The sequence below is a fragment of the Streptomyces sp. NPDC053427 genome (assembly GCF_044544985.1).
Taxonomy (GTDB): domain Bacteria; phylum Actinomycetota; class Actinomycetes; order Streptomycetales; family Streptomycetaceae; genus Streptomyces.
The window spans coordinates 1-57671 of sequence record NZ_JBITYA010000013.1 but is presented as its reverse complement, the minus strand read 5'-3'; the positions used below and the strand labels follow the sequence as shown (position 1 = coordinate 57671).

The window sequence follows — 57671 nt, the reverse complement described above, 5'->3', positions numbered from 1 at the left end:
CGCTGTACTACCCGGCCAAGGAAGGCTGCGGGATGGCGCTGGCCCGGATGCTGGCCCGGCAGGACGAGCTGGCCGCGGACGACCCCGCCTGCCCGATCGAGGGCAGCACCCTCTTCCAGCGCGACGACATCGTCGTCCGGCTCATCGATCTGCGGGTCGGCATCGACGAGATCGACCCCGACCTCGTCATCGGCGTGCGCGGCACCCGCAAGCGGGGCGTCTTCAAGCGCCTGATGGACACCGACGAGGCCGGCGGCCTGTCGACCGACCGGGAGCTGGCGCACTTCCTCGCGCGCTCCGACATGGACCTGATCACCGACCGCCGGGCAACGGACTCCTGAACCGCGCATCCGGCCGTCCAAGGCCCCCCACCCGTCGGCCCCCGTACCAGGAGGAAGCAGCCATGACCACGCACCGCCCACGCATCGTGGACCTCAACGAGACCAAGCCCAACCGCCGACGCGGAGGCGACCTGCGCGCCATGCTGACACCCACCGCGGTGGGCGCCACCAGCGGCTTCATGGGCATGGCCCTCGTGCAGCCCGGGGAGCGCATCGGCGAGCACTACCACCCGTACTCCGAGGAGTTCGTCTACGTCGTGAGCGGCGCGCTCGAAGTGGACCTCGACGGCGAGCCGCACCCGCTGCGTCCGGACCAGGGGCTGCTGATCCCGCCGTATCTGCGGCACCGCTTCCGCAACGTCGGCGACGTGGAGGCCCGGATGGTCTTCCACCTCGGCCCGCTGGCCCCGCGCCCGGACCTGGGGCACGTCGACACCGAGGAGTCGGAGGACGGTGCGCCCTCGGGCCCACCGGAACGAACGGAGCCGGTCTCATGACGCGACGCGTAGCGGTCACCGGTGTCGGCATCGTGGCGCCGGGCGGCGTGGGAGTACCCGCCTTCTGGGACCTCCTGTCCGCCGGGCGCACCGCGACCCGGGGCATCACCCTCTTCAACCCGGAGGGCTTCCGCTCCCGGATAGCCGCCGAGTGCGACTTCGACCCGGCGGCCCACGGGCTGGGCCCGGAGCAGGTGGCCAAGCAGGACCGGTACATCCAGTTCGCGATGGTCGCCGCCCGGGAGGCGGTGCGGAACGCGGGCCTGGACACCGGCAGCGAGAACCGCTGGCGGATGGGGGTGTCGCTGGGCACCGCGGTCGGCGGCACCACGCGCCTGGAGCATGACTACGTCGCCGTGAGCGACTCCGGTCAGCACTGGGACGTGGACCACCGGCCGGCCGGCCGCCACCTCCAGCGGGCGTTCTCCCCCAGTTCGCTCGCCTCCGCGGTGGCGGAACAGATCGGCGCCCACGGCCCGGTGCAGACCGTCTCCACGGGCTGCACCTCCGGCCTCGACGCCATCGGCTACGCCTTCCACTCCATCGAGGAGGGCCGGCTCGATGTGTGCATCGCGGGCGCGTCCGACTCGCCGATCTCCCCGATCACGGTGGCCTGCTTCGACGCCATCAAGGCGACCTCCGCCAACAACGACGACCCCGCCCACGCCTCACGGCCGTTCGACGCCCACCGCGACGGATTCGTCATGGGGGAGGGCGGCGCCGTCCTCGTACTGGAGGAGCTGGAGCACGCCCGCGCCCGCGGTGCCACCGTGCACTGCGAGATACGGGGCTACGCCACGTTCGGCAACGCGTACCACATGACCGGGCTCACCCAGGAGGGCCTGGAGATGGCCGAGGCGATCAATCGCGCACTCGCCCACGCGCAGGTCGACAGCTCACAGATCGACTACGTCAACGCCCATGGCTCGGGCACCCAGCAGAACGACCGGCACGAAACCGCCGCCGTCAAGAAGTCGCTGGGTGAGCACGCCTACAAGGTGCCCATGAGCTCCATCAAATCCATGGTGGGCCACTCGCTCGGCGCGATCGGGGCGATCGAGATCGTCGCGTGCGTGCTGGCGCTCGCCCACCAGGTCGTACCGCCGACGGCCAACTACGAGACCCCGGACCCGGAGTGTGACCTCGACTATGTGCCGAAGACCGCGCGGGAGCTGCCGCTGCGGTCGGTGCTCTCGGTCGGCAGCGGGTTCGGTGGCTTCCAGTCCGCGGTGGTGCTGACCAGACAGGGTGGGAGGGCCAGATGAGCTCCCTGCAACAACGTCGTTCCGTCGTCACCGGTATCGGTGTCATCGCCCCCAACGGGGTGAGCACCGAGGCCTTCTGGAAGGCGACCACGGAGGGCATGAGCGTGCTCGACGTGGTCACCCGGGAAGGGTGCGAGAACCTGCCGCTGAAGGTCGCCGGCGAGGTCCGCGACTTCGACCCGGCGGTGCTCATCGAAGAGCGCTACCTGGTGCAGACCGACCGGTTCACGCACTTCGCGATGGCCGCGGCCAACCTCGCGCTGGACGACGCCCGGCTGGGCCGCGCCGACTACAACGACTCGCCGTTCGCGGTGGGCGTCGTCACCGCGGCCGGCTCCGGCGGCGGCGAATTCGGCCAGCGGGAACTGCAGCACCTGTGGGGCCAGGGCTCCAGGCACGTCGGGCCCTATCAGTCCATCGCCTGGTTCTACGCGGCCAGTACGGGCCAGATCTCCATCCGCGGCGGCTTCAAGGGGCCCTGCGGGGTCGTGGCCAGCGACGAGGCCGGCGGTCTGGACGCGCTGGCGCATGCGGGCCGGACGATCCAGCGCGGCACCGATGCCGTCGTCGTCGGTGCGGCCGAGGCGCCGCTCGCCCCGTACTCGGTGGTCTGCCAGCTCGGGTACGACGACCTCAGCAAGGTCGAGGACCCCTACCGCGCCTACCGTCCCTTCACCGACGCCGCCTGCGGCTTCGTCCCCGCCGAGGGGGGAGCCATGCTGGTGGTCGAGGAGGAGAAGGCGGCCCTCGACCGCGGGGCGGATGTCCGCGCCGTGGTGGCCGGGCACGCCGCGACGTTCACCGGGGCGGCCCGCTGGGAGGCGTCCCGCGAGGGGCTGGCCCAGGCGATCATCGGCGCGCTGGAGGACGCGCGGTGCGCCCCCGAAGAGATCGATGTGGTGTTCGCGGACGCCTTCGGAGTGCCGGCGGCCGACCGCGCCGAGGCGCTCGCGATCGCGGACGCGCTGGGCCGGCATGCCAAGGCCGTTCCCGTGACCGCACCCAAGACCGGCACCGGCCGGGCGTACTGCGGCGCCCCCGTCCTGGACGCGGCGGCCGCGGTGCTTTCCATGGAGCACGGCATCGTGCCCCCTACCCCCAACGTCTTCGAGGTGAGCCACGACCTCGACCTGGTCACCGTCTCGGCCCGCCCGGCCGAGCTGCGGACGGCGTTGGTGCTGAGCCGGGGACTGATGGGCTCGAACGCGGCGCTGGTGCTGCGTCGGAGCTCCGGCCGGTCCCCCTCGTGAGAAGGAGAAACCCGTCATGATCGCTGAACTGACCTTCGACGAGCTGGCCTCGCTGATGAAATCGGCCGCCGGCCTCACCGTCGACCCGAAGGACTTGGCGGGCCGGCCCGATGCGACCTTCGCCGACTTCGGCCTGGACTCGCTCGGCCTGCTGGGCATCGTCGGCGAGCTGGAGAACCAGCTGGGGCGCTCGCTGCCCAACGACGCCGAGCGCAGCAGGACGCCGCACGACTTCCTCGACCTCGTCAACACCGTGCCTACGACAGGAGCCTGACATGCCCGGTCACACCGAGAACGACATCAAGATCTCGGCCCCCCTCGACCTCGTCTGGGACATGACGAACGACCTCGAGAACTGGCCCCAGCTGTTCAGCGAGTACGCCGCCGTCGACGTGCTCTCGCGGGAAGGCGACAAGACGACCTTCCGGCTGACCATGCACCCCGACGACAACGGCACCGTCTGGAGCTGGGTCTCGGAGCGGGTTACCGACCGCAAGGGACTGACCGTCCGCGCCCGCCGTGTGGAGACCGGCCCCTTCAAGCACATGGACATCCACTGGTCGTACCGCGAACTGCCCGGCGGTACGGGGATGTACTGGCGGCAGGACTTCGCGATGAAGCCCGAGGCCCCGGTCGACGACAAGGGCATGACCGAGCACATCAACCGCAACTCCAAGATCCAGCTGGAGCTCATCCGGGACAAGATCGAACAGCGCGACCGCGACATCCGGGCGTCGGTCAACTGACGCCCCGCACGGCCGCGTTCGGTCCGCCACCCCAGGCGGCAACGAAGGGACCTGACCGATGCATCACGCACTGATCGTCGCCCGTATGGCGCCGGAGTCGGCTCCGAAGATCGCCGAGGTCTTCGAGGCCTCCGACCGCACGGAACTGCCGCATCTGATCGGCGTCTCCCGGCGGAGCCTGTTCCAGTTCGGTGACGTGTATCTGCACCTCATCGAGTCCGAACGGCCCCCGGGCCCCGAGATCGCCAAGCTGACGGACCACCCCGAGTTCCGTTCCATCAGCGACAAGCTGTCCGCCTACGTCAGCGCCTACGACCCGCAGACCTGGCGCAGCCCGAAGGACGCGATGGCCCGTCAGTTCTACAGCTGGCAGCCCGACGCCGGCTGAGCCGACGGGCCCACCGGGGCCGGACGCCAGGTGCCCGCGATCAGCGTCGATCGCGGGCACATGTGCGGGGCGCGCCGGTCACCCGGCCGCGCTCACTCCGGAACGCTGCACTCGAAGGCGTGCAGATACGCGTTGACCGGCATGATGTCGTGGACCAGCAGACCGGCATCGGACATCCGGCTGATGAGGCTCTCCTTGGTGTGCTTGGCCCCGCCGACGTTGAGGAGCAGCAGCAGGTCCATGGAAGTGGTGAACTTCATCGACGGACTGTCGTCGACGAGGTTCTCGATGATCACGACCCGGGCGCCGGGCCGGGCGACCTCCAACACATTGCCCAGGGTCCGCCGGGTGCTCTCGTCGTCCCATTCCAGGATGTTCTTGATGATGTAGAGATCGGCCTGGACCGGGATGTCGATACGGCAGTCGCCGGGCACGATCTCCACACGGGAGGCGAGCGGGCCGCCGTCCCGCAGCCGGGGGTCCGCGTTCGTCACGACGTCGGGCAGATCGAGCAACGTCCCCTTGAGATCCGGGTGTTTCTCCAGCAGGCCGGCCAGCACATGCCCCTGGCCGCCCCCGATGTCCGCCACCGCGGACACCCCGGTCAGATCGAGCAGTTCCGCCACGTCCTGGGCGGACTGCTTGCTGGAGGTGGTCATGGCCCGGTCGAAGACGTGGGCCGAGTCCTGGGCGTCCTGGTGCAGATAGTCGAAGAATCCCTTGCCGTACAGGTCGTCGAAGACGCTGCGGCCGGACCGTACGGCCTCGTCGAGCCGCGGCCAGGCCTCCCAGGTCCACGGTTCGGTGCACCACAGGGAGATGTAGCGCAGGCTGTCGGGGGCGTCGTCCCGCAGCAGCCGGGACATCTCGGTGTGCCTGAACCTCCCGTCGTCCGTCTCCTCGAAGATGCCGTAGCAGGACAGGGCGCGCAGCAACCGCTGCAGCGGCCGTGCCTCGGTGTGCACCGCGGCGGCCAGCTCCTCCGCGGTGGCGGGCGCGTCGCCCAGCGCATCCGCCACGCCGAGTCTCGCCGCCGCGCGTACGGATGCCGCGCACGCGGCTCCGAAGACGAGTTCCCGCAGCCGCATGGCCGGCTGGGGAGTGGGGCTTACGGTGGTCATTCCGCCTCGATTCTGCTGCTCAATTCCGCTGCTCGATGCTCCTGCTCGATGCTCTTGATGAACTGCGTGCACACGTCAGCACAGGCCCGCCGGATCCGAGGTCCGGCACTGGTTGCCGACGAAGCGGTTCCCGGAACCGCCCGGGTCGTGGTTGATCAGGTCGGCCGGCTGGTTGCGCAGCGCGACGTTGCCCGTGATGACATTGCGTTCGTTGAGGGCCTTCGCAAAGCTGGGGAAGAGGACGATCCCGCCCGAGAGCGGGGATTTGCCGACGTTGTTGTTGACCAGATTTCCCCCTACGCGGGTGTCCTCGGCGCCGGTCAGGACGATGCCGATGCCCTGGAGGAAGGGCAGGCGCTTGGTGGCGGGGCAGTGCTTGTTGTTGTCCGAGACGTTGTTGCCGCTCACCGACAGATCGCCCGCCCGCGGCCGCGACTCGTCGCCCACGACGAACACCCCGCCGCAGTTGCCGGTGATCTCGTTGCCGTCGACCCGGAGTTTCCTGGTCCGCCGGACGGTGATGCCGATCCGGTTCCCCACGACACGGTTGTCGACGATCGCCGTGCCGCGGGTGTCCAGGGCGCCGCCCTCCTCCTCGACGGTGTTCGCGAGAAAGATGCCCGCGTCACCGTTGCCGCTGGCGGTGTTGCGCCGGATGGAGCTGCGGACGGACTTCTCCAGGGCGATGCCCCACTGGCCGTTGTTCCGCGCCCGGACGCTGCGCACCCGCAGCCGGCTGGTTCCGGTGGCCCAGACGCCGTTCTTCTTGAAGCCCGCGACGGTCAGGGAACGGACGGTGACGTCCCTCAGGCGGTGCTTCGGTCCGCCGATGACACAGATGCCGTTGCCGTCCCGCCCGCAGGCGTTCTCCGCGCGTGCGGTCGGCGGCCTGATCACGGTGCGGTGGCCCGCCCCGCGCAGCGTCACCCGCGACTCCTTGATCAGCACGCTCTCCCGGTAGGTGCCGGGCTCGACGAAGACGGTGTCCCCGGGCTTTGCCGCGTCCACCGCCCTCTGGATCGACTCACCGTGGTGGACCACATGCCGTTCCGCGGCGTCGGCCGGCGCGACGGCGCCGAGGCCGCCCACCGTTGCCGCTGTCAGGCACGCCAGGTACTTCATCTGTCGAATCGCCATGAGGCGAAGCTATGGGCGATCGCCCCCGCTCGCCACATGTGGTAACCCAATGACTACACACGGTGCCTCATTCGGGTCTCTGACGCGCTGTCAGGCGAGGTTGCGGTACACCCCTGCCCGCGTCCGCGACACTCCGTCAGACCGCTGCGCGGGCGACGCCGTCCCCCGGTCCGGGCCGACGTGCGCCAGCGGCTCGCCCGGCGGAGGAACGGTGCACGGAACATCGCCCGGCCCGTCCGGGAACACCTCTGCCATCAGCGTCGCGAGGCTGGTCGGCAGGAACCACGGCCGGACATGGGGGACGGTCACGGAACACCAACGGCGCGAGGGCGGGCGACGACACCCGCTCCGGCGCCGGGGCCCGCTTCATCACTCCAATGGCCCCCGGTTGCCGCGCTCCGCGCCGGGCGGAACGCAGCCGCCCGGACGGCACCCGGTCTCAGGACCAGACGTCGTGGTCCCCGCCCTGCCACTCGATCACCTCGCGGTCGTCGAGCGACACCATGTCCGTGTCCAGGCCGGCCCGGCGCAGGAATTCGAGGACGTCGACGCTGCTGTAGGCGCGGCCGACGTTCTCGTCCCCGATGCTCACCTGCCGGCCGCCGCCGGGGGACGGCGGATGCACGATGACGGGCGGATGTTCAGCCATACCCCCAGCCTGCGACCGGGGCGGCAGCGACGCACGTCAGCCACCGTCCACCGGGGCCGCCCGGCTCACACCGTGAACGGCTGCTGCTCCAGGAACCGCGCGCCGGGCTGTCCGGTCACAAAGAAATTCGGGCTCTGCGTGGGCGGCATGTTCCGCTGGATGTCGCGGTGGAACGCGCGATAGCCACCGCGGAACGCCCCGCGGTCCCAGACGTCCAGCAGCGTCCCGGTGAACTTGCCGTTGACCGGGCCGTCGGAGGCGAGCTGATTGTCCTGGCACGCGGAGATCAGCAGCGCGCTGGTGTCCGCCTTGCGGCCGCTCTTCGGGCCGAGCTTGCGCTGGGTTTCCTGGAAGAAATCCTTGTCCCGTTCATAGATCTGCGTCTGCTTGACCACCGGCATCAGCCGCGAGGTGTTCTCGATCTGGCCCGGATCGCTGGTCTGGAACTGCTCCCGCATCGCCTCGGGGGTGAGGACGTCCCGCACCTCGATGCCGGACCCGCTGTGGCAGCTGTCGTGCAGCGCCAGGATCCGCACGCCGTCGGCGAACTGCCCGAATTCCCGGTAGAGCTCGTCGTCGAGGAATTGCCGGTCGTAGAACACCAGCGTCTCGTCGAATTCATCCGGCTCCTCGTCCGAGCCGTCGAGATTGGGCACCTGCCCGCCGTGGCCCGAGTAGGTGAACAGGAAGATGTCGCCGCTGCGCAGCCGCTTGGCCGCAGCGCGCAGCTCGCCCGTGATGTTCTCGACGGTGGATTCGAGGGTCAGCAGGACCGTCTCGTCGAACCCGGTCTGATGGGCCAGCCGAGCCATGTCGTGGGCGTCGTTCTCGCAGGCGACGAGCCGGCCGTCCCAGCCGTCGTATTGCGCCGGATCGACACTGTTGAGTCCGACATGGAGGGAGAGGCCGGTGGCCATGGGGAAGTCTCCTTGCGCCTGGGGTCGGGGAGGGTACGAACAAACGCCTGGATGCATTCCGTAGCTCCCCGGCCGGGAATCCGGCGGCCGTCCCAACCGCCTGAACGGTCCCGCCGGGGCCCTTGCGGACCCGCGCGGCTGTTGGAGTGGCATCGGTGCCGGCGCCGATGAGAGCCGGGCGCCGCCGGGAAGCGCTCCTGGCATGATCCCTTCAGATTCACCGCGGTCCGGCGGGGCCGGTGGGGCGGCATCCCGCGACGCGCTGGCGCACCGTGCGGGCTACGACGCGAACTTCCTCGGCCCCACGGTGCCGCTGCCGACGCCGGTCGCCCCGCATGTCGAGACGGTGGTCCTGCCGTACACCCACTTCAGCGTGGTGCTGCGCCCGGACCGGCGGCTGGCGGCGGCCACCGCGGTCTGCATCGACGGGCAGCGCCTGCCGGAGGGGGCGGTGCCGCGGGACGACAACTGGCGCTTCGACCCCCGGCTCCCCGAGGACCGGCAGGCCGGCGAGGACATCTACCACGACAACACCCTCGACCGTGGGCATCTGGTGCGCCGCCTCGACCCCGTGTGGGGCGAGCCGGACGAGTGCGCGGCGGCCGACGACGACACCTTCCACTTCACCAACGCCGCACCGCAGGCCAACGTGTTCAACCAGGGCAAGCAGCTGTGGCAGGGCCTGGAGAACTATCTGCTCGACCACGCCGCCGAGTTCGACCGGAAGCTGAGCGTGTTCACCGGGCCCGTACTGCACGACGCCGACCCGCCGTACCGGGGCCTACAAGTGCCGCTGCGCTTCTGGAAGGTGGCGGCGTTCCTGCAGGACGGCTCGCTCGCCTCGACGGGGTACGTGCTCGACCAGAGCCCCGACCTCAGCAGGGACACCGACCGGGCGCCGGCCGTGGCGGAGCCGGGCGGGCTGCCGCCGCTGGGCGCCTTCCGGACCTTCCAGGTGCCGGTCACGGACATCGCCGAACTCACCGGCCTGGCCCTCGGCCCGCTGCCCGCCTGCGATCTGATGCCGCTCACCCGCGCACCGGCGGAGCGCTGGAAGCGTCTGGAATCGCACGACGACATGGTCCTGACCGGCTGACCGGCTGACCGGCCGACCGGCTGAGCGGGCGATGGCGGATATCCGGCGGCCGACGGTCGTTTATTCCCATGGCGCCGGTAACAAAGTCCGCGCGGAATTACTGAAATCCCAATGGGACCGGGCGCTTTTCGGCAGGGACATGGGTGGCGCCTCGCGCATGGCGTACTGGGCCCCGATCCGGTACGAAACCCCACTGCCCGATTCCCGGCCCGACCCGCTGGACGGCGGCCCGCGCCACAGCATGGAGAGCGCGGGCCCGCACGGCGTCGAGGATCCCGAGGAATTCATCGCGAGAACGCTCGGCGAAGCGCGGTTCGCGGCCGGCGACGGCGCATGGGAGGTACGGCCCGGCACCGCGGCCGAGGACACCCTCGCCGACTGGCTGCGCGACATGGTCCATCTCGCGGATGCGCTCGCCGAAAGCGAGCGGACCGCGGAGGCGGCGCTCGGCGAGGAGCCCCTTCACGAGGCGCTGCCGCCGTCCGGGGCCGCTGGTAAAGCGGTGTTCCGGCTGCTGGTCCGGCACACCTTCAAGGCCGTCCACGCGTATTTCTTCGGCGGCGACGGGCCGGCGATCCGCGAGGTGTTCAAAAAGGCTCTGGAGGGGGTGGACGGCGGCCCCGTGGTGGTCGTGGGGCACGGCCTCGGGTCCGTCGTCGCCTACGAGGTGCTGGCGGAGCTCACGCGCGAGGTGCGGCTCCTGGTGACCGTCGGATCACCGTTGGCGATCACCCAGGTCCAGGACCAGTTGGCGCGGCCGCCGGCGATCCCGCCCGGCGTGCTGGCCTGGCGCAATGCCTCGGACCTGCGGGATCCGGTGGCCCTCGGCCACACCCTGCGGTCCGCGTACACGCCGCGCGACCGGGTGCTCGATCTGCTGGTCGGCAATGACAGTCCGAACCACCACCACATCACGCAGTATCTGGCGCATCGGCAGATCGGCGAGCCGGTGCAGCGGATCTTCAACTGCCTTGCACACGACTGAAATGGGTGAAAACATCGTAAGTGGCAGTAGATCCGCCGTACGCCGTGTGTCCACCCGGGGCGGCTTGGTAGGTGCGTCATGCCGTTGTCCGACGAGGACTGGGACCTGGTCACCATCTGGGTCCGGGAATATCTCCTGAACACCACGAATCCACACACCCAGCTCCGCCTTTACGGATTCCCGCCGGATTTCATCGGCTCGCTCCCGCTGACAAATGTCAGCGCCACCAACGCCCGGGTGCTGGTGCACGCTTCCCGCGAAAATATCCAGGGGCAGCTCAAATTGGTCGAGACCGTCGCCACCATCGACGAACTGGCCGTTCTGCCCGACGTCGAGAAAGCCATGACATTTCTCGACAGATTGCGCGCGGATCGGCAATTGGGGGTGGAAATCCGGGCCGATGCGAAAGACAACTTCCGTACCAGCGTCTTCGGCGACGAGGTCTTCATCGGCCGCACGGCCCTACGGGAGACGCTGCGCGAATTCGTCGCGAACCCCGACAAGGTCGTACTGCTCGTCGACGGCGATCCGGGCAGCGGCAGATCGTACACCTACACCTTTCTCCGCCACCTCGGCCAGCAAAGCGGATTCCGTCCGGCGCGCATCACCCTCTCCCGCAACTCCACCGCCGACACACTCGTCCGACGGCTGGCCGGCATCGTCGACGCCTCCGCCGCGCGCCTTTCCCTGAACCCCACGGGCCTCAACGACCGGCTGCCGTCGATCGATGACGCCGTGCACTGGGCGGTCGGCCGGGCAACCACCCTCGACGAGCGGCTCTGGCTGGTCCTCGACGAATGCGACACGCTCGAACCCGGCTCCGATGTGTGGGACGTCATCGGACAACTCGCCCTCGCCATCTACGAGCAGGCGAGCGGCGACCGGGCACCCCGCCTGGTCCTCCTCGGCTACGGGCCCGGCATGCACCAGCTCCCGTACGACCTGAAGGCGAGCCAGTGCCGGGACACCGCACGGATCGCCGGACCGTGTGAACTGCACGACTTCTTCGACCAGTACTTCCGCGAATCCCCGCCCGCCTGCCTCGGCGACGGGAAGCTCGCCGAGGACACCCTCACCGCAATGGTGGACCTGGCCGTCGACGAGGTGCTGCACGCCGCGAAGAAGGGCGGCAACGGCGGCGATTGCTATATGCGCAGGGTCTGCGCGGCAGCGGAGGGAGCGGTCAGTGCCTATCGATCCCTCTGAGGTGCGGGAGATCTTCGCCGCCCGGCTGCGCCAGGAGCTGCGCGCCGCCGAGGACCGGTCGGACGCCGTCTCGGACGCCCGCCACGCCTACCGCGCAGCGGCCTGCCTGCTTTCCCGCTTCGACCCCCGGCTGCTCAAGCTCCCCGGGGCGACCGGCGCCACCGGAGCCGCCGCCCTGGAACTGCTCGACGACTGCACGACCACCGGCATGCAGGACACCGTCGTATGGAGCCTGCGGCCCGAGGTCCGGCACGCCGCCCTGCGCGGACTGGCCGGCCCGGAGGCCGCGCGTGCCGCCCTGGAGACCAACCGCGACCAGTTCTGCGCCGACTCCGGCCCCGAACACCTCTGCCTGGCCTATCTTTCCGGCCACCCGCCGCCCCAGCAGGAGAGGACCCCCGACGAACTGGCCGACACCCTCCGGGCGGTGCGCTGGCTCGCCCTCGTACCGGGGATGCACGGCCTGCCCGACACCGGCGAACTTCGGCACGCCCTGGACCGCGCCCGGCTCCTGCAACCCCTGGAACGCCTGGTACAGGGACCGTTCGAGGGCCGTACCGGCGAACTCGCCACCATCCGCTCCTACGTGGTCGACGCCCACCCGCCGCCGGTGCCCCCGCTGATCGTCCACGGGCCCGGCGGCATGGGGAAGAGCACCCTGCTCGCCGCCTTCCTGCTGCACAGCATCCGCCGCGACGGTCCCGCCTTCCCCTTCGCCTACATCGACTTCGAACGCCCCACGCTCTCCCTCCAGGAACCGGTCACCCTCATCGCCGAGGCCGCCCGGCAGCTCGGCATCCAGTACCCCGCGCACGGCGCGGAGCTGACCGCGCTGGCGGACGAGTGCCAGCAGGTGGCCGGCAGCCAGCGGGAGGAACGCGACCGGGTGACCCAGCTCAACGAACTCGCCACCACCCGTTCCGTCCTGGGGCGCAGCTCCTCCAACGCGTTCCAGGCCCTGGCCACCGGGCGGGAGGGCGATCTCATCGCGCGGGTCGCCGATGTCCTGGTCCGAGCGGTGGCCGGAACGCCCCAGGAGGAGCAGCCGTTCGTGCTGGTCATCGACTCGTTCGAGGACGCCCAGTACCGGGGATCGCCGGTCGTGGGCCGGATGTGGTCGACCTGCCGCGCGTTCCAGAGCGTCTATCCGCGGATGCGGTGCGTCGTCTCCGGCCGCGCCCCCGTGGACCATCCGGCGCGCGAGGCCACCCCCATGGAGATCGAACTCCGGGAACTCGATCCGGCGGCGGCCGAAGGCCTCCTGGCGGCCTGCGGCGTCACCGACCCCGATGTGGCAAGGACACTGGCCGAACGGGTCGGCGGCCACCCGCTCAGCCTGAAACTCGCGGCACGGGCCGTCGCCGTTGCCCACAGTGACGGCGCCGACCTGACCGAAGAACTCCTGCACAGCCTGCCCGCCCGCCGGGAGGAGGCCTTCCGCCGCGTCGACCAGCTGCTCGTCCAGGGCATCCTCTACGAGCGCATCCTCAGCCACATCGCCGACGAGGACGTCCGCCGCCTCGCCCGTCCGGGCCTGGTTCTGCGGACCCTCACCCCCGAGATCATCAAGGACGTCCTCGCCGGGCCCTGCGGACTGCCGGTGACGACCCAGGAGGCCGCCCGGACGCTCTTCGACGAGTTCCGCCGCCTCGACATGGTCGAGCCCGCCGGCCCCGACGCCGTCCGCTACCGCGCCGACGTCCGCGCGATCATGCTGCGCCTGCCCGACGGCGACCACACCGCCGCACTGCGCGAGATCGAACAGCGCGCCGTCGGCTACTACGCCGCGCGGGACGGGACGGCGGACCGCGCCGAGGAGATCTACCACCGGCTGAGGCTGGACGAGAACCCGCGCTCGGTGGAGGAACGCTGGCTGCCCGGCGTGGAGCGGTTCCTGCTCGGCGCCCAGCAGGACCTGCCCCCCAGGGCGGCGGCGCTGCTCATGGCCAAGCTCGGCACCGGGGCGTCCGACAAGGTCGCCGAGGCCGCCGACCAGGCGGACTGGGAGCGGATCACCGCCCGGGAAGTGGAGGACCTGCTCGCCCAGGGCTTCACCGAAGAGGCCTACGCCCGGATCCGGCGCCGCCGCCCCTGGACGCCGTGCAGCCCGCTGCATTCGCTGTTCGCCGAGACGCTGGGCCGGCTCGGGCGGCCGGACGAGGCCCGGCAGGCCACGGCGGACGCCCTCGCGGGGACACCGGACGCGGACTGCGCGGAACGGCGGCTGGAACTGCTGCTGCTCTCCGCCCGCCTCGCGGCGGACGCCGGCGACCTGGCGAGCGCCGACCACGACCTGCGGGAGGCGGAAGACACCGCGGTCGGGCTCGGCCAGGACCTCGAAGCGATGGGCGCACTGCTGGCCCGCGCCCGGCTGGCCGGTGACACCGAGGACCAGGACACCGAGGCGGACGGTCAACTCGCCGAAAAACTCCGGGACATGCCCGACGCCGTACTCGCCGGCCGGCCCGTCCTCGTACGCGCCGTCGCCTCGCAGATCTACGACGAGGACCCCGGAGCGCTCGACCATGCGCTGAAGGTCGTCGGGCTGCCGGCGGACGACGCGACGCTGGACACCCTCGGCGCGGCGATGCGCCGGGCCACCACCCGCCGGCCGGCGCTGCTGGGACCCGTCATGGAAATCCTCGACGACGCCATCGGCACGTACCGCAGGCCCGGGGAGGTGCACCACGGCATCGCCGACCTCCTGCGCCTGGCCCGCGACCGCGGCACCCTCGGCCAACTCGCCCGGCGGCTGCTGACGGTGGCCGACACCAGCGGCGAGATCGTCGCCGGGGTGGCCGCGGCCATGGGCGTGGGCACCGACGGCCGCACGACGCGGGGGACGTACCCGGACCGGCCCGCCACGAGCGGGAGCCCCCCGGCGCGGAGCCGCCAGGACGACGAACGGAGTGCGCGGTGACCAGCTACCTCTCGCCGGACGAGATCCAGCAGGTGCTCGACGCGACCCTGGAGACCGGCCTCGCCGATCCCGCCCTCCGCTCCCTCCTCTTCGACGGCATCATGCTGAGGTACCACTCCACCCTGCCGCGGCTGCCGGCCCCCGGACAGCAGGTGCACGCCGACCTCAACGCGATGAACCGGGTGGAGCGGCTGGTGGACGGTTCCGTGCCGCTGGAGATCTGGCTGCGCAACGCCGTCGCCCAGACCACCGAGGCCGCCCCGCTCGCCGTCTTCCAGCGTGCCCTGGACGATGTGGCGCGGCAGGCCGGAGGCGAGCCGGACGTGCTCTCCGGGGCGCCCGCCCCGGAGACCAAGGAGGAGATCGTCCACCGCGACGACACCGTTCCCGTCGGCTTCCTGCGGGGCGGGGAGCTCGCCGCCACGGCGGTCGCCCGGATCAAGGTCCCGCCGTACGAGGGCGGCGCTCCGCTCCAGCCGAACGGCTTCCCGCACTCCGGTACGGGCTGGCTCGTCGCCCCCTCCCTGCTGATCACCAACCACCATGTGGTCAACGCCCGCACCGGCACCGGCGCGCAACGCCCGGCCGCCGAGCCGGACGACCTGCGCCTCCAGGCGCAACACGCCCACGCCCGCTTCGACTACGACACCGACGACGTGGAGACCGAAGAGACCGCCATCACCGAACTCGTCGCCGCGGACGCGCAACTCGACTACGCCGTCCTCCGGCTGGCCGCCGCACCCGGCCGGCCGGTCCTGCACCTGGCGAACAAAGCGCTGTCCCTCGTGGATGGCGACTACGTGGCCGTCAACATCATCCAGCACCCCGGCGGCCTGTCGAAGCGCGTCGCCCTGCGCAACAACCTCGTCTACGAGGCGGACGAGCACGATGTGCGCTACTTCACCGACACCCGCGGCGGCTCCTCCGGATCGCCCGTCCTCACCGACGACTGGCAGGTGGTGGCGCTCCACCGGGGAACGCGGCGCGTCGAGAACGTGATGTTCCAGGGCAGAACCACGGCCTTCGTCAACGTCGGCACCCAGATGGACGTCGTCATGCGCCACCTCGAGGCCACCACCCCCGGCGTCCACGCCGAGATCGCCACGGCCCAGCACAACTGAGCCACACCACCGGTCCAAGGAGGGCATCATGCGCAACCGGAGCCGATCACCGGTGGCCACCGGTCCCGAGCAGGTGTTCTCCGATCTGCGGGAGGTCGCCCAGCGCGTACGGGACGGCCTGACCTGGGAAGTCCCGGAGTCCGCCCCGGATCTCCCGGCCGCCGAGCTTCCCGCGGGACAGATCTCCCAGTACGCCCGGCAGGAACGCACCCGGGTGCTGTCCGCGGGCGCCAACGGCCTGGAGAAGCTGGCCGCCGGGCGCGCCGACGAGATCAGCGACGACGAGTCCTTCGGGGTGGAGGCCATCGTCCTGCTGGAGGGCAGGCCCGCCCTCCTGATCCAGCACCACGACTTCGTCCCGCCCGCCGGCGACTGGGCGGTACTCGACGGTCACCGGGCCGCGATCAGGGAATCCCTCGCGCGGGTCGGCCGGGTCGAGGTCCGCGGACACGTCAGCCTCGACTGGCTCGGCACGGCATTCCTCGTCAGCCCGGAAGCGGTGATGACCAACCGCCACGTCGCGGTGGAGTTCGCCCGCGACGACGGGACCGGGTGGACCTTTCAGCAGGGCATGAGCGCCGATCTCGACATGGCCGAGGAGTACGGCACCGCCGCCCCGGACGACGCCGGCGCCACCTACCGCATCACCGAGGTGTTGGGCATCCATGAGGACGTCGACATGGCCCTGCTGCGGGTCGTCCCGTCCGCCGGCCGCACCCCGTCGCCAGGGCCGCTCGCCGTGGCCGCGGACGCGCCCCCCGACCTCCCTGGCCGGCCGGTGTACTGCGTCGGCTATCCCGCCTGGGACGGCCGACGCAACGAACCGGAATCCATGCGCCGGATCTTCATGGACATCTACAACGTCAAACGCCTGCAGCCCGGCACCACCACCGAGCTGATGGCCGAGCGGAGCGTCATGAAGCACGACTGCTCCACCCTGGGCGGCAACAGCGGCTCCCCGGTCTTCGACCTCACCGACCACCGCGTCCTCGGCCTGCACTTCGGCGGCCGCTACGGCTACGGCAATTACGCCGTCCCCCTCTGGCAGATGGTCGACGACCCCCTGCTGTGCCGCGCCGAGGTCAATTTCGTCTGAGGGCCCGGCCGGACCGCATTCCGGCGGCCGGCGCATCCGCCTGGGAACGGAGCAACCTCCCGGCGCCGGGAATGTCACGGCCGGTCGCGCCGTTTGCCCCTGAGGGTGATGGTGAAGGGGTACGGGTGTCGTGGTGCAGCAGCGCAGGCCGACGCCGCTCGGCCCGGTGTGCCGGAACCTGCCGTTCGCGTGGTGCGTTCACTTCGCGACCGCCCCGACCATGGAGGTGCCGTGACCGGTTCCCGACCCCGCCCCACGCCCCTGCGCGCCCTGCGCCCCGCAAGCTTCGGCGCCGAGCCCACCGGCGAGCGGCTGGCCAGGATGCGCAGATCGCCGCAGTTCCGGGACGGCCAGTTCCGCAACCCCGCCGCCACCCGGCAGCTGCTCCGGGGATCCGCGCTGCCGATGGCCCGTACGCAGCTGAGCCGCGAGGGCCGGCTGCGCCGGGCGCCGGTCGGCCGGATACCGGTGCATCGGCCGACCGCCGCGGACTGGGGCCGGCCGCCCGAGTCCGGTCTGCGGATCACCTGGATGGGCCATTCGAGTGTGCTCGCCGAAATTGACGGGCACCGGGTGCTCTTCGACCCGGTCTGGGGCGAGCGCTGTTCGCCGTTCAGCTGGATCGGGCCCAAGCGGATGCATCCGGTGCCGGTGGAGCTGGCCGAGCTCGCCCCGGTCGACGTCGTCGTCATCTCCCACGACCACTACGACCATCTCGACATGTCCACGATCAGGGGCCTGAGGGACTCCGGGGCGGCCTTCGTGGTGCCGCTCGGCGTCGGCGCCGACCTGGAATTCTGGGGCGTGCCGGCCGGCCGGATCACCGAGCTGGACTGGCAGGAGTCCACCCGGGTCGGCGGGCTGACCCTGACCGCCACCCCCGCACAGCACTTCTGCGGCCGCGGGCTGCGCGGCCCCCAGCACACCCTGTGGGCCTCCTGGGTGGTGGCCGGACCCGAGCACCGCATTTACCACAGCGGCGACACCGGATATTTCGACGGCTTCGCCGAGATCGGCGCGGCGCACGGCCCGTTCGACGCGACGATGATCCAGATCGGCGCGTACTCCGACTTCTGGCCGGACATCCATATGACCCCGGAAGAGGGGCTGCGGGCGCACGCCGACCTCTCCGGCGGTACCCCCGAAGGGGTTCTGTTGCCGATCCACTGGGGGACCTTCAACCTCGCGCCGCATCCGTGGTCCGAGCCCGTCGAACGTACGGTGGCCGCGGCCTTCCGTAGCGGCGCCAAGGTGGCCACCCCGCCGCCGGGCAGGCCGTTCGAGCCCGCCGACGAGCCGGTCGTGGAGCCGTGGTGGCGGGCGGTGGCCGTACCGCCCGTGCAGGGCTGGCCGGGCTGGCCGCCGGCGCGCGTGGCCCCGGCGAGCGCCGTCGAGGAAGCGCCAACTCCCTCCGTCTGAACGCGAGTTCGTATGAATTCGCACTACCGTGCCTGCCGCGCCCACTTATGGAGGTAGCGAGGGGTAGCGAAACCTCGAAGTGGGTCCGAACCCCACCCCGGCAACAACTAGCGTGCGTGCTCCGCGAACTGCCAACGGCCGATCCGGAGGGCGCCGATGCCTACCGCATTCCCCCAGGGGACCCAGACGTTCCCGGAGGTTCAGACGTCCCCAGAGGTACCGAGTTCCTCTGGGGATCAGCGTTCCCCGGAGAGCGCCCCGGTACCCCTCCCCACACGGCGGCGGGAGCGGGAAGGCGGACGGCACGGCCGGGCCGCCTTCCCCGAGTCGGCCGCCGACTCGGCCATACGGTCCCGCCTGGTACGGCTCGCCGCCGTACCCTGCCTCCTCGTCGCCGTCATCTGCACCGCCGTCGCCGCCTTCGCCGTCCGGTCCGGCGGCGCCCACCTCACCGGCCGCGAGTGGCCGGTACTGGCCGGCGGCCTGGGCCTGGTCTGCGTCATCGTGCTCACCGCAGGCGCCACCGCCAACGCCGAGGCCCGCGCCGCCGTACAGCGCTACGCCCGCCTCCGCGAGGTCTGCGCCCGCAGCCAGTCCGACCTCTACGACCTCCTGGACCGGGTCCGGCAGGGCGACCACCTGCACCGCCGCGACCCCGGCCCCGAGACCGCACCCGCGCCCACCGGCGACACCCTCGACCTGCTCGCCCACGAAGTGGCCGCCGCCGGACGGGCCGCCGAAGCCGCCGTCATCGATGCCGTCGCCATCGCCCGCAGCAACGCCACCGGCAGTGAGCAGAAGGTCGAGGTCTTCGTGAACCTCGCCCGGCGCCTGCAGTCCCTGGTCCACCGCGAGATCCTGCTGCTGGACGAGCTGGAGCACCAGGTCGAGGACCCCGACCTGCTCAAGGGGATCTTCCACGTCGACCACCTGGCCACCCGCACCCGCCGGCACGCCGAGAACCTCGCCGTCCTCGGCGGCGCCATCTCGCGCCGCCAGTGGACCCGCCCGATCTCCATGGTCGAGGTCCTGCGGTCCGCCATCGCCGAGGTCGAGCAGTACCCCCGGGTCAAGCTCGTCCCGCCGATCGAGGGCCATCTGCAGGGCCACGCCGTCGCCGACGTCGTCCACCTGCTCGCCGAACTCGTCGAGAACGCCTCCGTCTACTCCGCCCCGCAGACCCCGATCCTGCTGCGCGCCCAACTGGTCACCGCCGGCCTCGCGGTCGAGGTCGAGGACCGCGGCCTGGGCATGGACCTCGACGAGCAGACGCAGATGAACGCCCTGCTGACCGACCCCGACCACGTCGATGTCGCCGAGCTGTTGAGCGACGGCCGGATCGGCCTCTACGTCGTCGCCTCGCTCGCCCGCCGGCACGGCATCGTCGTACAGCTGCGGAGCAACATCTACGGCGGGGTCCAGGCCGTGCTGATCGTGCCCAAGGAGCTGCTGGGCGACGAGCCGGCCGAGCCGGATGCGGCGACCGCCGGCGCCCCGGCCACCGTCCCGCCGCTCGAGCGGAGCGACCAGTACCCGCACGACGACGCCTACGCCGGCCACCGGCACGCCGCGGGCCACCAGAGCCTCGACGCCGCCCCGGACCTCGCGCTCGAAGCCCCCCGGCGCAGCGACGACCGCTCGGCCATGCCCCCGGTCCGCCCCGCCCACCCCCGCATCGACACCGACCCCGGCCCCGTCCACCTGCCGCCCGCCCCGCCCGCGGATCTGGACGACGGCGCCCGCCCCCGGCTGCCGCGCCGCATCAAGCAGACGCATCTGGTCCCCGAACTCCGCGGCGACCCGATCCTGCCGACCCCCAGCACCGGCCCCGAACGCGAGCACGACCCGACTCTGATGGCCACCTTCCAGCGCGGCTTCAGCCTCGGCGACGACACCTACGCGGCCGGCCTCGCCGCCTACCGAAACCGCAACACCGCAGGCCAGGGCGGCGACACCAGCAGCCCCGGCGGCAATGAGCTGCTTGACGAACGTGACCACGAGGCCCTGACGGCCCGCCCACGAGGAGACGACCACAACCATGGTGAGTGATGTGCACACGCAGTCGCACACGCAGTCGCACACGCAGCTCCAGGGCCAGCAGCAGGGGGAACTGTCCTGGCTGCTGACCGGACTCGTGCAGCGCGTCCCGCATACCGGCAGCGCCCTCCTGCTGTCCTCCGACGGCCTGGTGAAGGCCGCTCATGGCTTCGACCCGGACAGCGCCGACCACATGGCGGCCCTGGCCTCCGGCCTCTACTCCCTCGCCCGCAGCACCGGAGCGCGCTTCGCGCCGGGCGACAAGGTCCTCCAGGTCGCCGTCGAGCTGGAGTCCAGCTTCCTGTTCGTCTCCGCCGCCGGGTCGGGCGCCTGCCTGGCCGTCCTGGCCGGGCGCGACGCCGATGTGGGCGTGCTGTCGTACGAGATGGGGATGCTGGTCAAGAGCGTCCGGCCCTATCTGTCCACCCCAGCCCGCCGGCAGGCACCGGCAGGCGGTCGCTGACCATGCCGCTGGGCCGCCGGACGCGGCATCGCGGCCAGGACCCGGCCTGGTACGACGACGCGGCGGGCCGGCTCGTCCGGCCGTACACGATCAGCAACGGCCGGACCCGGCCCACCGCGCACTTCGACCTGCTGACCATGGTGATGGCCACCGGACGGCGGCCCCTCGCCTGCCAAGGACCGGACTACGCCCAGGTGCTGGGGCTGTGCGGCGGACCGGTCTCGGTCGCCGAGATCGCCGCCCATATACGGCTGCCCGCCGTGGTCACCAAAGTGCTCCTCGCCGACCTGGTCGACTACGGGGCGCTCACCGCGCGGGCCCCCGCGGCCGTTTCGGCGGATCCCGCGTCCCGTACCGACCGAGCCCTGCTGGAGGCGGTGCTGAATGGACTTCGCAAACGACTGTGACCCCCAGACCCCTGGGGATCCCTCATCCGACCTCTTTCCCACCGCGCTCAAGATCCTGGTCGCGGGCGGCTTCGGGGTCGGCAAGACAACCTTCGTCGGAGCCGTGAGCGAGATCGAACCGCTCAGTACGGAGGAACTCCTCACGCAGATCGGCATCGGCACCGACGATCTGGCGGGCGTCGAGGACAAGAGCACCACCACCGTCGCCATGGACTTCGGCCGGATCACCCTCAGCTCCGACCATGTCCTCTACCTCTTCGGCACGCCGGGCCAGCAGCGCTTCTGGTTCATGTGGGACGAACTGTCCAACGGCGCCCTCGGCGCGGTGATCCTCGCCGACACCCGCCGCCTGGACCAGTGCTTCGCCGCCGTCGACTTCTTCGAGCGGCGCGGCATCCAGTTCATCGTCGCGGTCAACGAGTTCGACGGCGCCTACCACTACGAACCCGACGAGGTCCGCGCCGCCATAGACCTCTCGGCCCGGATCCCGGTGGTCCTCTGCGATGCCCGCCAGTGCAGTTCGGCCACCAACATCCTGGTCTCGCTCGTCGAGCATCTGCTCACCCCCGCCCTAGCCGCCACCCAGGAGCTGCCTTGAAGCACCCCGCCTCCAGCGTTCCGTACGCCTCCTACGACCCCACGCGTCGGCTGCTGCTCACCCCCGAGGACAACGAGGCCCCGGCGCGCGTCGCCCGGCTGCGCGAACTGGGCATCGGCAGCTCCCCGCTGCCCGCGTTCGACGACTTCGCCCGCAAACTGGCCCGGACGACCCGGACGCCGTACGCCATGGTCAACTTCATCGACGAGAAACGGCAGTACTTCGCCGGGCTCTACGCTCCCGGCCTCGACCAGGCCGTCGAACTGGGACCGGCGCCACCCAGCGGCCGTCCGGGCCGGGTGATGGCCCGCGACCACGGCTACTGCCCGCATGTCGTGGTCCGCCGCAAGGCATTGGTCCTGGAGGACGTCTGCGACTACCCGCGCTTCGCGGGCAACCCCGTCGTCGACGAGATCGGCATCCGCTCCTATATGGGCGCGCCCCTGATCGACCGTACGGGCATGACGCTGGGCACCGTCTGCGTGGTGGACCTCGAACCGCGTCCCTGGGGGCGGGAGGGACTGGCGACCATCAAGTCGCTCGCCGCGGAACTCGTCGAGCAGATCCACCAGATGGAACAGCAGCAACAGGGGCAGCAGCAGTCCGACGCGTCCTGACCCGGCGGCTGCGGGACGGGCCGCGGCATCGGTTCCGGTGACCGAGAGCCGCGGCCCGGCCGCTCACCGGTGCGGCAGGAACCAGGCGTATCCCCGCCGCGGCCCGGTGCGCTGGCTCGGCACCGTGGGCGGCGCGTCCTCCTCCGGGCGCTCGGCCGGCTCCAGACGCAGCAGCTCCGCCAGCCGGCTCGACCACTCGCCCTTCACCCGCCCCAGCGCCAGCTCGCCCAGCCGCAGCAGCTGAACCTCGGACGTGCCGGCCGGCGCGAAGACATGGTGCGCATCCCGCAGGAACCGCTCCACCGGCCGGTCGGTGAACAGCCCGCACCCGGCATGGATGTCCATCGCATCGCGCGCCGACTCCAGCGCCGACTCCACATTGACCAGCTTGGCGTTCATCAGCTCCGCATCGCACGGCAGCCCCTGGTCCAGCAGATGCACCGCGTGATACGCGGACAGCCGGGCCAGCAGCAGCCGGGACTGGATGCGCCCCAGCTTGAGCTTGATGTTGCTCAGCTCGGCCAGCGGTTTGCCGTAGCGCTGCCGCTCGGCGCAGAACCGCGAGGTCTCGTCCAGCACCGCCTGATGGATCCCCAGCGACACCGCGCTCAGGTTGGGCCGCCCGTACAGCACGCTGGAGGAGTACGCCACGGACAGCCCGTCGCCCTCCCGGCCCAGGAGATTCGCCGCCGGAACCCGGCAGTTGTCGAAGAACAGCTCGCCGAAACTGAAGCCGTGCAGCCCCATCGCGGGCTGCTGCTCCCCGACCCGGAAGCCGGGACTGTCGGACTCGACGAGAAACGCGGACAGGCCCGTGGAACCCTCACCGGTGCGCACGACCACGCCGTGCAGATCGCCGATGTGGCTGTTGCCGACGTAGATCTTGCGGCCGTTGAGGATGTAGTCGTCGCCGTCGCGGACCGCGGTGCTCTCCATGCCCAGGACATGGCCGCCGGACTGCGGTTCGGTCACGGCGATGGTCGGCAGGCAGTCGCCGGATGCGATGGCCGGCAGCCAGGTCTTCTTCTGTTCCTCGTTGCCGAAGTGGACGATCTTCGCAACGCCCAGCTGGGACGCCTGCACCATGGCGCCCATGGCGGCGCTGACCCGGGACAGCTCCTCGATGATGATGGTCTTGGCCACATGCCCGGCGCCCATCCCGCCGTACGCGCGCTGTATGGTCGCGCCGATCCAGCCCTGACGGGCGATCAGGCGCGAGAGGTCGTGGCAAACGGAACGGCTCGCCTCCATTTCGGCAATCCGGGGGCGGACCTCGCACTCGGCGAAGTCCTGCACCCGCTGCCGGAGTGCTTCATGTCGCTGGTCGGTGAAATAGCGATGCAAGACGAGCCCTCCTCCGCGATCCTTCCCGCGCTGGTCGCACCTCGCCTCGGGACGACACTGGCGATGCCGTCTACCTCGTCGTTCCGGAACGTGATCTGTCGCTTACCGCGTGCAATACCCGTTGGCATACCTACTGCGGGGCGCATAAAACATCAACTGGTGGGATTTAAGTGATGAGTTGAAGCGCGAAATTTGTGCGCACAACCCCCTCCCGAGGAAGGCCGTGGCGCGGTCCCGGATGCCCGGAAAACCGCGCCACCCCACGCCTCCCCGGCGGGCTCGGCCCGTTCAGTGGCCGGCGTCGCAGCAGGACTCGCGGCGCTGCTGCCGGCCCACCTCCAGCCAGTCGACGGCCGGCTGCGCCGGTCGGCCGGCGGGTGACGCGGACCGCGCGGACGACGGGGAGGAGGCGGGCGCCGGGAAGGAATCGACCAGCTCCCGCCGCTCGAAGACCCGTCCGCCGCGCAGCACCGTCGAGATCCGCACCAGCGAGGCGAAATCGGTGAACGGGTCGCCGTCCACGAGCGTCATATCGCCGAGCTTGCCGACCTCCAGCGTCCCCAGATCCCGCTCCGCGCCGAACATCTTGGCGGGCAGCGCGGTCGCGGTCCGCAGCGTCCGGCTCACGCTCAGACCGCCCCGGTGCAGCGCCCGCAGACACAGATGCAGGGACAACCCGACCGGCGACAGGGGCTGGTCGGTGCCCAGCGCCACCAGTCCGCCGCCGTCCAGCACGCGCCGGTAGATGGCGACTTCGGTGGCGATGTCCGCAAGCTGCGTCGGCGTGGGCCGGTTCCCGGCGTGCTCCCGCACGAAAGCGGTGTCCCAGGGCGGCATCAGCGACCCCACCCGGTCGTCGTCCACCAGCGAAGGATCGTCGCCGAGCAGCGCGGCCGCCGAGAACGGGGTGGCGAGAAGGTGGAAGTCGGTGCCGGTGTAGATCTCCTCGACGTCCTGATAGCAGTGCGCGGAACTGGAGACGGCATGCCCGAACTCCAGTCGCTGGGTGGCCTGCAGATGGGTGGTCAGGTCCTGGCCCAGCTGCACGCCGGGGGAGAGCAGATGACTGCCGGCGCGGACCCCGAGCCGCTGGTGGGCGAAGCGCGCGGCCTCCGCCATCACCCAGCCCGGCGCCCGGACATAGGTCTTGACGAAGTCCCAGTCCAGGGCCGCGCCCCGCGCCAGCGAGCGCCGCAGCCCGGCGCGGGTGCGGTGTGCCCGCCCCATGCTGTACGCCACCCGCCCGCCGTCCAGCAACTCCCCGCAGGTCAGCAGCCGCGGCCCGGCGAGCGCCCCGGCCGCCACGGCCTCCCGGATGCGGGCCTGCTCGTACGAGAAGCCGCCGCAGGACACCGCGGTGGTGATCCCGTAGGCCAGCTGAAGCGCCGTCTGCCGCCCGCCGTACGTCGTCTGCCACGGGTGGGTGTGTGCGTCCCACAGGCCGGGCAGCACGGTCTGCCGGGAGGCATCCACCGTGCGCGCCGCCCCGCCCCGGGCCGCCCGGTGCGGCTCCACCGCCGTGATCCGCCCGTCCCGTACGACGACATCGACGTCCTCGCGCACCTCCTCCCCGGTGCCGTCCCAGAACCTGCCCGCGTGGACGACGGTGTCCCGGGCGCGCGCCCGGTGCTGCTCCAGCGCTACGCGTACGGTCCGCGCCGGGCCGCCGTCCACGCCGATCAGCCGCAGCTTTCCGGCCGAGAGATACAGGAGGGTGCCGGAATCGGCGGACCACGACGGGTGGTCGGCGCTCTCCTCGGTCAGCTGCCGCGGCGGTCCGTCCGGCGTGCCGTCGGACCGTACCGGCAGCACCCACAGCGCGGATTCGGCGATCAGCGCCATCCACCGCCCGTCGGGGGACCACACCGGCCCGGAGTCGTACCGGTCGGCGATCGAGAGATGGTCGGCGGGCACGTACAGCCGGCCCCGCCCGGTCGCGGTGTCGAGGACCCGGATGACGTTGTAGCCCTCGCGGAAGCGATGGTTGAGGCGATTGCGGTCGCAGTACGCCAGATAGCGGCCGTCGGGCGACCAGCTGGGGCGCCCCGGCAGCCCGCCGCCGCCCATCGGCGCGGCCAGTACCTTCTCCGTGCCGTCCGCCAGGGTCCGCACGACGAGATTCCCCGACATGTCGAGCGCGGCCAGCCGCCCGCCGTCCGGCGACAGCGCCGGCTGGACCCGGCCCCCGGTGGCCAGCACCGTCTCCTTGCCGGTGGCGAGCTCGCGACGGCGCACGGCGAACAGCCCGTCCCGGTCGTCGGCGTAGACCAGCGCACGGCCGTCGCGCGTCCAGCCCGGCCCGAGGACGTACCGGGTGGCCGCGGCCCGGACGATCCGCTGCGGCGCGCCACCGCCCGAAGTGGGCGCAATCCACAGGGAGTTGAGGGCAGCAAAGGCGATCCGGTGGCCGTCGGGGGACAGCGCGGGCAGATGCACCCCGCGCACCGGCCCCGCGTCCGCCCGCTCGAACCCGTAGTCCTTGACGCGGTAGCGCGGGCGGTCCAGCGGCAGTTTCGCGCGGAACGGGATGGTCTCGGCCCGCGCCGGAGCGTCCACCGGGACGATCCGGAACTGACCGCCGACCGTCAGCAGCAGGGCATCGCGCGAGACCCAGCGCGGCGGCACCGGCTCCACATCCCCCTCGACCTCGACCCGGGCGCCGTCCACCACCAGGGTGCAGGTGGGGCCCGGATAGTCGGTGGTGCGCAGATACGCCAGCCGCCCGGTGGGGGACAGCGCGGGCACCATCACCTGGGCGGCGGCCGCCTCGGTGTGCTCGGTGCGCACCGAGCCGCCACCGTCGGCGGCCACCGATGCCACCGTGCGGGAGGTCAGCGTGGCGCCCGTGACCCGTCCCCGTACGAAGGCGATCCGGGAGCCGTCCGGCGACCAGCAGGGATCGAAGTCCTCCCAGGCACCGTCCTGGTGCGGCCCGTCCTGACCGGGCAGCCCGGTCACCTGCGTCAGCCGCTTCGACGCCACCTCCAGCACCCAGATCCGGTACGGGCCGCCCGCCACCGCGTCGCCGCCCCGCTCCGAGGCGAACGCGATCCGGGTCCCGTCGGGGGACCAGGCGGGGCCGCGGTCGTCCCAGGGGCCGTCGGTCAGCTGCTCCAGGCCGGTGCCGTCGGTGCCCAGCGTCCACAGGTGGAAGCCGCCGCCGCGGTAGGCGCAGAGAACGATCCGGCGGCCGTCGGGGGAGTGCACCGGGCGGGTGGGCTCCAGGTCCGGCGGGGTCAGGGCCACCGCGTCGCCGCCCGCACGCGGCAGCGACCACACAACGTTCTGGATCTCGGCGATCAGCCGGTCGCCGTCCGGGGAGAGGGAGGCCGCGCCACCGGTGGCGGCGGTGAAGGAGAGCGCCGTGACCGGTAACCCGTCCTCGCCGGCCCATGCGGCGGGAGGCGTGGCCCCGGCCAGCCCGGCCACGGCGGCCGCCGACGCCGTGCCCTGGAGAAATCTGCGGCGGGACAGCGGCGAGGGAGCAAGAGGACGCAGCGGGGAGGCGGAGCGGCCGGGGGAACCCGGGGAGCCGGGCTCATCGGGCGGTCCCGCGGAGTCCTCGGAACGGTCTGTGGTGTCCAACGATCCTCCTGGTGAAGGGGGTTGCGGCACGGGCGCCGGGAAGAACCGGCCGATCGTGTCACGAGGCGCGGGTGCGAGGTCAACCGCGCCATGCGCGCCCCATGGCGCACCGCCGCCCGGAACGGAAGAGTGGACCCGACGACTCTCAGCCATCACCCCGGCAGTCAGGAGACGACGCCATGCAGGCCATGCAGCAGGACTTCCACCAGGCCCCGGACGGTGCCCGCATCGCCACGTACACCTGGCTCCCGGAGTCCGGCCGGCCGCGGGCCCTCGTCCAGATCGCCCACGGGGCCGCGGAACACGGCCGGCGCTACGCGCCCTTCGCCCGCTTCCTGGCCGGCCACGGCTACGGCGTCCTCGCCTCCGACCATCGCGGCCACGGCGGCACCGCGCCCGCCACCGGCGGCCGGGGTGTGGTCGGCGAGGATTCCTGGCGGGCGATCGTCGCCGACCTCAAGGGCATCGGCAACCATGCCGCCGCCGCCCACCCCGGTGTCCCCCTGGTCCTGCTCGGCCACAGCATGGGCTCGATGCTGGCCCGCGACTACGCCCAGGAGTACGGCGCCGACCTCGCCGGACTGATCCTCTCCGGCACCTTCCGTACGCTCCCCGGCCTGGACGTCGACGCCTCCGCCGGCGAGCTCGACCAGGAGATCGCCGCGCACGGCCGCAGCCACCTCTCGCCCTTCATCCCGCGCACCTTCAGCTCCTTCAACGACGCCTTCCCCCACCGCACGGGCTACGAATGGCTCTCCCGCGATGCCACCGAGGTCGACCGCTACGTGGCCGACGACGACTGCGGCTTCCCCTTCTGCGCGGGCCTCGCCCTCGACTGGGTCCAGGCCATCCGCAAGATCAACGACCCCGCCAACCTCGCCCGCATCCCCCGCGGCCTGCCCGTCCATATCGCCGTCGGCGACCAGGACCCCTGCCACCAGCGGATGACCCTGGTCCACGAACTCCTCGAGGACTTCCGCTACCTCGGCACCCGGGACCTCAGCTGGAAGGCGTACCCGGACGCCCGCCACGAGATCCTCAACGAGACCAACCGGGACGAGGTCCAGGACGATCTGCTGGCGTGGCTCGACAAGCACGTCTGACGCGTCCGGCACCCGGCCCGCCGCCCGGCCGCCCCTCCTTGCCCTACGGCTTCAGGAACCCGGCGATCCGCTCCCGCAGGGTCTTCGGGTCGAGCCCGTGCCCGGCCAGGTGCTCGTCGATCCCGCCGTAGCGGCGCAGCTCCTGGCGGCCGACGCCCAGACCCAGCACCCGATGCGGGCGGTCCTCCAGGGCCTCGTTCGCAAACCGGGTCGAGGTCCCGGCGAGGTACGGCTCCACGATCACCACATGCGCGGCGTCCGCCGCCCCGGTCGCGGTCCGTAGCGTCCGTGCGTCGAAGGGCCGCACGGTCGTCGCGTACAGCACGGTCACGTCCAGTCCCTCGGTCGCGGCCAGTACGGAGTCCAGCATCGGCCCGACCGCCACCACCACCCCGCCCCGCCCCTCCCGCAGGGGCCGGAAGCGGGCCCCGTCCACCGGCCGTGGCGCCTCGTTGACCTGCGCGGACAGTCGTACGTACACCTTGTCGTCACCGGCCGCCGCGGCCCGCCGCAGCAGCGCCTCGGCCTCGTCAGGGTGGCCGGGTACATGCACCGTCCAGCCGTCGAGGGTGTCGAGCAGCCCGACATCGCCGGGTGCCATATGGGTGAAGCCACCGCTGGGCCAGTCGTAGGAACCGCCGGCGCTCACCAGTACCCCGCCCACGCCCTGGTGGCCGAAGTCCAGCTTCACCTGCTCGAAGGGGCGCTCCACCAGGAAGCTGGCGAAGGTGTGCAGGATCGGCCGCAGCCCGGTGAGCGCCAGCCCGCCGCCCACCCCGATCAGCAGCTGCTCCCTGATGCCCACATTCACCACCCGGTCCGGATGCCGCTCGGCCGCAGCGGCGAAGCCGTCCCTGCCGATCTCGGCGAGCACGACCGCGAGCCGCGGGTCCTCGTCGAGCAGCCGCGAGGTGACCGAGGCGAAACGCTCACGCATGGTGTCCATCGTTGAATCCCTTTCGGAGTGCCCGGAAGCACGGAGGAAGAAGACGGAAGAAGGGGGAGAAGAGAGGGGCGGGGCGGTCAGGCGGTCTTGGGCTCGACGCGGGCGACCACCGCATGCGGGCGGCCCGGGTGCGGCGCGGCGAAGGCCTCGTACAGCGCCTCGTGGTCGCGGCCGTCGACGGTGGCCACCGACCAGCCGGCGGCCTCGAAGCGGGTGGCGATTCCGCCGGGCCGGCCGTGCGAGGCGGAGGAATTGTCGATGACGAGGGTGTGCAGCCGGTCCAGTCCGGTGGCACCCGCGTAGGCCAGCGCCTCGTGGTTGCTGCCCTCGTCCAGTTCGGCGTCGCCGATCAGCACCCAGACGGCCGGCCGCGTCCGGCCCTGTGCCCGCAGCCCGAGGGCGGTGCCGACGCCGAGCGGCAGCCCGTGCCCGAGCGAGCCACTGCCGATCTCCGCGCCCGGTACGAGCATCCGGTCGGGGTGGTGCCCGAGCGGCGAGTCGTACGAGCCGAAGCCCGGAAGCCAGTCGGTGGGGAAGAAGCCCTTGGCGGCCAGCACGGCGTAGTAGGCCATCGGGCCGTGGCCCTTGGAGAGCAGAAAGCGGTCCCGGTCGGGGTCCTCGACGGTGGCGGGGGAGACCCGCAGCACCCGGTCGTAGAGCACCCAGAGGGCGTCGAGTGTGGAGGTCGCCGCCGGGCCGTGCTTCTCATCGCCCGTCATCAGGCTCATGAGGGAGGGGAGTTCGTCGAATCCGGCCGTGCTGGTGGGGGCCGTGCGGGGCGCCGTGAGGGTTGCTTTCGTCATACGGCAAAGCCTGCAACCTCAAGCACCCTTGAGGTCAAGCCCGGGGCGCGGGGGTTCCGCCCCCGCGCCCCGGGCTGCCGGAATCAGACCTGGTTCGAATGGAAGACGTCCTGCTCGATGAGGATCTTGTCGATCCGGGCCTTGTCCACCCGGTTCGTCACCTCTGCGACCTCCTGCCGGTCACGTACGCACTTGGCCAGCGTGAACGCCGACGACACCACGAAGATCAGCCCGAGTGCGAGAAATCCACGCTCCCAGGGCCCGACCGGCAGCTTGACGATCCCGATCATCAGCGCCACCAGCGACAGTCCGAACGAGGTCGCGGCCTGCACGAAGAACGCCGTGGTCGTCGGCCGCTGAATGGATGGAGTAGTCATGCGCGTAGCGTGGCGGTGCCGTGACGCAGGCGCATGAGTACGGGTACTCATCTGCGGCGCCGCCCTCCCGGTCCGCCGCGCTGGAATATGGCCGCACCCACCCTCTGACATGCGGTATTGTTCTCGTGCGCGGTCGGTCCGGGTCATCTCCCGGCCGGAACGGGCAATCGGGACGTGGCGCAGCTTGGTAGCGCACTTGACTGGGGGTCAAGGGGTCGCAGGTTCAAATCCTGTCGTCCCGACCAGCGTTTTTCGCAGGTCGGAGGCCGTTCTCGCAGGGATGCGAGGGCGGCCTTTCTGATGTTGTGGCGGCGTGCGGCCGCATCACGTGAGCGGGGCGCCGCCGTTGAGCGAGAGGCGATCCCCCGGGCGCCTCGCCGGAAGGTCCCGCTGCCCAGCGCCAAAGGCGATCCGGTCAACTGAACGACCTCGTCCCCATCTTGATGCGGTGGACGTCGGGCTGGGCCTGCTGCCGGCGGCCGGCCGCAAGACCGGTGACACCTGGCTGCTCGGCACGTCGAAGACCCGCCCGACGGTGCTCGACGGCGGCGTACGGCCCCGCTTCAGAGCCGCTTCAGAGTGGCGCGACCGCCGGGCGCAAGACTGCGGCGGACGGGTGTGGCACACCGCTCGTCGACGGACGCGGACATATCCAGAAGGGACTGCCGACGATGAGTACAACGGTCAGCCGCACGATCCTGATCGCGGCGCAGCCGGACAAACTGCTGTCGACGCTGCGGGACATCGCGGCCTACCCCGACTGGCAGCAGGACGTGGAGACCGCGGAGGTCCTGGAGGCGGACGAGCTGGCCCGGCCGTCGCGGGCCCGGATGGTGCTCAGTGCCATCGGGAAGCGAGTGGAGCAGATCCTGGTGCTCGAGCACACGGACCGGGAGCTGAAGTGGTCCTTGGCGCCCGGGCACGAGAAGTCCCTGATCTCGCGCAACGACACCGAGTTCCGGCTCGTCGAGACCGGGGACGGAAGTACGGAGCTCACCGTTCGCCAGGAGTTCGAGTTCAACCTCAAGCTGCCCCGGACGCTGGCGCGGAGGATCGTCGAGCGGCGGTCCGCGTCGATGGTCCGGCAGTTCAAGGAGGCCGCCGAGGCGTGAGCGCGGTGCGGTGACGAGCGTCCGTCCGGTCTCGTCCGGGTCCCTCGCCGGGAGAGCCGGGAGAGGGACCCGTTTCCCCGATTTCCGGTGGCCTCGGGATTTCCGGTGGAGTGGTTTCCTCCGCTTGGTGGGGAGTTCGCTGCGATTCCACCTTTTCCCGAAGCGGATTCGATCCCGCGGTGAAGAGCGGTAATCAGGGGCCCTTGTCGGCCGGCATACCCGAACCGCTTCGGGAAGGGTTTGTATCTGTCGCCGTACGAGTGCCGCCCGGCCGTGGAGCCGTTACGGGGCGGTTGCGGGGAGTGAGCAGATCATGCCCTGAGTGAGGGCCCGGGCAACCCCTGGGAGGCGGAGATCGCCCCTCATCGCATGCAAGGGCGGGTGGTTCGGCAGTGGGGTTGTGTAAATATTAGCCATAATGCGGGCGTTATATCGATAAATATCCCCAATCGGAAGATGCCTCGCGCAAATTCCGCCCGCAAGGTGGGGATTGTGTTCGATGATCGAAAGCCGGAGGGCGCACATGGAGAGTTGCGCTGGGATCTTGCAATGGGGGTCGCTGGGTGAAGGTTCCAGGAGTGCCGCTTTTGGTCGGGTGGGAGACCGAAGTGGCGACGCTGCAAGGGTTACTGGCGGGCTGCGTCGCGGGTCACGGGAGCGTTGCGGTGATCGGCGGGCCGGTGGGCTGTGGAAAGACCGCACTCCTCCACCATGTCCTCGAACAAGCCGTTGATGCAGGTGCATTGACGCTTACCGCCATTGCGTCCCGGGCCGAAAGCGGGCTTCCGGCGGGTGTGGTCGGACAGCTGTTCCGCAACGAAGGCATTCCGCCGGAATTCCGGCGGAGCGCGAACGAACTGCTCGACCGAAGGCTCTCCGGCGCCATCGACGCCACCGCCGACAGCGAGGCGATCAGAAACTCGGACGCGCAGATCGCCCACGGCCTGTTCACCATGCTGCTGGAGATGAGCAAGTCGCGCCCCGTCGTGGTGGCCGTGGACGACCTCCAGCACGCCGACACCCCCTCGCTCCGGGTGCTTTCCTATCTGCAGCGGCGGATGGCGTCCTCGCGCCTGTTCCTGGTGCTGACGGAGTTGTCGATGGGACGGCTGGCGCACCCGGACTTTCACGCCGAGCTGTTCCGGCAGCCGAACTGCACCAAAATCCGGCTCGGGCTGTTGTCGCGGTGTGCGACCACCAGCGTGATCGAGGCCCGGCTGGGGCCGATCGCCGCCGCGGAACTCGGCGGTTCCTTCCACGCCGCCTCCGGGGGCAGCCCGCTGCTGCTGTCGGCGATGATGGACGACTACCAGGCCACCACTGCCACCCACGGGACGGTCCGACACGACACCGAGTACGCCTCGCGCGAGGCGCTGCACCTGGCGCTGACCAGTTGCCTGCATCAGTCGGAGGCGTGCGCGCACGAGGTCGCCCGGGCACTCGCGGTGCTCGGAGAGGCACCGTCGTCGGCCGTCCTCGCGCATCTCATCGACGCCGACCAGGAGGCGGCCGAGCACGGCCTCGCCTGGCTGACCGCGGCCGGTCTGCTCGGCGAGGGCCGTTTCCGCCACCCGGCGGCCCGCACGATCATCCTGGGGGCCATGGCGGCGGCAGAACGCCGGAACCTCCATCTGCGGGCCGCGGCCGCCCTGCACAACGACAGCTGCTCGTCGACGGCGGTGGCCGAACATCTGATCGCCGCCGGCCACGCACCGGAGGAGTGGATGCTCGGTGCCCTGCGGGACGCCGCCGAACAGGAGGCCGCGGCCGACCGGCTGGACATCGCCGCCCAGTGCCTCGACCTCGCCCTGGCCCACTGCGACGACGCGGAGCAGCGCGCCAGGCTCACGGCAGAGCGGGCCCACATCGAGTGGTGCGTCAGCCCCTCCGGCACCATGCGGTACGCGGGGCAGCTGCGGAGCGCCCTGCGCGCCGGGCACCTCGACGGCCGGGGCGCGGTCATGCTCCTGCGCCACCTGTTGTGGAACGGGCGGAACGGCGAGGCCCGCGAGGTACTGGCGGAATGGTGGGCCTCGGCTCCCCGCGTCGACCATGTCGTGGCCCAGGAGCTCACCATCCTGAACTGGTGGTACCCGACACTCATCGGCTCCGCGAGCTTCGTCGTCGTCCCCAGGGCGGAACCGGGGGCGGCCCACTCGGTCCAGCTCCACGGGCGATGGGCCGCGGACACGCTCTCCGGCGACCCGGCGGACCCGGCCGGCAACGAGGCCGTCACCCACGCCGAAGGCGTACTGGACAGCAACCGGCTCTCCCTCTCCACCCTGGAGCTCCTGCACACGGCTCTGCTGACGCTCCTTCACATGGACCGCCCCGACAAGGCGGCGATGTGGAGCGAACGGCTGCTCAAGGAGGCCCAGGACCGGTCGGTACCCACCTGGCAGGCACTGTTCGCGTCGCTGCGCGCCGAAGCCGCCGTGCGGCAGGGCGACTTCCCCACCGCCATCAGCCACGGAGAGGACGCGATGGCCCAGCTCTGCGACAAGGACTGGGGCGTCGGGATCGGCGACCCGCTCGCCAGCCTCGTCCTGGCCGCGTCCATGATGGGCCGCTACCGACGGGCCACGGAGTACGTGCGGCGCCCGGTGCCCGACGCCGTCTACGAGACCCGCTCCGGGCTCCGGTTCCTGCACGCCCGCGGCCACTTCCATCTGACGACCGGGCGGCACCGGGCGGCGCTCGCCGACTTCGAGATCTGCGGTCACCTCATGGCGGCGTGGAGCCTCGACCTGCCGGGCTTCATCCCGTGGCGCAGCGGCGCGGCCGAGGCGCATTTACTCCTCGGCGAGCGGAAGGCGGCCCGCGAGGTGATCGAGGAGCAGCTCGGCCTGCCGGGCGGCGAGCTGCCCCGGATCAGAGGCGCGTCGCTGTGGTTGCTCGCGGCCGCCACGGACCCGCCCGACGAGCGGCTGGCCCTCCTCGACGAGGCGGCCAGGCTCCTCACGCTGGAGACCAGCCGCTTCGACCTCGCCCGCTGTCTGGTGGACCTCGGCTGCGCCCTCGAAGCGGTGGGCGACTTCGAGGAGGCGCGGGCCGTCCACGCCAGGGCGCAGGACACCGTCCCCGTGTGGGCCTCGCACGTGGTGCGGGTTCCGTCCGGGCCGACGGCCGCCCGGCTCGGGACCCCCGCCCCGCTGACCGGTGCCACGGCGCTGAGCGAGGCCGAGAAGAGGGTGGCCGAGCTCGCCGCCGCCGGGCACACCAACCGGGCGATCGCCCGCCAGCTGTTCATCACCGTGAGCACCGTCGAACAGCATCTGACCAAGGTCTACCGCAAGTTGTCGGTACGGCAGCGCACGGACCTGGGAACGCATCTGCGCATGGACGCCATGAACTCCTTGTGTTCGTCGTAGGGCGTTCCCCCGTGACGGGAGACGTGGACCGTCGGCGCCGAAGAGGCCGTCCGCCTCACGGCGCCGGGCGGCCCGCGCGGCCCACCCTCGCCGTCAGCCGGGAAGCAGGCCCGAGGACCGCGCCGCCGCCAGGGTGGGGGCCTCGGCATCCTTCTCGGACAGGATGGGCTCGATCTCCTTCGGCCACGGAATGCCCAGTTCCGGGTCGAGCGGATGGATGGCGAACTCCAGCTCGGGCACATAGCGCGCGGAGCACAGATAGAGCACGGTGGTGTGGTCCTCCAGCGCCATGAACGCGTGCCCGAGCCCCTCCGACAGGTAGAGCGCCGACGGATTGCTCCCGTCGAGCCGTACGGCCTCCCATCGCTTGAACGTCGGCGAGCCCGTCCTCAGGTCCACGACCACGTCCATGACGGCACCGCTGACACAGGTGACGTACTTGGCCTGGCCGGGCGGGGCCTTCGTGCAGTGGATGCCCCGCAGCGCGCCGCGCCGCGACACCGAGCAGTTGGCCTGCGCCACGTGCAGGTCCGTACCGAGGGTGGAGCGCAGATCGGCCCCCTGGTACCACTCACGGAACGTCCCCCGGCGGTCCTCGAAGATCTTCGGCGTCGTCTCCCAGGCGCCTTCGATGCTCAGCGAACGCAATCCAGTACCTCCGTCAGGGAATCGGACAGAGCGGTACGCCAGTGCCGCATGGGCGGCAGGCCCACTCGTGACCAGCGGTCATGGCCCAGCACGCTCCACGCCGGGCGGTGCGCCGGGCGGGACAGGGACGCGCTGTCGGTGCGCAGGACCCGCTCCGGCGCGGCGTCCAGCAGGGCGAAGACCTCCCGGGCCAGCCCGTACCACGTGGTGTGCCCCGCGGCCGTGGCGTGGAAGACACCGCGGGTGCGCGCCGCCGGCAGGCAGGCCAGCGAGATCAGCCGTTCGGCGAGGTCCTTGGACCAGGTGGGCTGGCCGTGCTGGTCGTCGACGACCCGCACCTCGCCGGGGAGCGCGGCCTTCTCCGCCATGGTGCGGATGAAGTTGCGGCCGTGCCGCCCGTAGAGCCAGGCGGTGCGGACCACCGTCCCGGCCTCCGGAAGCTCCTGGAGGACCCTGCGCTCACCGGCGAGCTTGCTCCGCCCGTACGCCGTCCGCGGGCCGGTCGCGGCGTCCTCGGCGTAGCCGGTGGCCGGTTGGGTCGATGCGTCCCCGGAGAACACGTAGTCGGTCGAGACGTGCAGCAGGCGGGCGCCCGCGGCCGCGCAGGCACGGGCGAGGTGCCCGGGCCCCTCGCCGTTGACGGCGAACGCCTCGGCCTCGTGGGCCTCGGCATCGTCCACCGCGGTCCAGGCGGCGCAGTTGACGACCACGTGCGGCCGGTGTGCGGCGATCCCCTCCCGCACCGAACGGGCGTCGGTGATGTCCAGCCCGGCGCGGTCCGGCGCGACCACGCCGACGGCCCCGCGGGCGGCGAGCAGGGTCCGCAGGTCGCGGCCGAGCATGCCGCCGCCGCCCGTGATCAGCCAGCGTTCCGGGAGCGGCGGACCGGCCGCGTCCGTGCCGCGCGCCGCGGCCGGCGAGCCGCTCATCGGAGGGCCGCCCGTGTGGTGAGCGGCTCCCACCAGGAGCGGTTGTCGCGGTACCAGGCGACCGTGTGCGCGAGGCCCTCGTCGAACGAGTGCCGGGGCGTCCAGTCCAGTTCGGAGCGGATCCTGCCGGAATCCACCGAGTACCGCAGGTCGTGCCCGAGCCGGTCGGCCACCCATTCCACCCGGTCCCAGTCCGCGCCGCAGGCGGCCAGCAGCCGTTCGGTCAACTGACGATTCGTCAATTCTGTGCCACCGCCGATGTTGTAGACCCGTCCGGGACGGCCCTCGGTGAGGACCCGCAGCAGGGCGCGGCAGTGGTCCTCCACGTGCAGCCAGTCGCGTACGTTCCGCCCGTCCCCGTAGAGCGGTACGGAACCGCCGTCCATCAGCCGCGTGGTGAACAGGGGGATGACCTTCTCAGGGAACTGGTAGGGCCCGTAGTTGTTGGAACAGCGCGTGACCCGCACGTCCAGGCCGTGCGTGCGGTGGTAGGCCAGCGCCAGGAGGTCGGACGCGGCCTTGGACGCGGCGTAGGGGGAGTTCGGCCGGAGCGGTTCGTCCTCGGTCCACGAGTCGTGGGACACCGAACCGTAGACCTCGTCGGTCGAGACGTGCAGGAAGGTCAGCCCCGGACGTGCGAGGGCCGCGTCCAGCAGCGTCTGGGTGCCGAGCACATTGGTGGAGACGAATGCGGCGGCGCTGGCGATGGAGCGGTCGACGTGGGACTCGGCGGCGAAGTGCACCACGGCGTCGTGGCCGTCCAGCAGCGCGCCGACCCGCTCGCGGTCACGTATGTCGCCGTGGACGAAGGCCAGCCGCGGATCCGCGGCCACCGGTGCCAGGTTCCGCCGGTTGCCGGCGTAGGTGAGGGCGTCCAGGACGGTCACGGCGTCGGGCGCCGGCCGCCCGTCCCGGTCGTCCGGCCCCAGGAGCATGCGGACGAAGCACGAACCGATGAATCCGGCACCGCCGGTGACGAGGATTCTCATGGTGTGATCCGCACCTCGCTGTGATCGCCGAGGACGAGGCGGTGGGCCTGCGGTGTGCTCCGGGCGCCGGTGACCTGGACGTTCTTGCCGATGAGCGACGCCTCTATGCGGCCGACACCCATGATGGCGGAGTCCGCCAGCACGATCGAGAACTCGATCTCACTGCCCTCGATCACGCAGTCGTTCGCGACGGACGTGGAGGGGCCGACGTACGAGTCGGTCACCGAGGTCCCCGCCCCGATCACCGCGGGCCCGACGATCCTCGACCGCCGCACCCGCGCGCCGTGTCCGAGGCGCACCCGGCCGACGATCTCGCTCGACTCGTCCACCTCCCCCTGCAGGCAGGACTCGATCGTGTCGAGCACGGTGCGGTTGACCTCCAGCATGTCGGCGACGTTGCCGGTGTCCTTCCAGTAGCCGGTGATGACCGTCGAACGGACCGTCAGCCCCCGTGTGATCATTTCCTGGATCGCGTCGGTGATCTCCAGCTCGCCGCGCCCGGAGGGCTCGATGGCCCGTACCGCCTCGTGGATGGCGGGCGTGAACAGGTAGACGCCGACCAGCGCGAGGTCGCTGGCGGGCACCGGGGGCTTCTCCTCCAGCCGCACCACCCGTCCCGTGGCGTCCAGTTCGGCCACACCGAATGCGCCCGGGTCGCTGACGCGGGTGAGCAGGATGTCGGCGTCCGGGCGCTCCGCCCGGAACTTGTCGACGAGTTCACCGATCCCGCCGACGATGAAGTTGTCGCCCAAATACATGACGAAGTCTTCCTGCGCCAGGAAATCCCTTGCCACCAGCACCGCGTGGGCCAGTCCCAGGGGTCTTTCCTGCGGAATGTAGGTGACCGTGACGCCGAAGGAGGAACCATCGCCGATGGCGGCCCGGATTTCGTCGGCCGTATCGCCGACGATCACTCCGATGTCCGTGATGCCGGCCGCCGCGAGAGATTCGATTCCATAGAACAGAACCGGTTTGTTCGCCACCGGGACCAGTTGTTTTGCCGAGGTATGGGTGATCGGGCGCAGCCTGCTTCCGGTGCCGCCCGCGAGTAGGAGTGCCTTCATGGTGGAGTTGCCTTTGCCTGGGGTGCTGGGAAAGGCCCCGCTTGTCGTGGGTAGCCACGCCCGGTCCGTCGGTGGTGACCCCATCCACGGGGGGCAGTCACGCTGTGATGATAGGCGCGGAGCATCGCCGCGAACCCGGCCGGCGACCCCTAATCCGGAGTGTCTTCGATGCGGCATTCCGGCCGCTGGACCGGTAGGGGGTGGCCCGTAGGGGTGGTTAGGGGCCGAGTACGGGTACCCGAACCCGGTGGCTGACTCGCACCATGTTGTGCGTGCTTCCCGGTTGCGGTACCGGCTCCCGCCTCACTTCTTCGTGACGGAAGGAAATGTGTGCCATGAATGCCACGGATAAAGCGACGCCCTACCCCACTGAGCCCGTCGAAATCCTGTTGGTCGGAGGACCCGAGGGCATAGGGCAGTCGGAGCGGCGGATGCGCGCCGTCATCGTCGACAGCAAGGTGAAAATCAGGTTTCGGGACGGCTACGAGCATTTCGAGCTGGAGCGCCGTCCCGAGGATTCCGAGGATGCGTCCACCGCGGTTTTTCGCTGGATCATGAGGACGAAGATCGCCGAATAGCGCCGTCCCGGAAGGTGGTTGACGAAAGGAGAGAGATGTCATTGTCCCCGGGTGACGACGACCGGTGGATACGTTGCTTCGACCCGCGCTCCGACAGCGGACTCCGGCTGGTCTGCTTCCCGCACGCGGGCGGTTCGGCAAGCTCCTACTACGCACTCTCCAAGGCCCTGCCCGCGACCGAGGTCCTCGCGGTGCAGTACCCCGGGCGGCAGGACCGGCGCCTGGAACCCTGTGTCGAGAACATTCCCGAGCTCGCCGACCGGATCTACGACGCCCTCGGCCGGCGGGCCCGCGCCCCGTACGCCTTCTTCGGGCACAGCATGGGCGCGGTCCTCGCCTTCGAGGTGGCCCAGCGGCTCCGAGCGGACGGGGCGACGCCCCCGGTCCACCTCTTCGCGTCGAGCCGCCGGGCACCCGCACGGCGCCGGGAGGAAGCCGTCTACCTGCGGAGCGACGCCGGGATGGTCGCCGAGCTGCGCAGGCTCGGCGGCACCGACGAACGCTTCCTGGCGGACGAGGAGCTGCTCGCCGGCATCCTGCAGGTCGCGCGTGCCGACTACCGGGCGATCGAGACCTACCACTGGACACCCGCACCACCCCTGACATGCCCCGTCACCGTTCTGATGGGGGACAGCGACCCGCACACCACCCGGGACGAGGCGGCCGCCTGGGCCGACCACACCACCGGCCCGTTCGACCTGCACGTCTTCCCCGGCGGTCACTTCTACCTCGACCCCGCCGCCGCGCCCGTGACCGACCTCCTCGCCACGACCCTCGCCGGGACGGTCCCGGCCGGCCGGCCCGAGCGGAGCTCCCCGTGAGATACGAAATCCTGGGCCCGCTCCGGGTCGTCGACGGCGACGATCACTCCTTCATCAGCGCCCAGAAGGTGGAGACCCTCTTCGCCGTCCTGCTCATCCGCGCCGAACAGGTCGTCACCCCGGACCAGTTGATGACCGAACTGTGGGGCGACCAGCTCCCGAAGCGGGCGACGGCCGGACTGCATGTGTACATCTCCCAGCTGCGCAAGTTCCTCCACCGCCCCCACCGGCAGGACAACCCTGTCGTCACCCAGCAGACCGGGTACATGCTGCGCATGGGGAGCGATCAGCTCGACCTGCCCCTGTTCCTCGACCTCGTCGCCCAGGGACGCACCCTGGCCAAGGAGCGCTGCTTCGAGGAGGCCTCCGACCGCTTCGAGCGGGCGCTGGGCCTCTGGCACGGGCCGCTGCCCGGCACCCTCGGCAACGGGCCCATCACCGGCGGATTCTCGACCTGGCTGACGGAATCCCGCATGGAGTGCCAGGAGATGCTCACCGACGCCCGGCTCCACCTGGGCCGCCACCGTGAACTCATCGGCCGGCTGTACTCGCTGTCCGCGGAGAACCCCCTGCGCGAGACGCTCTACCGGCAGCTGATGCTGGCCCTGTACCGGTCGGAGCGCAAGGCCGACGCCCTGCGCGTCTACCAGAACGCCCGCCGCACCCTCAACGACGAGCTCGGCCTCGAACCCTGCCGGGCCCTGCGCGACCTCCAGCAGGCCATCCTCGCCGACGACCAGCGGCTCAACTCGTTCGCCGTCTCGCCGGTCGCCTGACCCACGGCCGCCGGTCCCGCAGCCCCCGCCGCCCCCCACCCCCCGAGGGAAACGCATGCAAGAGATCACCGCAGCCATCGCCGCGCCGGACGCCACCAGCGAGGACTTCGCCGCGCTCCGCATCCCGGAGCACTACCGTGGCGCGGTGGTGCTCCGCGACGAGACCGAGATGTTCGAGGGGCTCCCGACCTCCGAGAAGGACCCGGCCAAGTCCCTGCACATCGAGGACGTCCCCACCCCCCTGCCCGACGTGGGGGAGGTGCTGGTCGCCGTGATGGCGTCGTCCGTCAACTACAACACCGTATGGAGCTCGATCTTCGAACCGCTGCCCACCTTCGCATTCCTGCGCCGCGCCGCCCGCACCGACCCGGCGGCCGTCCGGCACGACCAGCCGTACCATGTCGTCGGCTCGGACCTGTCCGGCGTCGTCCTGCGCACCGGCCCCGGCGTGACCCACTGGAAGCCCGGCGACCGGGTCGTCGCCCACTGCCTGTCCGTGGGGCTCCAGTCACCCGACGGACACGCCGACACGATGCTCGACCCCGAGCAGCGCATCTGGGGGTACGAGACCAACTTCGGCGGGCTGGCACAGCTCGCCCTGGTCCGCGGCAACCAGCTGATGCCCAAGCCCGAACACCTCACCTGGGCGGAGGCCGCCGCGTCGGGGCTGGTCAACTCGACCGCCTACCGGCAGCTGATCTCCCGCAACGGCGCCGGCATGAAACAGGGCGACGTGGTGCTCGTCTGGGGCGCCAGCGGGGGCCTGGGCTCGTACGCCACGCAGCTGGTGCTCAACGGCGGCGGCATACCGGTGTGCGTGGTCTCCAGCGAACGGAAGGCCGCCCAGGCCCGCGCGCTGGGCGCCGAGCTGGTGATCGACCGGGCGCGGGAGAACTACCGCTTCTGGACCGGCGACGGCACCCCCGACCCGTCCGAGTGGAAGCGCTTCGGCCGGCACGTACGGGAGTTGACCGGCGGCGAGGACCCCGACATCACCCTGGAGCACCCCGGCCGCGAGACGTTCGGTGCCAGCGTGTACGTCACCCGCCGCGGCGGCACCGTTGTCACCTGCGCCTCCACCTCCGGGTACGACCACCACTACGACAACCGGCACCTGTGGACCAGCCTCAAGCGCATCGTGGGCAGCCACTTCGCGAACTACCGCGAGGCGTTCGAGGCCAACCGGCTGATCGCCAAGGGCATGGTGCACCCCACCCTCTCCGCCACCTACCCGCTCTCCGAGACCGGCGTCGCCACCCGCGAGGTCCACCGCAACCGGCACAGCGGGAAGATCGGCATCCTCTGCCTGGCCGACCGGGAGGACCTCGGCGTACGCGACCCGGAACTGCGCGCCCGCCACCTGCCGGAGATCAATCGGTTCCGTCAGGACCCAGGGGTCCCCCAGGGCCCCCGCTGACCCGACGGACGCCCGGTCCCTGGAGCCGCTTCAGAGGCCGGCCGGACGATGGCAGCCCGGCCGTCGCGCCGTCAGGCGGACGGCCGGGCCCGACCGCTGCCCCCAGGAGAGGAACCGCATGTCCATGCCCACCACCGGGGACGACGCCGAGGGGCCCGGTGACGTACTGCTCGCCCTCCACCGGGCCGGACGACTCGCGGCGGAGTACCCCCGCGTCGCCCGGCTGCTGACCGACAGCACCCCCGAGGAGCTCCGGCGCGCCGGCCAACTGCTCGCCCGCGTACGCCCCGAGGAGGTGCGGCGGCTCCACCCGGAGGTGCCCGCCGTGACCGTGGCCGTCACCGGCCACGGCACCCTCGCGCCGCTGATCCCGCCGCTCACCGCCGAACTCGCCCGCCACGGACTGCTGCTGCGCCCGCACCTCGCGGACTTCGACTCGTACGTCTTCGACCTCTCCGACCCCCGCAGTGCCCTGTACGAGGCGGGCGCGGACATCGTGCTGTGCGTACTCGACCCGGCGGTCGTCGTCGACGAACTGCCCGTGCCCTGGACGCCGGACGACGTCGAACGCGTCTTCACCGAGAAGCTCGCCCTGATCGAGCACCTCGTCACCCGCTTCGAGTCCGTCGGCCACGGCACCCTCGTCCTCAACACGCTCCCGTTGCCCCAGCGGCTCACCGCGCAACTCGTCGACCACCGCTCCAGAGCCCGGCTCGGCGCCGTCTGGCGGCGGGCCACCGGCCGGCTGCTGGACCTCGCCGACCGGCACCCCGGGCCCGTCGTCTTGGACCTCGACCCCCTCGTCGCCGAGGGCATCGCGGTCACCGACGAACGGCTGAGCAGCTACGCCAAGGCCCACCTTTCCCCGGCGCTGCTGGCCCGCTACGCCCGCGAGGTCGGCCACCTCGCCCGGCACCTGACCGGGCGCACCAAGAAGGCCCTGCTGCTCGACCTCGACGGCACTCTGTGGGACGGAACCCTCGGCGAGGACGGCTCCGACGTGCTCGAGGGCGACCGCAGCGAGCCCTTCCGCGCCTTCCAGCGCGTCGTCCGGCAGCTCGGCTCCCAGGGCGTGCTCCTCGGCGTCGTCAGCAAGAACGACGTCGAACCCGTGCGCACCGTGCTGCGCGAGCACCCGCGCATGGTGCTGCGCGAGGAGGACCTCGTCCGCGTCGTCGCCAACTGGCGCCCCAAGCACGACAACATCGCCGAACTGGCGCAGGCCCTCAACCTGGGCGTCGACAGCTTCGTGTTCATGGACGACAGCCCGTACGAATGCGGACTGGTCGCCGACGGACTCCCCGGGGTCACCGTGCTGCGGGCCGGCGACGAGCCCGCCCTGCACGCGGCGACGCTGCTGCGGGACGGCTGGTTCGACACCCGGACCCTGACCGTCGAGGACCGCACGCGCGTCGGCAAGTACCAGGAGGAACTCGTCCGCCACGACTTCCTCCAGCAGTTCGAGTCCACCGAGCAATATCTGCGCGAACTCGGCGTCCAGGTACGGCTCGCCCCCGTCGCACCGCACGAGGTGCCGCGCGTGAGCCAGCTGTCCCTGCGGACCAACCAGTTCAACCTCACGGTCCGCCGGCTCCAGCCCGCCGATGTCGAACGGCTCGCCACCGGTACGACGACGCCGGTGCTGGCCGTCCACGCCGCCGACCGGTTCGGCGACAACGGCCTCGTCGGCGCCCTGTTCCTCGACCGCGCCGACGACACCGTGCACATCGACAACTTCCTGCTCAGCTGCCGGGTCTTCTCCCGAGGCATCGAACAGGCATGCCTGAGTGCGGTGCTCCGGCACGCCCGCGCCACCGGTGCCACCGCGGTCACAGCGGAGCACCGCCGGGCCGCCAAGAACGGCGCCGTCCGGGACCTCTACCCCCGCTACGGCTTCCGGCCGGCCGGCCACCACGGCACCACCACCGTCTTCCGGCACGACCTGACGGACATCGTGCCCGTGCCGGAGCACCTGAAATTCACCGAGACGTTCGGAGGAGACACCCCGTGACAAGCATCGACGACTTCCTCGCCCTCATCCGCGACGAACTCGGCATCCCGGTCACGGCCGACGACATCGGCCGGCACTTCGACGAGATCGCGGGCTGGGACTCGGTGTACCTCCTCCACCTGCTGACCGTCCTGGAGCGGGAGACCGGCCGCAGCATCTCCCTGCCCGATGTGCTGGCCTCGTCCGACCTGGAGAGCGTCTACACGCTGGCGACCGCGTCATGAAAACCTCACCCCTGCCCAGGGCCCGGCGGCACACCTTCTACTTCCTCGACACCATCCGCGCCTTCGCCCCCGTCCACCTCGACACGGACGTCGACATGAGCGCGGTGCGCGCCCACCGCCAGGCCGCGCGGACCGCCGGAGAGCCCCGCTGCTCCACCGCCGCCTACGTCCTGCATGCCGCCGGCCGCGTCCTGGCCCGGCACCCCGACGCCAACGCCGCGCTGAGCGGACACCTGCGCCCCCGCCTCGCCCACTTCCCCGGCGTCCACGGCAAGCTGACGCTCGACAAGACGCTGGACGGCCGGCGGGTGGTGCTGTCCACCGTCGTCCCCGAGATCGAGCGGGCCTCGCTGGCCGACATCCAGCGGCACCTGGAGCGGTTCCGCGACGGGGACCCCGGCACCATGCCGGAGTTCGCCGACGTCCGCCGGCTGCACCGCGCCCCGCAGCTCATCGGCTCGCTCGCCTTCCGGGCCGCCGCCCGCAGGCTGCGCACCCGGGCGGGAATGATGGGCACCGTCGCCGTCACCTCCCTCGGCCACCGGCCCGTCGACGGCTTCCACTCCGTCGGCGGCACCACGACCACCCTCGGCCTCGGCCGGACCGCGGACCGCCCCGTCGTCCGCGACGGACGGCTCGCCGTCGCCCCCGTCATGCGGCTCTCCCTGACCTTCGACCACCGCGTCATCGACGGCGCCGAGGCCGCGGACGTCCTCGGCGAACTCAAGGACCACCTGGAGCGCTTCCCCACGGACGCCCACGAACCGGCCACCGCAGCCGCCGCGTCCCGGGAGACGACGTGAACGACCTCGGAGAACTCCAGCAGTACATCGTCGCCCACGCACACGCCCAGCGGGTGCCCCGCGCCACCTACCGCGAGGTCCTCGCGCGCATCCGCGGCGACGAGGACGGCGGACCCGGCTCGTGGGCCGCCGAATGGTCCGCCGCCGCGCGCGCCGCGGCACACCGCGGCCGCCACCTCGACGCCTCCCGGCTCTACACCATCGCCCGCTTCCCCTACGTGGACGGCCCCGCCCGGCAGCAGGCCGCCGAGGCGAGCGTCCGCTCCTTCGGGGACTGGGCGCGGGGGCAGCAGGACATCCACCGCCTCGAACTCCGGCTCGACGGCGAACGTGTCGTCTGCTGGGCGACCGGCCTGTCCGAGACCGACCGGCGCCCGCTCCTCCTCGTCATGGGCGGCATCGTCAGCACCAAGGAACAGTGGGGTCCCGTCCTCGCGCACTACCGGCGCCAGGGCATGGCGGGGATCGTCACCGAAATGCCGGGAGTCGGCGAGAACACTTTGCCCTACGACCGCGACAGCCCACGGCTGATCTCCCGGATCCTGGACGCCGTCCGCGACCGCGCGGACGTCGACCGCACCTACGCCCTCGCCATGAGCTTCAGCGGCCACCTGGCGCTGCGCTGCGCCCTCGACGACCGCCGCATCCGGGGCATCGTCACCTCCGGCGCGCCGGTCGCCGGCTTCTTCGAGGACGCCGGCTGGCTCGGCCGGGTCCCACGGATCACCGTCGACACCCTCGCCCACCTGACCGGCGTCACGCCCGACAAGCTCCCCGACCACCTGCGGGACTGGGCGCTGACCCCCCGGGAGCTGGCCGGCCTGGACATCCCCGTCCACTACGTCACCTGCCTTCGCGACGAGATCATCCCGCCCGGGGAGCCGACCCTGCTGCGCGAACGGGTCGAGCGGCTGCGGCTGCTGGAGATCGACGACGTGCACGGCTCCCCGGGGCACGCGGAGTACGCCCGGCTGTGGTGCGGACTCGCCCTCCAGCAGCTGCGCGGTGCCGGCGGGCCGCAGACCGCGGTCCTGCGGGGACTGCTCGGGCTGGTGGGGGCCCGTGACCGGTTCCTCAGCGGCCGGGAGCGGCAGCCGCGCCGGCCTTAGGGCGCCTCTGACGGATCTCCGCGGCGTCGCGACGCGGAAATCCGTCAGACGCGCCCTAGGTCGCCTTAAGCCGGGGCGCGAAGGATGAGGCCAGCGCCGCCGACCGCGCAACAAAGGGAAGCAGGGCCCCGGCCGGAGAACACCAGCGCCGTCCGCCAGGCCGTCGAGTTCTGCCCGTCCCGCGCCCTCCGGCTCGCCGAAGAGCCCTGACCCCGTCCTGGAGCGGCGGCTGAAAGGAATCCGTCATGGATGGTTCGGAGATACACATCCTCGCGGCCGGGACAGTGCTTCCCGGCCCACCCCTGGACAACGCCACCCTCACCCGCCGGTTCGGGCTGCCCCCGGTCTGGGAACAGTGGATCGACACCTACGTCGGCACCCAGAGCCGGCACTTCTGCGTCGACATCGTCACCGGGGAGATCCGGCAGACGCTCGCCGACATGGGCGAGACGGCCGCCGTGCGCGCGATGTCCGCGGCCGGGGTCCGATCCGCGGACATCGACCTCGTCGTCATGGGCACGGCCACCCCGGACCAGCTGATGCCGGCCACCGTCAACCGGATCGCCGACCGGCTGGGCATCGACCACGTCCCCAGCTACCAGCTCCAGTCCGGCTGCACGGGAGCCGTGCAGGCGCTGAGCGTCGCCCACCGCATGCTCCGCTCCGGCCCCGAGCGCACCGCCCTGGTCATCGGGGCCGAGACGTCCGCCAAGTTCTTCGACCCCTCGGCCGACGCCACGGCCCTCGCGCCGGCCGAGCTGATCAACGGCCTGCTGTTCGGGGACGGAGCCGGTGCCCTGGTCCTCAGCAAGGACCCGGCGCCCGGCTCCGTCGTCCTGCGCGACGTCTACGTCGAACTGGTCGGCCTCGGACGGCCGCCCGGGCAGACGCTCGAGTGGTACGGCAAACCCACCGACCACCCCGAGCGCCTGCCCGTCAGCGAGGACTACAAGGCCATCGAGGAAGCCGTGCCCAAGCTCGCGGCGCAGGCCTTCGAGCGGATGGTCGAGCACCTCGACTGGGACGAGGGCGACATCGACTACCTGCTGCCGCCCCAGCTCTCCGGCCGGATGACCAGCCGGATCACCGAAAGCATCGACGCCCCGGGAGCACACGAGATCAGCTGTGTGGCCGAGGTCGGCAACACGGGCAACGCCCTCCCGTTCTTCCAGATCGAACGGCTGCTGCCGCGCATGACCGACGGGGACCGCGCGGTCGCCGTCAGCGTCGAGTCCAGCAAGTGGATCAAAGCCGGCTTCGCCCTTGAGAAGCCGGCCGCCTGACCCTGCCCCCGCGTACGCCCACGGATCCACGGAAGCGAGTGTGTGAGAGAGACATGACGGAACAACAGGTCCGGGAACTGATCGGAGCGGCCGTCGGAACCGACGGCACCATCGACGAAACCATCGGCCGGATCGGCCCGGAAACGGTCGCGGCCCTGCTCCTCGACGAACTCGCCGCCCGGGCCGACATCGACGAACTGACCGACTATCCCAAGGTCACCGTCCAGTTCGAGCTGAGCCACCGCGGCAAGAGCGCCGACCACGTGCTCGTCACCGAGGGCGGCCGCGCCACCTGCACGCCGGGCCGCGCGGACGCGCCGGACGCCGCAGTCACCCAGGAACTCGGCGACCTGTTGCGCGGCGTCTTCGGCACCGACAACCTGCGGGCCAACCCCACCCGCTCCGTCGCCTGGCACCACCTCGGCGACCCGCGGACCCTCATCGGCCCGCCGCACGTGTTCACCATGGTGCGCCGGCTCCTGCGCGGCTGCGAGCCCGTCACCCACGACCTGTCCGAGCTCAGCATCCGCTTCGGATCGGACAAATGGGGCCTGCACTGCTACACCCCGCACTACGAGCGGCACTTCGCGCCCTACGCCGACCGGGCGCTCAACATCCTGGAGATCGGCGTCGGCGGCTACTCCCGCCCCGCGTGGGGAGGCGGCTCCCTGCGCATGTGGAAGCGCTTCTTCCACCGGAGCATGGTCTTCGGCATCGACATCTTCGACAAGCAGGCCTTCCAGAGCCAGCGCATCGGCATCCTCCAGGGCAGCCAGTCCGACGAGGGGTTCCTGGAGGAGGCGCTGCGGCGCACCGGACCGCTGGACATCGTGATCGACGACGGCAGCCATGTGAACAGCGACGTGATCACGTCGTTCGGCTACCTCTTCCCGCGCCTGCGCCCCGGCGGCCTGTACGTCATCGAGGATGTGCAGACCGCCTACTGGCCCGGCTACGGCGGCAGCAGCGAGAACCTCACCGATCCCACGACGAGCGTCGGCTTCGCCAAGACGCTCATCGACGGGCTCAACCACGAGGAGTTCGAGCCCTTGGAGGCCAGGGTGGCCGCCCCGACCGATCACCACGTAGCGGGCCTGCACTTCTACCACAACCTGGTGATCATCGAGAAGGCGCGCAACACCGAAGGGGTGCTGCCCGCCTGGATCCCGCACGAGCCGTACACCGGCTGACCCGCGGGTCGCACGAACGTCGAGGCCGGGGCCCGCGGGCCCCGGCCTCGACGTTCGTCCGCCTACTTCACGTCCCGCGGCGCGCCGAACCAGGTCTCCAGCGCCGTGCGCAGCCCGGACACGTCCGAGGGCCGCGAGTCCGCCCACGCCACCCGGCCGTCCGGGCGCAGCAGCACCACGCCCGCGTCGATGCCCTCGGCAGGCCGCGCCGTGACGACGTCGACCCGGTCCGTCCAGCCGGCGGCCGCCCCCGCGGGCAGCGCGCCGTCCGACAGGTCCAGCAGCACACCCCGGCCGGAGTACAGCAGACGCGCCACGTTCGTCGGGCCCGTGGCGGTGTCGAGCGGGAAGTCGGGCAGCCGGGTGCCCATCAGCCGGTGCGGGGAGTCCTCGGCGGACACGCCCGGCAGCATCGCGTACCGGGCGTCGAGGCCGCCGCCCAGCTTCACGAAGTACTCGTTGACGTCTTCCAGCTCCATGAGCTCGCCGAGCAGATCGCGCAGCGGCTCCGCCTCCCGGAGCCGGTGCATGAGGAACACCTGGGCCTCCGTGCTCCGGCAGGCCCGTTCCCCGACCGGATGCCGCTCCTCGTGGTACGTGTCGAGCAGTCCGTCGGGCGCCCACCCGTTGAGCTCGGCCGCCAGCTTCCAGCCGAGGTTGACCGCGTCGTCCAGCCCGGTGCTCAGCGCCACCCCGCCCAGCGGGAAGTGGTGGTGCGCGGCGTCACCGGCCAGGAACACCCGGCCCTTGCGGTACTCGGCGGCCTGCCGCACGGAGTAGCCCCAGCGGGCCAGCCACTTCGTCTCGCCCATGTCGGTGTCCGCACCGGTGATCACCCGGGCCCGGGAGCGCAGTTCCTCCGCCGTCACCGGCGCGTCACCGTCCTTGGGCGCCACACCGAACTCGCCGGTTATCACCCGCATCAGCAGCTTGCCGTCGGCCGGCGGAGGCGCCTCGCCCATCAGCACCCGCAGCGCCTGCGGGTCGGACGGGGAGACGACGAACGACGACCCGTCCGGGTGCAGGACGGGCATGAGGTGCTCGAAGAGGTCGCCGCCGAGCTCCGCCTCCACCTCCCCGTAGATCCCCCAGAAGGGGTGGTCCTCGCCCGGGGCCTCGATCCCGGCGAGCTCGCGCACCGTGCCCCGCGCACCGTCGCAGCCGACGACGTACCGGCACCGGACCGACTCCCGCCCGTCCGGCGTGCGGACCTCGACCACCGCGCCGTCCGCGTCCTGGCTCAGCCCGACCACCTCGTGGCCCGTGCGGACCTCGACGCCCAGCTTGCCCAGCACCTCCCTGATGTGCGCGTCCAGCATCGGCTGCGGAATCCCGAAGGTGAAGGGATGCGGATCCCCCAACCGCTCGGGATCCAGCCACAGGTACGCCCACTGGGCCGCCGGGAACTCGTTGCCGCGGTCCCGCAGCACGTCCATGAACCCCCGCTGCGCAAGGAGTTCGACCACTCCCGCGTTGAGCGCCAGCGCGGGTGCCTCACGGGCCGTGCGCTCCGCACGGTCCAGCACCACCGGCCGCACCCCCGCCAGCGCCAGCTCGTGGGCCAGCATCAGCCCCGCGGTGCCGGCACCGACGATGACGACGTCTTCACTCATGATGTCATTCCTCCAGAAAGGTTCAGAGAGTCGAAACGAGCCCGTCCCGGGCCCCGCCGAGGAGATGGCGGACCAGGGCGACGGGCGTGGGGTGCTCGAAGATGTCGTTCGGCGTCACCGCCGTCAGACCCGCCTCTCGGAGCCGGCTCGTCAGCTCCAGCGCGGCGAACGACGACATGCCCAGATCGACGACGTTGCCGTCCTCCGCCACCGCGTCCGCCGACTCGTGCCCGAGCAGCGACGCCAACTGGCCGCGGACGAGCTCCAGCAGGATGCCGGGCCGCTCCTCCTCGGACGCCTCCGCCAGCCGCGGCAACAGCCCCGGCCTCCCGGCCGCGCCCCCGTCCCCGGTGAGCCGCCGCACCTCCGGGATGCCCGAGAACCGGTGGGCCCGCTCCACACCGCTCCAGGCGAGCAGCCGGGGCCAGTCGATGTCGGCGATCACCACGGACCGGTCGTCCGCCGCCTCCCGCTCCAGCAGCGACAGTGCCGAGGCGGCCGGGACGGGACCCAGGCCCAGCGCGTCCCCCGACGGCAGGGCCTCCTCCTCCAGCGGGCCCAGCGCCACGAACACGCCCGGCAGACCGCTCGTCCGGCGCCGATGGACCAGCGCCTCCAGATACGCCTCGGCCGGGAACGCGTTCCCCTGACCGGGCACCCCCAGCACCCCGGCGACCGAGGCGAACACGGCGAACAGCCGCGGCGGCCGGTCACGGGTCAGCGCGTCCAGGTGCTCCACGGCCGACGCACCCCGCCACACCTCATGGTCGACCCGCGCCAGATCCACCGGACCCAGCCCCAGATCCTCCCGGACGGCCGCCACATGCACCACGGCGTCCAGCGGCAGACCCTCCGGAACCCTGGCCAGCACGGCGTCCAGCGCCTCCCGGTCGTCCACCGCGCAGGGCGCCACCGTCACCCCCACGCCCAGATCCGCCAACTCCTCGGCGAGCTTCGTCACCTTCGGCGCCTCGGCGTCCTCCGGCGCCACGGGCAGCAGCACATGCTCCGCACCGCGCGCGGCCAGCCACCGCGCGGCATGCTCGCCCAGCGCGGTCGTCGACCCGGTCACCAGCGCCGTACCGGACACCGTGAGACCCCCGTCCGCGGCCTCCGGCGCACCGGACGCCCGGACGAGCCGGCGCGCGAACACCCCGGACGTCCGCAGGGCCAGCTCCTCTTCCCGGCCCGGGGCAGTCAGCAACGCGCCCAGCCGCTCCCGCACCCGTGCGTCCGGCACCGCCGGCAGGTCGAGCGACACCGTGCGGCGCAGCCGCCGCTCCCCGGTCATCGCCTGCGCCAGACCCCAGGCCCGCGCCTGCTCCGGCCCGGTCGGCACCTCCGCGTCCGCCACCGACACCGCCCCGCACGTCGCCACCCACAACGGCGCTCGCACCCCCAGCTCGTCCAGCGCGCGCACCAGCGCGGTCGTCGAGGCGAGACCGGAGCAGGCGCTCCGGTACACCGGGTGACGCCGCTCGTCCAGCGCCAGGAAGGACAGCACACCCGCCACCGAGGACGCCGTCCCCTGCCAGTCGCGCACCAGTCCGGCCAGGTCCGCGCCCTCCGGCGCCGCCGGATCCACGGTGACGGCGGTGACCCGGGCCCCGCACCCGGACAGGGCTGCGACGGCCGCGGCCGGCCACCCCTCCTCCTCCGCCCCCGGGGCACCGCCACCGGCAAGGGCAGGCGGGACCAGGACGAGCCACGCGCCCGTGGAGCCCGGCGCGGTCGCGGCCGGGACGGGCGTCCACGCGAGCCGGTAGCGCTGCCGCTCCCGGCGCCGCCACGAGCCGAGCGCCGGCAACAGCGACGCCAGCGACGCGCGCTGGTCGTCACCGACCCGCAACGCGGCCGCCAGGGCGTCCAGATCGCCGGACTCCACCGCCTTCCAGAACCACGGACCGGACGACGCCGACGCCGCCTCCGCGCTGTCCCCCTCCTCCTCGTCGGGGTCCAGCCAGTACCGCGCGTGCCGGAAGGCGTACGTCGGCAGCTCCACCGTCCGGCGGGGCCCCGCGAGGAACGCCGCCCAGTCGACCGCCGCGCCCCGCGCGTGGGCGTGCGCGAGCGCCCCCGCGACCGACACCGCCTCCGGCTTGCGGGCCCGCAGCGCGGGCACCGGCAGCGCGTCACCCGGCAGCACCCCCGCGGCCAGCGGCGCGAGCACCGCGTCGGGACCCACCTCGACGTACACGCCGATGCCCAGCTCCCGGAGCGCGCGCACCCCGTCACCGAACCGGACGGTCCCCCGGACGTGCTCGACCCAGTAGTCGGCCGAGCAGACCTCCTCGGGGGACGCGAGCCGGCCCGTCACATTGGACACCAGCGGGAGGCGCGGCGCGTGGAACGCCAACTCCCCGGCCACCGAACGGAATTCGTCCAGCATCGGCTCCATGTGCGGCGAGTGGAAGGCGTGGCTGACCTTCAGCCGCCGGACCTTCGCACCCCGCTCCTTGCAGCGGGCGGCCACGGACCGGACGAGCTCCGCGTCACCGGAGAGCACCACGGACGCCGGCCCGTTGGCCGCCGCGACCGAGACCCGGTCCTCCAGCCCCTCCAGCGCCTCCCGGACCACGGCCTCGTCGATGTTCCGCACCGACACCATCGCACCGCCCGGGACGGCGAGGGTGTCCATCAGCCGCGCACGCGCCGCGACCAGGGTCACCGCGTCGTCGAGCGACAGCACACCCGCGTGGTGCGCGGCCGTGATCTCCCCGACGGAATGCCCGATCAGCGCGGCGGGCCGCAGACCCTGCCGGGTCAACAGCCGGTACAGCGCACACTCCAGGGCGAACAGCGCGGGCTGCGTGTACCGGGTGTGATCGAGCAGAGCCGCGTCGGCACCCCCCTCGGTGGCGAACACGACGTCCCGCAACGGCCGTTCCAGATGCGGACCGAACCGGGCGCACACCTCGTCCAGGGCCTCGGCGAACACCGGGAACGCCTCGTACAGCCCCCGGCCCATCCCCGGACGCTGCGCGCCCTGCCCGGAGAACATGAACGCGACCTTGCCGCCACCGGCGGCCCTGCCCCGCACGACGCCGCCCGCCGGCTCCCCGGCGACCAGCAGCTCCAGCCCGCGCAGCAACTCCTCCCGGCCGGTGCCGACCACCACCGCGCGATGCTCGTGGTGGGCACGGCCGGTGGCGAGCGCGTACCCGACGTCCGCCGCCTCCAGCTCCGGCCGGGTGCCCACATGCCGGAGCAGCCGGCCCGCCTGGGCGCGCAGCGCCTCCTCGTTCCGGGCCGACACCGGCCAGGCGACCACCGGCGGCGGATCACCCGCCGGCTCCGCGACGTCCTCCTCCGTCGCGCCCGGCGCCTCCAGGACGAGGTGCGCGTTGGTGCCGGAGATGCCGAACGACGAGACCCCCGCCCGCCGCGGCCTGCCCGTCTCCGGCCAGGGAACGGTCTCCGTGAGCAGGCTCACCGCGCCCGCCTCCCAGTCCACGTGCGGAGTCGGCGCGTCGACGTGCAGCGTCCTCGGCAGGACGCCGTGCCGCAGGGCCATCACGGTCTTGATGACACCGGCGACACCGGCCGCGGCCTGCGTGTGCCCGATGTTCGACTTGACCGACCCCAGCCACAGCGGCCGCCCCTCCGGGCGCCGCTGGCCGTACGTCGCCAGGAGCGCCTGCGCCTCGATCGGGTCGCCGAGCATCGTCCCCGTGCCGTGCGCCTCGACGGCGTCGACGTCGGCGGCGTCCAACCGGGCACTGGCCAGTGCCGCCCGGATGACCCGCTGCTGCGACGGGCCGTTCGGTGCCGTCAGACCGTTGCTCGCACCGTCCTGGTTGACCGCCGAGCCGCGGAGCACGGCCAGCACCGGATGGCCGTTGCGCCGCGCGTCGGACAGCCGCTCCAGCAGCACCAGCCCGACGCCCTCGGAGAACCCGGCGCCGTCCGCCGCGGCCGCGAAGGACTTGCTGCGCCCGTCCGGCGCCAGCCCCCGCTGCCGGGAGAAGTCGATGAACACCCCCGGCGTCGCCAGGACCGTCACCCCACCGGCGAGCGCCAGCGTGCACTCGCCGTTGCGCAGCGCCTGCGCCGCCAGATGCATGGCTACGAGGGACGACGAGCACGCCGTGTCGACCGTGACCGCCGGGCCCTCCAAGCCCAGGGTGTACGCGATGCGGCCGGTCGCCACACTGCCCGCCGTCCCCGTGCCCAGGTAACCCTCCAGCCCCTCGGGCACCTTCCGCAGCCGCCCGGCGTAGTCGCCGTAGATCAAGCCGGCGAACACCCCGGTGGCGGAACCACGCAGCGCCCCCGGGTCGATCCCGGCCCGCTCGAACGCCTCCCAGCCGGTCTCCAGCAGCAGCCGGTGCTGCGGGTCCATGGCCAGCGCCTCACGCGGTGAGACGCCGAAGAACGCCGGGTCGAAGTCGCCCGCGTCATAGAGGAATCCGCCCTCGCGCGCCGAGGACTTCCCGCTCTTCCCGGGATCCGGGTCGTACAACTCCTCGACGTTCCAACCCCGGTCGTCGGGGAAGGCCGAAATCGCGTCGCCTCCGGAGACGACCAGCTGCCAGAGGTCCTCCGGGGAGCGCACGCCACCGGGCAGCCGGCAGGCCATCGACACGACCGCGACCGGTTCGTGCCGCCCCTCCTCGACCTCGGCGAGACGTTTGCGCGTCTGGTGCAGGTCGGCCGTGACCCACCTGAGGTACTCGACGAGCTTCTCATCGTTCGTTGTCATCACGCATCAGTCCTCGTGTGCCGGTCCCGTGGCCCCGCGCGGCGAACGGCCCAGGTCGTTGTCGATGAATGCCAGGATCTGGTCGGCCGACGCCGACTGGATCATCTCCGTCACGTCCCTCTCGTCGTCCTCGGCGGACTCGTCGGCGACCGCCCAGCCCGACATCAGCGCACGCAGCCGGTGCGCGATGTCCGCGCGCCGGGAGTCGTCCGCCGGCACCGCGTGCAAGGCCGCCTCCAGCGCGTCGAGTTCGCGCAGCACCGGGTCGGCGGCCGACGCGGACCGCACGAGCTCACCGAGCAGGTGACGGGTGACGGCGGCGGGCGTGGGATGGTCGAAGACGACGGTGGCGGGCAGCCGCAGCCCGGTGGCGGCGGTAAGCCGGTTGCGCAGTTCCACGGCGGTCAGGGAGTCGAACCCGAGCTCCTGGAAAGCGCGTTCCGGCTCGATGGTCTCCGGCCCGCTGTGCCCCAGCACCCCGGCGATGTGCCCGCACACCTCCGTCAGCAGGAACTCGTACCGCTCCGCCTCCTCCAACTCGGCCAGCCGGCGGACCAGTTCCGCCACCCCGGCCCCGCCCCGCTCCACCGCCCGCGCCGGGACGAGCGTGCGCAGAATCGGCGGGAAGGCGTCGAAACCGCCCATCGCCCGCAGGGCGGGGAGGCTCAGCCGGGCGGGCACCAGCTTCGGCCGATCCGCGGCCAACGCCGTGTCGAACAGGGCCATCGCCTGATCGGACGCCATCGGCAGCAACCCGGTGCGGTTGATGCGGGCCAGATCGGCGCTGCCGAGCGTCGCCGACATGGCGCTTGTCTGCTCCCACAGCCCCCAGGCGAGTGAGGTGGCGGGGAGTCCTTGGGCGCGGCGGTGGGTGGCGAGGGCGTCGAGGAAGGTGTTGGCGGCGGCGTAGCCGCTCTGGCCGGGGCTGCCGAGGGTGCCGGCGATGGAGGAGTAGAGGATGAAGGCGGCCAGGTCGAGGTTCTTGGTTGCTTGGTGGAGGTGCCAGGCGGCGTCGGCCTTGGGGCGCAGGACGGTGTCGAGCCGCTCCGGAGTGAGCGCCGTGACCACCGAGTCGTCGAGCGCTCCGGCCGTGTGCACCACGGCGGTGAGCGGATGTTCGGGCGCGACGGACGCCAGCAGCTCGTCCACGGCCTCCCGGCTGCCCACGTCACACGCCACGACGGTCACCTGTGCGCCGTGCGCGGTGAGTTCCGCCTCCAGCTCCAGGGCACCCGGGGCGTCCGGACCGCTGCGGCTGACCAGCAGCAGACGGCGGGCGCCGTACTCGGCGACGAGGTGACGCGCGGCGAGACCGCCCAGCGTCCCCGTACCGCCCGTGATCAGCACCGTCCCCTCCGGATCCAGGTCCAGGGGAGCCTTCTCCCCGGCCGCCGGAGGATCCGTCCGCACCAGCCTCGGCACGTGCGCCTCGCCCGCACGCAGCGCGATCTGCCGTTCTCCCGCCGCGACGGCCGCGACGAGGGCCGCGGTGAGCGCCTGACGGGACGCCTCCGTGTCGTCGAGGTCCGCCAGGACGATGCGGCCGGGGTGCTCGGACTGGGCCGAGTGCGCCAGACCCCACACGGCCGCGCCGGTGAGATCCGTGACGTCCCCCTCGTCCGCCACGGCGACCGCGCCCCGTGTGACCAGCACCAAGGGCGCGGAGCGGGCCTCGTCCGTCACGTGACGGAGAATCAGTTCCAGTGCCCGGGACGTGACCTCACGCACCGCGGCGCCGGCATCCGCCCCGTCGGGTGCCCCGATGTGGACGACGTCCATGCCGTCGCTCCCGCCGTCGGCCGCGGTAGCCGGGACGGGGAACGGTGACCACTCGACGTGGTGCAGGGAACCACCGGAACCACCGCCGGTCGCCGCCGCGAACCGCCGCGGGTCGACCGCCCGTACGGTCAACGAGTCGGCGGAGAGCAGGAGCCGGCCCGTCTCGTCGGTGATCCGCACCCCGACGCCGTCGGACTCGTTCAGCGTCAGCCGTGCCCGCAGCCTGCCGCCACCGGCGGCATGGGCGGTGACGCCGTTCCAGGAGAACGGCAGCCGGACCTGCTGCCCCTCGTCGTCGCCCGAGGTGGCCATCAAGGCGTGCAGCGCCGCGTCGAGGAGCGCGGGGTGCATGACGTACCCGGCGGCGTCGACGCCCTCGGGAGGCGCGATCTCCGCGTAGACGCCGTCCTCGCCGCGCCAGACGGCCTGGAGTCCTCGGAAGGCGGGGCCGTAGTGGTAGCCGTGTTCGGCGATGCGCTCGTAGAAGCCGTCGAGCGGGACGGGGCCGGCGCCCGGGGGCGGCCAGGCGGCGGAGGGCTCGTCGGCGGGGGCGGCGCCCGCGGAGGTGAGGGTGGCGCTCGTGTGCCGGATCCAGGGGCTGTCGCCGGTGTCGCCGTCGGTGGGGACTGCCGGACGCGAGTGGATGGTGAGGGAACGGCCCCCTTGTGCGTCGGGTGGGTTGACGGCGATCTGGAGGTCGAGGGTGGTGTTCTCGTGGAGGGTGAGGGGTGTTTCGAGGGTGAGTTCTTCGACGTGTGCGAGGCCGGTGTGGTGGGCGGCGTGGAGGGCGAGGTCGAGGTGTGCGGTGCCGGGGAGGA

Annotated in this window: 48 protein-coding genes and 1 tRNA gene (1 of these 49 running past the window's edge); 33 read left to right on the top strand and 16 right to left on the bottom strand. The window is 71.8% G+C overall.

The window, feature by feature from the left end; genetic code table 11:
- The 7 genes from ACIGWZ_RS31740 to ACIGWZ_RS31710 all read left to right on the top strand — a co-directional run.
- On the top strand, window positions 1-341 hold the 3' end of the coding sequence (locus tag ACIGWZ_RS31740; RefSeq protein ID WP_400070172.1) for a SchA/CurD-like domain-containing protein. The gene continues 784 nt to the left of window position 1, outside the view; 341 of the gene's 1125 nt are visible here — the last part of the coding sequence; the start codon falls outside the window, past its left edge; it ends in the stop codon at window positions 339-341.
- A gap of 62 nt (window positions 342-403) precedes the next feature.
- Window positions 404-838 carry a cupin domain-containing protein gene (locus tag ACIGWZ_RS31735; RefSeq protein WP_400070171.1) on the top strand — a complete coding sequence of 145 codons (435 nt, stop codon included), beginning with the start codon at window positions 404-406 and terminating at the stop codon, window positions 836-838.
- A complete protein-coding gene (locus tag ACIGWZ_RS31730; protein WP_400070170.1) occupies window positions 835-2103 on the top strand; it encodes a beta-ketoacyl-[acyl-carrier-protein] synthase family protein in 1269 nt (422 codons plus the stop codon). The genes ACIGWZ_RS31735 and ACIGWZ_RS31730 overlap by 4 nt, the downstream gene beginning before the upstream one ends.
- Window positions 2100-3353: a ketosynthase chain-length factor gene (locus ACIGWZ_RS31725; protein ID WP_400070169.1), complete on the top strand. Its 1254-nt coding sequence runs from the start codon at window positions 2100-2102 to the stop codon at window positions 3351-3353. The genes ACIGWZ_RS31730 and ACIGWZ_RS31725 overlap by 4 nt, the downstream gene beginning before the upstream one ends.
- Window positions 3354-3369: 16 nt before the next feature.
- Entirely contained in the window at window positions 3370-3627 is a 258-nt protein-coding gene (locus ACIGWZ_RS31720) for an acyl carrier protein (RefSeq protein WP_400070168.1), read from the top strand.
- A 1-nt stretch (window position 3628) separates the two neighbouring features.
- Entirely contained in the window at window positions 3629-4099 is a 471-nt protein-coding gene (locus tag ACIGWZ_RS31715; protein ID WP_400070167.1) for an SRPBCC family protein, read from the top strand.
- Window positions 4100-4157: 58 nt separating this feature from the next.
- Entirely contained in the window at window positions 4158-4487 is a 330-nt protein-coding gene (locus ACIGWZ_RS31710; RefSeq protein WP_400070166.1) for a TcmI family type II polyketide cyclase, read from the top strand.
- 92 nt (window positions 4488-4579) lie between these two features.
- Here ACIGWZ_RS31710 and ACIGWZ_RS31705 read toward each other — a convergent pair whose 3' ends face one another.
- The 4 genes from ACIGWZ_RS31705 to ACIGWZ_RS31690 form a co-directional block, all read right to left on the bottom strand.
- Window positions 4580-5608, bottom strand: a complete 1029-nt coding sequence (locus tag ACIGWZ_RS31705; protein ID WP_400070165.1) for a methyltransferase — start codon at window positions 5606-5608, stop codon at window positions 4580-4582.
- A 75-nt stretch (window positions 5609-5683) separates the two neighbouring features.
- Window positions 5684-6745, bottom strand: coding sequence for a nitrous oxide reductase family maturation protein NosD (locus ACIGWZ_RS31700; RefSeq protein ID WP_400070164.1), 1062 nt, complete (start codon window positions 6743-6745; stop codon window positions 5684-5686).
- A gap of 439 nt (window positions 6746-7184) precedes the next feature.
- Window positions 7185-7394, bottom strand: a complete 210-nt coding sequence (locus ACIGWZ_RS31695) for a hypothetical protein (protein ID WP_400070163.1) — start codon at window positions 7392-7394, stop codon at window positions 7185-7187.
- Window positions 7395-7459: 65 nt separating this feature from the next.
- The gene (locus ACIGWZ_RS31690) at window positions 7460-8311 is read right to left on the bottom strand and encodes a caspase family protein (RefSeq protein WP_400070162.1); all 852 of its coding nucleotides are present in this window, start codon (window positions 8309-8311) and stop codon (window positions 7460-7462) included.
- 202 nt (window positions 8312-8513) lie between these two features.
- Here ACIGWZ_RS31690 and ACIGWZ_RS31685 point away from each other — a divergent pair, with 202 nt between their 5' ends.
- The 12 genes from ACIGWZ_RS31685 to ACIGWZ_RS31630 all read left to right on the top strand — a co-directional run bounded on the left by ACIGWZ_RS31685 (window position 8514) and on the right by ACIGWZ_RS31630 (window position 22276).
- On the top strand, window positions 8514-9407 hold the full coding sequence (locus ACIGWZ_RS31685; RefSeq protein WP_400070161.1) for a DNA/RNA non-specific endonuclease: 894 nt from the start codon (window positions 8514-8516) through the stop codon (window positions 9405-9407).
- A gap of 157 nt (window positions 9408-9564) precedes the next feature.
- Window positions 9565-10392: a hypothetical protein gene (locus ACIGWZ_RS31680; protein ID WP_400070160.1), complete on the top strand. Its 828-nt coding sequence runs from the start codon at window positions 9565-9567 to the stop codon at window positions 10390-10392.
- 78 nt (window positions 10393-10470) lie between these two features.
- The gene (locus ACIGWZ_RS31675) at window positions 10471-11598 is read left to right on the top strand and encodes a hypothetical protein (protein WP_400070159.1); all 1128 of its coding nucleotides are present in this window, start codon (window positions 10471-10473) and stop codon (window positions 11596-11598) included.
- Window positions 11579-14518 carry an ATP-binding protein gene (locus ACIGWZ_RS31670; RefSeq protein ID WP_400070158.1) on the top strand — a complete coding sequence of 980 codons (2940 nt, stop codon included), beginning with the start codon at window positions 11579-11581 and terminating at the stop codon, window positions 14516-14518. Before ACIGWZ_RS31675 ends, ACIGWZ_RS31670 begins: the two co-directional genes overlap by 20 nt.
- Window positions 14515-15639: a trypsin-like peptidase domain-containing protein gene (locus ACIGWZ_RS31665; RefSeq protein WP_400070157.1), complete on the top strand. Its 1125-nt coding sequence runs from the start codon at window positions 14515-14517 to the stop codon at window positions 15637-15639. The genes ACIGWZ_RS31670 and ACIGWZ_RS31665 overlap by 4 nt, the downstream gene beginning before the upstream one ends.
- A gap of 28 nt (window positions 15640-15667) precedes the next feature.
- The gene (locus tag ACIGWZ_RS31660) at window positions 15668-16735 is read left to right on the top strand and encodes a trypsin-like serine peptidase (RefSeq protein WP_400070156.1); all 1068 of its coding nucleotides are present in this window, start codon (window positions 15668-15670) and stop codon (window positions 16733-16735) included.
- Window positions 16736-16966: 231 nt separating this feature from the next.
- Window positions 16967-18154, top strand: coding sequence for an MBL fold metallo-hydrolase (locus ACIGWZ_RS31655; protein ID WP_400070155.1), 1188 nt, complete (start codon window positions 16967-16969; stop codon window positions 18152-18154).
- 156 nt (window positions 18155-18310) lie between these two features.
- Window positions 18311-20203, top strand: a complete 1893-nt coding sequence (locus tag ACIGWZ_RS31650; protein WP_400070154.1) for an ATP-binding protein — start codon at window positions 18311-18313, stop codon at window positions 20201-20203.
- Complete coding sequence (locus ACIGWZ_RS31645) at window positions 20193-20654, top strand: roadblock/LC7 domain-containing protein (protein ID WP_400070153.1); 462 nt, start codon at window positions 20193-20195, stop codon at window positions 20652-20654. The genes ACIGWZ_RS31650 and ACIGWZ_RS31645 overlap by 11 nt, the downstream gene beginning before the upstream one ends.
- A 2-nt stretch (window positions 20655-20656) precedes the next feature.
- The gene (locus ACIGWZ_RS31640) at window positions 20657-21061 is read left to right on the top strand and encodes a DUF742 domain-containing protein (RefSeq protein ID WP_400070152.1); all 405 of its coding nucleotides are present in this window, start codon (window positions 20657-20659) and stop codon (window positions 21059-21061) included.
- Window positions 21039-21659 (top strand): GTP-binding protein, encoded by a 621-nt coding sequence (locus tag ACIGWZ_RS31635; RefSeq protein WP_400070151.1) that lies wholly within the window; start codon window positions 21039-21041, stop codon window positions 21657-21659. The genes ACIGWZ_RS31640 and ACIGWZ_RS31635 overlap by 23 nt, the downstream gene beginning before the upstream one ends.
- Window positions 21656-22276 (top strand): GAF domain-containing protein, encoded by a 621-nt coding sequence (locus tag ACIGWZ_RS31630; RefSeq protein ID WP_400070150.1) that lies wholly within the window; start codon window positions 21656-21658, stop codon window positions 22274-22276. The genes ACIGWZ_RS31635 and ACIGWZ_RS31630 overlap by 4 nt, the downstream gene beginning before the upstream one ends.
- 63 nt (window positions 22277-22339) lie before the next feature.
- Here ACIGWZ_RS31630 and ACIGWZ_RS31625 read toward each other — a convergent pair whose 3' ends face one another.
- Together ACIGWZ_RS31625 and ACIGWZ_RS31620 are read right to left on the bottom strand one after the other, a co-directional pair.
- Window positions 22340-23620 (bottom strand): acyl-CoA dehydrogenase family protein, encoded by a 1281-nt coding sequence (locus tag ACIGWZ_RS31625; RefSeq protein ID WP_400070149.1) that lies wholly within the window; start codon window positions 23618-23620, stop codon window positions 22340-22342.
- Window positions 23621-23908: 288 nt separating this feature from the next.
- Entirely contained in the window at window positions 23909-27205 is a 3297-nt protein-coding gene (locus tag ACIGWZ_RS31620; protein WP_400070148.1) for an amidohydrolase family protein, read from the bottom strand.
- 179 nt (window positions 27206-27384) lie between these two features.
- Here ACIGWZ_RS31620 and ACIGWZ_RS31615 point away from each other — a divergent pair, with 179 nt between their 5' ends.
- Complete coding sequence (locus tag ACIGWZ_RS31615) at window positions 27385-28308, top strand: alpha/beta fold hydrolase (RefSeq protein WP_400070147.1); 924 nt, start codon at window positions 27385-27387, stop codon at window positions 28306-28308.
- 43 nt (window positions 28309-28351) lie between these two features.
- Here ACIGWZ_RS31615 and ACIGWZ_RS31610 read toward each other — a convergent pair whose 3' ends face one another.
- From ACIGWZ_RS31610 to ACIGWZ_RS31600, 3 genes are all read right to left on the bottom strand, one after another.
- On the bottom strand, window positions 28352-29254 hold the full coding sequence (locus ACIGWZ_RS31610) for a transketolase family protein (protein WP_400070146.1): 903 nt from the start codon (window positions 29252-29254) through the stop codon (window positions 28352-28354).
- A 77-nt stretch (window positions 29255-29331) separates the two neighbouring features.
- Window positions 29332-29982 (bottom strand): transketolase, encoded by a 651-nt coding sequence (locus ACIGWZ_RS31605; RefSeq protein WP_400070449.1) that lies wholly within the window; start codon window positions 29980-29982, stop codon window positions 29332-29334.
- Window positions 29983-30140: 158 nt separating this feature from the next.
- Window positions 30141-30434 (bottom strand): YiaA/YiaB family inner membrane protein, encoded by a 294-nt coding sequence (locus tag ACIGWZ_RS31600; RefSeq protein ID WP_400070145.1) that lies wholly within the window; start codon window positions 30432-30434, stop codon window positions 30141-30143.
- 168 nt (window positions 30435-30602) lie between these two features.
- Between ACIGWZ_RS31600 and ACIGWZ_RS31595 the strand changes: the two genes are divergently transcribed.
- From ACIGWZ_RS31595 to ACIGWZ_RS31585, 3 genes are all read left to right on the top strand, one after another.
- Window positions 30603-30679: transfer RNA gene (locus ACIGWZ_RS31595), tRNA-Pro, on the top strand.
- A 426-nt stretch (window positions 30680-31105) separates the two neighbouring features.
- On the top strand, window positions 31106-31546 hold the full coding sequence (locus tag ACIGWZ_RS31590; protein WP_400070144.1) for an SRPBCC family protein: 441 nt from the start codon (window positions 31106-31108) through the stop codon (window positions 31544-31546).
- A gap of 563 nt (window positions 31547-32109) precedes the next feature.
- The gene (locus ACIGWZ_RS31585) at window positions 32110-34917 is read left to right on the top strand and encodes an AAA family ATPase (RefSeq protein WP_400070143.1); all 2808 of its coding nucleotides are present in this window, start codon (window positions 32110-32112) and stop codon (window positions 34915-34917) included.
- A 93-nt stretch (window positions 34918-35010) separates the two neighbouring features.
- Here ACIGWZ_RS31585 and ACIGWZ_RS31580 read toward each other — a convergent pair whose 3' ends face one another.
- From ACIGWZ_RS31580 to ACIGWZ_RS31565, 4 genes are read right to left on the bottom strand one after another with little or no spacing between them, the layout of a single operon-like run.
- The gene (locus tag ACIGWZ_RS31580) at window positions 35011-35565 is read right to left on the bottom strand and encodes a dTDP-4-dehydrorhamnose 3,5-epimerase family protein (protein ID WP_400070142.1); all 555 of its coding nucleotides are present in this window, start codon (window positions 35563-35565) and stop codon (window positions 35011-35013) included.
- The gene (rfbD, locus tag ACIGWZ_RS31575) at window positions 35553-36494 is read right to left on the bottom strand and encodes a dTDP-4-dehydrorhamnose reductase (RefSeq protein WP_400070141.1); all 942 of its coding nucleotides are present in this window, start codon (window positions 36492-36494) and stop codon (window positions 35553-35555) included. Before rfbD ends, ACIGWZ_RS31580 begins: the two co-directional genes overlap by 13 nt.
- Window positions 36491-37483 carry a dTDP-glucose 4,6-dehydratase gene (gene rfbB, locus ACIGWZ_RS31570; protein WP_400070140.1) on the bottom strand — a complete coding sequence of 331 codons (993 nt, stop codon included), beginning with the start codon at window positions 37481-37483 and terminating at the stop codon, window positions 36491-36493. The genes rfbD and rfbB overlap by 4 nt, the downstream gene beginning before the upstream one ends.
- On the bottom strand, window positions 37480-38547 hold the full coding sequence (locus tag ACIGWZ_RS31565; RefSeq protein ID WP_400070139.1) for a glucose-1-phosphate thymidylyltransferase: 1068 nt from the start codon (window positions 38545-38547) through the stop codon (window positions 37480-37482). Before ACIGWZ_RS31565 ends, rfbB begins: the two co-directional genes overlap by 4 nt.
- 335 nt (window positions 38548-38882) lie before the next feature.
- Between ACIGWZ_RS31565 and ACIGWZ_RS31560 the strand changes: the two genes are divergently transcribed.
- From ACIGWZ_RS31560 to ACIGWZ_RS31515, 10 genes are all read left to right on the top strand, one after another.
- The gene (locus ACIGWZ_RS31560) at window positions 38883-39125 is read left to right on the top strand and encodes a DUF5988 family protein (RefSeq protein ID WP_400070138.1); all 243 of its coding nucleotides are present in this window, start codon (window positions 38883-38885) and stop codon (window positions 39123-39125) included.
- A gap of 35 nt (window positions 39126-39160) precedes the next feature.
- On the top strand, window positions 39161-39946 hold the full coding sequence (locus tag ACIGWZ_RS31555; protein WP_400070137.1) for a thioesterase II family protein: 786 nt from the start codon (window positions 39161-39163) through the stop codon (window positions 39944-39946).
- Window positions 39943-40722, top strand: coding sequence for a BTAD domain-containing putative transcriptional regulator (locus ACIGWZ_RS31550; protein ID WP_400070136.1), 780 nt, complete (start codon window positions 39943-39945; stop codon window positions 40720-40722). The genes ACIGWZ_RS31555 and ACIGWZ_RS31550 overlap by 4 nt, the downstream gene beginning before the upstream one ends.
- A 55-nt stretch (window positions 40723-40777) precedes the next feature.
- Window positions 40778-42139 (top strand): crotonyl-CoA carboxylase/reductase, encoded by a 1362-nt coding sequence (ccrA, locus tag ACIGWZ_RS31545; RefSeq protein ID WP_400070135.1) that lies wholly within the window; start codon window positions 40778-40780, stop codon window positions 42137-42139.
- A 118-nt stretch (window positions 42140-42257) separates the two neighbouring features.
- Window positions 42258-44150 carry an HAD-IIIC family phosphatase gene (locus ACIGWZ_RS31540; RefSeq protein ID WP_400070134.1) on the top strand — a complete coding sequence of 631 codons (1893 nt, stop codon included), beginning with the start codon at window positions 42258-42260 and terminating at the stop codon, window positions 44148-44150.
- Window positions 44147-44374 carry a phosphopantetheine-binding protein gene (locus ACIGWZ_RS31535; protein WP_400070133.1) on the top strand — a complete coding sequence of 76 codons (228 nt, stop codon included), beginning with the start codon at window positions 44147-44149 and terminating at the stop codon, window positions 44372-44374. The genes ACIGWZ_RS31540 and ACIGWZ_RS31535 overlap by 4 nt, the downstream gene beginning before the upstream one ends.
- Window positions 44371-45177 (top strand): 2-oxo acid dehydrogenase subunit E2, encoded by an 807-nt coding sequence (locus ACIGWZ_RS31530; RefSeq protein ID WP_400070132.1) that lies wholly within the window; start codon window positions 44371-44373, stop codon window positions 45175-45177. The genes ACIGWZ_RS31535 and ACIGWZ_RS31530 overlap by 4 nt, the downstream gene beginning before the upstream one ends.
- Entirely contained in the window at window positions 45174-46286 is a 1113-nt protein-coding gene (locus tag ACIGWZ_RS31525; RefSeq protein WP_400070131.1) for an alpha/beta fold hydrolase, read from the top strand. Before ACIGWZ_RS31530 ends, ACIGWZ_RS31525 begins: the two co-directional genes overlap by 4 nt.
- A gap of 245 nt (window positions 46287-46531) precedes the next feature.
- Window positions 46532-47569, top strand: a complete 1038-nt coding sequence (locus ACIGWZ_RS31520; RefSeq protein WP_400070130.1) for a 3-oxoacyl-ACP synthase III family protein — start codon at window positions 46532-46534, stop codon at window positions 47567-47569.
- A gap of 53 nt (window positions 47570-47622) precedes the next feature.
- Window positions 47623-48759 (top strand): hypothetical protein, encoded by a 1137-nt coding sequence (locus ACIGWZ_RS31515; protein WP_400070129.1) that lies wholly within the window; start codon window positions 47623-47625, stop codon window positions 48757-48759.
- Between the two features lie 62 nt (window positions 48760-48821).
- Here ACIGWZ_RS31515 and ACIGWZ_RS31510 read toward each other — a convergent pair whose 3' ends face one another.
- The 3 genes from ACIGWZ_RS31510 to ACIGWZ_RS31500 form a co-directional block, all read right to left on the bottom strand.
- Window positions 48822-50372, bottom strand: a complete 1551-nt coding sequence (locus ACIGWZ_RS31510; RefSeq protein WP_400070128.1) for an FAD-dependent monooxygenase — start codon at window positions 50370-50372, stop codon at window positions 48822-48824.
- A 22-nt stretch (window positions 50373-50394) separates the two neighbouring features.
- Complete coding sequence (locus ACIGWZ_RS31505) at window positions 50395-55074, bottom strand: type I polyketide synthase (protein ID WP_400070127.1); 4680 nt, start codon at window positions 55072-55074, stop codon at window positions 50395-50397.
- Window positions 55075-55080: 6 nt separating this feature from the next.
- Window positions 55081-57671 (bottom strand): SDR family NAD(P)-dependent oxidoreductase (locus ACIGWZ_RS31500; protein WP_400070126.1); only part of this gene is annotated, 2591 nt, incomplete at its 5' end.

What these genes read in the sequence shown, in the direction of transcription:
- ACIGWZ_RS31590 (WP_400070144.1), top strand. Translation starts at nt 31,106, where the DNA reads ATGAGTACAACGGTCAGCCGCACGATCCTGATCGCGGCGCAGCCGGAC.
- ACIGWZ_RS31735 (WP_400070171.1), top strand. Translation starts at nt 404, where the DNA reads ATGACCACGCACCGCCCACGCATCGTGGACCTCAACGAGACCAAGCCC.
- ACIGWZ_RS31530 (WP_400070132.1), top strand. Translation starts at nt 44,371, where the DNA reads ATGAAAACCTCACCCCTGCCCAGGGCCCGGCGGCACACCTTCTACTTC.
- ACIGWZ_RS31515 (WP_400070129.1), top strand. Translation starts at nt 47,623, where the DNA reads ATGACGGAACAACAGGTCCGGGAACTGATCGGAGCGGCCGTCGGAACC.
- ACIGWZ_RS31555 (WP_400070137.1), top strand. Translation starts at nt 39,161, where the DNA reads ATGTCATTGTCCCCGGGTGACGACGACCGGTGGATACGTTGCTTCGAC.
- ACIGWZ_RS31640 (WP_400070152.1), top strand. Translation starts at nt 20,657, where the DNA reads ATGCCGCTGGGCCGCCGGACGCGGCATCGCGGCCAGGACCCGGCCTGG.
- ACIGWZ_RS31610 (WP_400070146.1), bottom strand. Translation starts at nt 29,254, where the DNA reads ATGGACACCATGCGTGAGCGTTTCGCCTCGGTCACCTCGCGGCTGCTC.
- ACIGWZ_RS31565 (WP_400070139.1), bottom strand. Translation starts at nt 38,547, where the DNA reads ATGAAGGCACTCCTACTCGCGGGCGGCACCGGAAGCAGGCTGCGCCCG.
- ACIGWZ_RS31540 (WP_400070134.1), top strand. Translation starts at nt 42,258, where the DNA reads ATGTCCATGCCCACCACCGGGGACGACGCCGAGGGGCCCGGTGACGTA.
- ACIGWZ_RS31650 (WP_400070154.1), top strand. Translation starts at nt 18,311, where the DNA reads ATGCCTACCGCATTCCCCCAGGGGACCCAGACGTTCCCGGAGGTTCAG.
- ACIGWZ_RS31715 (WP_400070167.1), top strand. Translation starts at nt 3,629, where the DNA reads ATGCCCGGTCACACCGAGAACGACATCAAGATCTCGGCCCCCCTCGAC.
- ACIGWZ_RS31730 (WP_400070170.1), top strand. Translation starts at nt 835, where the DNA reads ATGACGCGACGCGTAGCGGTCACCGGTGTCGGCATCGTGGCGCCGGGC.
- ACIGWZ_RS31660 (WP_400070156.1), top strand. Translation starts at nt 15,668, where the DNA reads ATGCGCAACCGGAGCCGATCACCGGTGGCCACCGGTCCCGAGCAGGTG.
- ACIGWZ_RS31705 (WP_400070165.1), bottom strand. Translation starts at nt 5,608, where the DNA reads ATGACCACCGTAAGCCCCACTCCCCAGCCGGCCATGCGGCTGCGGGAA.
- ACIGWZ_RS31700 (WP_400070164.1), bottom strand. Translation starts at nt 6,745, where the DNA reads ATGGCGATTCGACAGATGAAGTACCTGGCGTGCCTGACAGCGGCAACG.
- ACIGWZ_RS31685 (WP_400070161.1), top strand. Translation starts at nt 8,514, where the DNA reads ATGATCCCTTCAGATTCACCGCGGTCCGGCGGGGCCGGTGGGGCGGCA.
- rfbD (WP_400070141.1), bottom strand. Translation starts at nt 36,494, where the DNA reads ATGAGCGGCTCGCCGGCCGCGGCGCGCGGCACGGACGCGGCCGGTCCG.
- ACIGWZ_RS31510 (WP_400070128.1), bottom strand. Translation starts at nt 50,372, where the DNA reads ATGAGTGAAGACGTCGTCATCGTCGGTGCCGGCACCGCGGGGCTGATG.
- rfbB (WP_400070140.1), bottom strand. Translation starts at nt 37,483, where the DNA reads ATGAGAATCCTCGTCACCGGCGGTGCCGGATTCATCGGTTCGTGCTTC.
- ACIGWZ_RS31505 (WP_400070127.1), bottom strand. Translation starts at nt 55,074, where the DNA reads ATGACAACGAACGATGAGAAGCTCGTCGAGTACCTCAGGTGGGTCACG.
- ACIGWZ_RS31600 (WP_400070145.1), bottom strand. Translation starts at nt 30,434, where the DNA reads ATGACTACTCCATCCATTCAGCGGCCGACGACCACGGCGTTCTTCGTG.
- ACIGWZ_RS31720 (WP_400070168.1), top strand. Translation starts at nt 3,370, where the DNA reads ATGATCGCTGAACTGACCTTCGACGAGCTGGCCTCGCTGATGAAATCG.
- ACIGWZ_RS31690 (WP_400070162.1), bottom strand. Translation starts at nt 8,311, where the DNA reads ATGGCCACCGGCCTCTCCCTCCATGTCGGACTCAACAGTGTCGATCCG.
- ACIGWZ_RS31695 (WP_400070163.1), bottom strand. Translation starts at nt 7,394, where the DNA reads ATGGCTGAACATCCGCCCGTCATCGTGCATCCGCCGTCCCCCGGCGGC.
- ACIGWZ_RS31615 (WP_400070147.1), top strand. Translation starts at nt 27,385, where the DNA reads ATGCAGGCCATGCAGCAGGACTTCCACCAGGCCCCGGACGGTGCCCGC.
- ACIGWZ_RS31725 (WP_400070169.1), top strand. Translation starts at nt 2,100, where the DNA reads ATGAGCTCCCTGCAACAACGTCGTTCCGTCGTCACCGGTATCGGTGTC.
- ACIGWZ_RS31605 (WP_400070449.1), bottom strand. Translation starts at nt 29,982, where the DNA reads ATGAGCCTGATGACGGGCGATGAGAAGCACGGCCCGGCGGCGACCTCC.
- ACIGWZ_RS31680 (WP_400070160.1), top strand. Translation starts at nt 9,565, where the DNA reads ATGGCGTACTGGGCCCCGATCCGGTACGAAACCCCACTGCCCGATTCC.
- ACIGWZ_RS31635 (WP_400070151.1), top strand. Translation starts at nt 21,039, where the DNA reads ATGGACTTCGCAAACGACTGTGACCCCCAGACCCCTGGGGATCCCTCA.
- ACIGWZ_RS31645 (WP_400070153.1), top strand. Translation starts at nt 20,193, where the DNA reads ATGGTGAGTGATGTGCACACGCAGTCGCACACGCAGTCGCACACGCAG.
- ACIGWZ_RS31520 (WP_400070130.1), top strand. Translation starts at nt 46,532, where the DNA reads ATGGATGGTTCGGAGATACACATCCTCGCGGCCGGGACAGTGCTTCCC.
- ccrA (WP_400070135.1), top strand. Translation starts at nt 40,778, where the DNA reads ATGCAAGAGATCACCGCAGCCATCGCCGCGCCGGACGCCACCAGCGAG.
- ACIGWZ_RS31675 (WP_400070159.1), top strand. Translation starts at nt 10,471, where the DNA reads ATGCCGTTGTCCGACGAGGACTGGGACCTGGTCACCATCTGGGTCCGG.
- ACIGWZ_RS31710 (WP_400070166.1), top strand. Translation starts at nt 4,158, where the DNA reads ATGCATCACGCACTGATCGTCGCCCGTATGGCGCCGGAGTCGGCTCCG.
- ACIGWZ_RS31560 (WP_400070138.1), top strand. Translation starts at nt 38,883, where the DNA reads ATGAATGCCACGGATAAAGCGACGCCCTACCCCACTGAGCCCGTCGAA.